This is a genomic window from Denitratimonas tolerans (assembly GCF_037203605.1).
In the GTDB taxonomy this organism is placed as follows: domain Bacteria; phylum Pseudomonadota; class Gammaproteobacteria; order Xanthomonadales; family Xanthomonadaceae; genus Denitratimonas; species Denitratimonas tolerans.
Genome location: NZ_JBBDHC010000004.1, coordinates 169,964 through 227,120, shown reverse-complemented (window position 1 = coordinate 227,120; position 57,157 = coordinate 169,964). Strand labels below are relative to the sequence as shown.

The following is a 57,157-nucleotide window of genomic DNA, read 5'->3' as shown; positions in this document are numbered from 1 at the left end:
GATCGACAGACCATGCTGGAACTCAAGGCCGACCTTGCGCCCGGTGCCACGGCACCTGACGCGCGCCGCGCGATGGCGGCGGTGATGTCGGCCACCACGCTGCCCGCCGGCTACGGCTACACCTTCGAGGGCGCGTTCCGGCAGAACGACGAGGCCGGCCAGCAGATGCTGTTCAACACCCTGATCGCGCTGGTGATGATCTACGTGGTGATGGCGGCGGTGTTCGAGTCGCTGCTGTTTCCGGCCGCGATCCTCTCGGGCATCGGGTTTTCGATCCTGGGCGTGTTCTGGCTGTTTGCACTGACCGGCACCACCTTCACCATCATGGCCTCGATCGGCATCCTGGTGCTGATGGGCGTGGTGGTGAACAACGGCATCGTGATGGTGGAGCACATCAACACCCTGCGACGCGGCGGATTGCCCCGCACCGAAGCCCTGGTGCAAGGGTGCCGCGACCGGCTGCGGCCGATCCTGATGACCATGGGCTGCGCGATCCTGGGCATGGTGCCGATCAGCCTCTCCACCACGCAGATCGCCGGCGGCGGCCCGCCGTACTACCCGATGGCACGCGCCATCGCCGGCGGCCTGGCGTTCTCCACCGTGGTCACGCTGCTGTTCCTGCCGACGATCTACGCCATTCTCGACGACCTGCGCCTGGCCAGCGCGCGCGGCGTGGCGAAGATCCGGGCGCGAGGCAATGCCCCGCTGCCCGCCGCGGAGGGCTGATCGGACCTGTCTTCAGGCCCCGGCGAGGAACTCGGCCACCGCCGGCGAGAAGCGCGCGAAGTCCACGAGGAAGGCGTCGTGGCCCTGCGGCGAGGGGAAGGCGAGGCACTCGGCCTGGCTGCCGCCGCGGCGCAGCCCCTCGGCGATTTCCTCCTGCTGGCTGCTCGGGAACAGGATGTCGGTGGTGACGCCCAGAACCCGGGCGCGCGGCACGCGCAGCGTCGCCAGTGCGGCGATGGCGTCGCCGCCGGCGGATTCGGACAGGTCGAACCAGTCCATCGCGCGGCTGAGGTAGAGGTAGCAGTTGGGGTCGTACTGGCGGATGAAACGCCGCGCGTGCCCTTCCAGATAGGACTCCACTTCGAACTCCAGGCCGAAGGGATCGTCTTCGCGGCGGTCGGGGTCCAGCCGCACCCGGCCGAAACGCCCGTCCCATTCCAGCGCCGAGCGGTAGGTGACCACGCCGAGCTTGCGCGCCATGCGCATCCCCGATTCGGGGTAGCTTTCCTCGGTATAGCGGCCCTGGTCCCAGGCCGGATCGAGCCGGATCGCCTCGCGCTGCAGCGAGCGGATCGCGATGGAGAAGGGCAGCGCGTGCGTGGCACCGGAAATGTTGATGTACGAGCCGACCGCGCCGGGAAACTGCTGCAGGTAGGCCAGTGAGGACATGCCGCCCAGCGAGCAGCCGATCAGGGCGGCCAGCCGCTCGATGCCCAGCGCCTGCACCAGCGCGCCGGTCGATGCGGCGATGTCCTCCAGCGCAAGGTCGGGGAAGTCGAGGCGGTAGGTTTCCCCGCTGGCCGGATTGGTCGAAGCCGGTCCGGTGGAGCCCTTGCAGCTTCCCAGCGGGTTGGCGCAGATCACGAACCAGCGGCGCGTGTCGATGGCCTTGCCCGGGCCGATCATCGCCTCCCACCAGCCCGGCTCCGGGTTGGCCTCGCGCGAGGCCGCATGTGCGCTGGGCGACAGGCCGGTGTGGATCAGGATGGCGTTGTCGCGGGCCGGCGACAGCGTGCCCCAGGTTTCATACGCCAGGCGCGCGCCCGTCAGGCTGCCGCCGCGCCGCATCGCGAAGGGCGAGGGCAGATTGAAGAACCGCGTCGCGGGTGGAATGAACTCGGCCACGGCGCGGTCAGGGGGCGATGCGGTCGATGACCAGTTCGACCGGCTCGGTTCGCGAGGTGGAAATCGCGGGCGAGAGGGTTTCCAGATCGCCCGGCTGCGCCTGCGCGCTGCCGCTGCGCGAGATGCGCGCGCCTACCACCACCTGCGTCACGCTGGAAAGGTTCATCTGCGGCACCATGGCGTGGCTGTCGTCGAGCGTCACGGTGAGCGGCAGGTCGCGCGCCGCCAGGCGCTGGATCGCGAGCGGCGCGCGTGATCCCTCGGGTGCGCGGGCAAACACGAACAGGGTGTCATCGGGTGCCATGCGGCCGGCCAGGGCAGGCGACAGCGACACCTGCACGGTGAGGCGGACGGGCGATGCGGCGGCCGCTTGAGAGGCGGGCGCAGGCTGCGCGGGTACGGCAATGCCGGCCTGCGCCCTCAGTTCGTCGATGCGCTGGCGCAGGGTTCCGCGGGTCGGGCTGTCTTCGGGAATCACCGTGAGCAGGTGCTCCCAGACCGCCATCGCCTGATTGGTTTCGCCCGCTTGGTAATGTGCGATGCCGCGCAGCCACAGCCCGCGCTGGTTGTCGGGCTCGAGCCGCAGGGCGAGTTCGAGCAGCAGCAGCGCCTCGCCTTCGAAGCGGCGCGAGGGCGAGGCCAGCGTCTGCGCCTCGGCGTACTCGATCATCACGCTGCCCGATTCGGGTGCCAGCGCCATGGCGCGGGAGAAGGCCGTCTGGGCGTCGGAAAAGCGCTCGATGCTCTTGTAGGCGCGGCCGAGCAGCAGCCAGCCTTCCAGGTCGTCGGGCTCGCGCTCCAGCCGGTCGCGCAGGCCGGCGATGGCCTGTTCCATCGGCGGCATGCCTTCCTGACGGGCCTGCTGCATGGCGGCGGTGGCCGATTGCACCGCCGGATCGAACACGCGCGGATCGCCGAGCCGGTAGTACAGCGCGATGCTGATCAGCGGGACCAGCACCACGAGGGCAATCGCCACGCCGCGCGCGCTGCGTCGCAGCGGCGGGATGAGAAAGGCGAGCGCCGCGATGACCATCACCGCGCACAGGATCCAGAACGCGGTCATCACCAGTCCTCGTTGTCTTCGGATTGCGGCGGCGAGCCGGCGGCGGTGGCGCGCCGGCGCACCACGGCGAAAAGGACGGCGGCACCGCCGAGCAGCAGCAGCGGTGGCGCGATCCACAGCCATAGCGTGCTGCCGCGCAGCGGCGGGCGGTAGAGCACGAAGTCGCTATAGCGCTCAGTCAGGAAGGCCTTGATCTCGTCGTCGCTCTTGCCCTGCTGCATGAGTTCGAGCACCTCGTTGCGCAGGTCGCGCGCGATGGGTGCACTGGAGTCGGCCAGCGACTGGTTCTGGCACATCACGCAGCGCAGTTCGGCGGCCAGCGCGCGAAAGCGCGCCTCCTCGGCGGCATCGCGGAAGGGCATCGGATCGACCGCGAAAGCGGCGGCGGCGGCAAGACAGAGCAACAGCGCCAGCAGCGCGCGCCCGGCAAGCCCCCGCCCTCGGCTTGTTGCTTCTTCTCCCCCGGTTCCGACAGGAGGGAGGGTTGGAGTGGGGGAGACTCTTCGCGCCGCGGCGATCCTGCGGCGAGTGATTGCAAAAACGCTCATCGCGCTGCCGCCTTCAGCCGCGGCATGATTTCCCGCGCGATGATTTCAGGGGTGAGCGCGCCGATATGCTTGAAGCGCACGATGCCCTGCGCATCCACGAAGAAGGTTTCCGGCGCGGCATAGATGCCCAGGTTGATCGCGGTGCGGCCGGATTCGTCGGCCACGATCACTTCGTAGGGATCGCCGAACTGCTGCAGCCAGCGCGTCGCGTCCTGCGGCTCGTCCTTGTAGTTGTAGCCCACCACGCGGATCACGCCGGCGCGGGCCAGTTTCTCGAACTCGGGATGCTCGACCCGGCACTCCGGGCACCAGCTCGCCCAGACGTTGAGGAGATAAGGCGTGCCGATGAGACTGGCCGAATCGACCGTGCGCGAGGGATCGTGCAGCATCGGCAGCGAGAATGCCGGCAGTGGGCGGTCGATGAAGGGCGAGGGAATGGCGTTCGGGTCGCGCTGCTGCGACAGGCGGATGCCGGCCCACAGCAGCAGGCCGAGCGAGGCGAACAGGATCAGCGGCAGCCAGTGCTTGAGCACGGTCAGACCACTCCGGCCGGTGCCGCGACGGCGGACGCGGGCGCGTCTGTCGAAGGCGCGTCGATGGCTTCGCGCGACGGGGCCAGGTCGCGTCGGAAGCGCCGGTCCGCCGCCGCGATGAAACCGCCGAGCATCATCATCAGCGCGCCCAGCCAGATCCAGCGCACGAAGGGCTTCACATAGATGCGCAGCGCCCAGTTTTCCGCGCCCAGCGGTTCGCCCAGCGCCACGTACAGGTCGCGGAACAGGCCTGGCGCGATCGCTGCCTCGGTCATCACCTGGCCGCCGCTGGCGTAGGCGCGCTTTTCCGGGTGCAGCACCGCGATCTGGCGCCCCTTGGCCGTGACCGTGACGGTGCCGCGGTCGGCCTCGTAGTTCGGCCCGACCTTGTGCGAGACGCCGTCGAAGCGGAATTCGTAGCCGCGCACCTCGGTCACCTGGCCCGGCGACACCGCCACATCCTTTTCCACGCCCACGGTTTCCACGACCAGCGCGCCGACGATGAACACCGCGACGCCGGTGTGGGCCAGCAGCATGCCGAGCATTTCCGGCGGGAAGCGCCGCCCGGCGGGCATCTGGCGGATGCGCTGGATGGCATAGAGCGCCACGCCGCCGAGGATCCACGCGCTGCCGGCGACGCCGGCGATGGCGAGGATGTCCCAGCCATCGCCCAGCAGCCAGGCAATGGTCGCGGCGATCACGGCGCAGGCGAAGCTGATCCGCAGGGTCGGCAGAAGGCGCGGAAACTGCTCGCGACCCCAGCGCGCGAACGGCCCGAACGGCAGCAGCACCACCACCGGCAGCATCAGCCAGACGAACTGTGTGGCGAAGTAGGGCGGGCCGACGGAAATCTTGCCCAGGTTGAGCGCCTCGAACAGCAGCGGCGAAAGCGTGCCGACCAGCACCATCGCAGCCGCCGCCGACAGCATGAGGTTGTTGATGAGCAGCAGGGTTTCGCGCGACAGCGCGGCAAAGGGCTTGCCGGCCTCCTGTCCCGGTGCGCGCAGCGCGTACAGCAGCAGCGAGCCGCCCGTCACCACGATGAGGAAGATGAGGATGAAGACGCCGCGCCCGGGATCGGAGGCGAAGGCATGGACCGAGGTCAGCACGCCCGAGCGCACGATGAAGGTGCCCAGGAGCGACAGCGAGAACGCGGCGATGGCCAGCAGGATGGTCCAGCCGCGGAAGCCGCCGCGCTTTTCCGTGACCGCCTGCGAATGGATCAGCGCGGTGCCTACCAGCCAGGGCATGAAGCTGGCGTTTTCCACCGGATCCCAGAACCACCAGCCGCCCCAGCCCAGTTCGTAATAGGCCCACCAGGAACCCAGCGCGATGCCGATCGTCATGAAGGCCCAGGCCACGTTGGTCCAGGGCCGCGCCCAGCGCACCCAGCGCGGGTCCAGTTCACGACCCAGCAGCGAGGCTACGGCAAAGGCGAAGGCCACCGAGAAGCCGACGTAGCCGAAATAGAGCATCGGCGGGTGCAGGATCAGGCCGACGTCCTGCAGCATCGGGTTGAGATCGCGGCCTTCCGCCGCCGCAGGCAGCAGGCGGTCGAAGGGGTTGGAGGTGAACAGAACGAAGGCGAGGAAGCCGACGCTGACCCAGCCCAGCACGCCCAGCACGCGCGCCACCACCTCATCGGGCAGGTTGCGCGAGAATACCGCCACCGCCAGCGTCCAGCCGGCCAGGATCAGGATCCAAAGCAGCAGCGAGCCCTCGTGCGCGCCCCACACCGCCGAAATGCGATACATCACCGGCAGCAGGGAGTTGGAGTTCTGGGCGACGTATTGGACCGAGAAGTCGCCCTGCACGAAGGCGATCGCCAGGATGACGAAGGACAGCGCCACGAACACGAATTGCCCGAGCGCCGCCGGCCGCGCCGTGGCGATCAGCGCCGCCTGCTTGCGCCACGCGCCGATCAGCGGCAGCGTCGCCAGCGCCAGTGCGATCACCAGCGCCAGGATCAGCGCGAAGTTGCCCAGTTCAGGGAGCATCGGTGGCCTGCGCGGTGTCCGGCACGTTGTGCTTGGTGTGTGCGGCTTCCATCTTTTCGGCCAGCTCGCGCGGCATGTAGGTCTCGTCGTGCTTGGCCAGCACTTCGGTGGCCACGAAGCGGCCGCCCTGCATCGCGCCGGTGGCGATCACCGACTGATTGTCGCGAAACAGGTCGGGAAGGATGCCGGTGTAGGACACCACCAGTTCGGCATCGCCGTCGCTCACCGTAAAACGGCTTTCCAGCGAATCTTCGATGCGCTCGATCGAGCCTTCCTTGACCATGCCGCCCAGGCGGAACACGGCGCGCTCGCCGGCGTCGCCCGCCAGCACTTCGGCGGGGGTGTAGAGATAGGCGAGATTGCTGCTCAGCGCCTTGACCACCAGGACGCCGGCGATCAAGCCGGCGACCAGCACGGCGATCACCACGTACAGGCGGCGTTTGCGGGTCGGGTTCATGGCGTACCTCCAGTGTTGCGGGCCGCCTCGCGCCTGAGGCGGGCTGCCACGACGCGGCGCGTGCGGCGCAGGCGCAGGCGGGGAATCACGTAGTCCCAGGCCAGCATCGCGACGAAGATCGCATAGCTGGACCAGACGTAGGGGGCGTATTGATCCAGGCTGAAGTTCATCCGCGCGCTTCCATGTCCCGCCGTACCCAGTCCTTGGTCGATTCCAGCTCGTACATCGTGGCCCGGGTGCGTGCCAGGAGCGAGCCTGCGAACCAGAGCTTGGTGCCGAAAGTAAGCGCGATCAAGGGCGGCAGCATGCTTGGATCGATCGTGGATTTGCCGAACAGGCGGATCGTCGCGCCCTGATGCAGCGAGTTCCACCATTCTACCGAGAAGTGCACGATCGGGACGTTGACCAGGCCGATCAGGGCGAGGAAGCAGGCGGCACGCGCTGCCGCGCGGCGGTCCTCGATCGCGGCATAGAGGCCCATCACGCCCAGGTACAGGAACAGCAGCACCAGTTCCGAGGTCAGGCGCGCGTCCCAGGTCCACCAGGTGCCCCACATCGGCTTGCCCCAGATCGCGCCGGTGGCGAGCGTGACCAAGGTGAAGGCGGCACCGATCGGCGCACAGCTCATCGCCAGCACTTCGGACAGCTTGATGCGCCAGACCAGGGCGATGAAGCCGTTCACCGCCATCACGCCGTAGATGAACAGGCTCATCCAGGCGCTTGGCACGTGGATGAAGAGGATGCGGTAGCTGTCGCCCTGCTGGTAGTCGGCCGGCACCACGAACAGCGCCTGCCAGATGCCCCAGGCCATCAGTGGCAGTGCCGCGAGATGGAACCAGGGCACCCAGCGGGAGGCGAAGGCATGGAAGTTGGGCGGTGCACCCAGATAGTGCACCCAGCGCATGAAGCGATTCATTGGAGGGCAATTCTCAGCGCCGCCGCGGCGGCCAGCGGGGCCAGTACCAGTGTCATCACCAGGCCCGCCCCCAACAGCAGCAGCGCGCCGTCGTAGGGCAGACCGTGTGCTGCCGCCATCACGCTGCCGGCGCCGAAGATCAGCACGGGCACGTAAAGCGGCAGGGCCAAAAGGGCCAAAAGCATACCAGAGCGACGCATCCCGACCGTGAGCGCCACGATCACCGCGCCGATCAGACTGAGCAGGGGCGTGCCCAGCAGCAGCGAGAGCATCAGCGGCCCGAGCGTGCCCTCGGGCAGGTAGAGCAGGGTGGCGAACAGTGGCGTGGCCACGATCAGCGGCAGCGCGGTGCTGGCCCAATGCACCAGGATCTTGCCGCCCACCAGCACCGACAGCGGATGCGGTGCCAGCATGAGCTGCTCCAGGCTGCCGTCGTCCAGATCGGCGCGAAACAGGGTATCGAGCGACAACAGGCCGGCCAGCAGTAGCGCCACCCAGATCACCCCAGGCGCGATCCGTGCCAGCGTCGTGGGCTCCGGCCCCAGCGCGAAAGGAAACAGCGAGATCACCAGCAGCGCGAACAGCACCGGGTTGATCGCGTCGCCGCGCCGCCGCCACAGCAGCCGGAAGTCGCGCCGCAGCAGCGCTCCGAACGCCGCGGGGGTGGATGGCTGCTCAGCCACGACGCGCCCTCCCGCAGGAGCGAGCTTGCTCGCGATGGATCAGGGCGGCTCGTTCAAGCACGGACTGCCTCCAGCTCCAGCGTGCGCGTGCGCACCGCGCCGGTGGCATAGGCACCGTGGCTGGTGACCAGCGCCGCGCCGCCACGCGCCAGGTGCAGGCCGATGAGCCGGTTGACCAGCTCGATGCCGGGCAGGTCGAGGTTGGCGTAGGGCTCGTCCAGCAGCCACAGCGGCGCGGGAACCAGCAGCAGGCGCGCCAGCGCCAGGCGCTTGCGCTGTCCGGCGGAAAACTGCCGCGCCAGCGCGTCCTCGAATCCGGCCAGGCCCACGGTGGCCAGGGCCGCATCGATGTCCGAACCGGGGCGCTGGCCGAACAGGCCGCAGGCGAATTCGAGGTTTTCCACTGCGGTCAGTTCGCCCTTGTGCCCGAGCAGGTGCCCGAGCAGGGTGCAGGTGCCGGCGATGCGCTCGACCGTGGCGGGCTCGCCTTCGATGAGGATTCGCCCGCGCGTCGCCGGAAGCAACCCGGCCAGCACGCGCAGGAGGGTGGTCTTGCCCGAGCCGTTGCTGCCGTGGATCAGCACTGCCTCGCCAGCTTCGACGTGGAAATCCAGTGGCCCGAAGATCGGCTCGTCGTTGCGGTCGAAGCCCAGTCCCTCGGCGCGCAGCAGCGCCGCGGCGGGCGCGGAGGTGGCAAGAGGACTCATCGGGCGCAGATGCTAGCCGGGATCGGGGAGAAGGTCACGGGATTTGCCTGCCCTGTCGCGCCGCCGCTGGGCACCGACGCGGTGCGGGTGGTTTCACGCCGAGGCTGTGGCAGGATATTTGGATTGACGCGGTTCATGCGCGAGGCCGCGTGGCGTGCCGCCCCTGCCCGGAGAGAATCGATATGCGCGATGTGATGGTGTGTCTGGCGTTGGCGGCGGGCCTTGGTGCCGGCGCGGTGCTGGCTGCCGGGCCTGACGTTCCTTCTGCGAAGGCAGCGGCCGGTTCGGTCTGGCTGGTGGAGTTCGAGGATGCGCCGCTGGCCGTCTTCCGCGGTGCCGATGACCGCGCCCAGCCCAAGCTGCGCGGGCTGAAGGCCACCAGCCCGGCGGTGACCGGCGCGGCGCGCCTGGACGTGGATGCCCCTGCGTCCCGCGCCTATCGCGCCGCGCTGGCCGAGCTGCGCGCCGAGCGCCTGGGCGACATGGCGGTGCGCATCGGGCGTCCGCTCGATCCGCTTTTCGCCTACGACGTGGTGAACAATGGTGTGGCGCTTTCGCTGACGCCGGCCGAAGCGGACGCGGTGCGCCGCATCCCGGGCGTGGTTTCCGTCGAGCCGGAGTTCGTGCGCCGGCCCATGACCGATGCCGGGCCGGCCTGGATCCGCGCCGATGCGATCTGGAGCGCCACCCCGGCCAGCGGCGGCAACCGCGGCGAAAACCGCGTGATCGGCATCATCGACACCGGCATCACGCCGAGCCATCGTGCCTTCGGCAACAACAGCGACGGATATCCGATCCAGAATCCGCGCGGCCGCTACCTCGGCCTGTGCGCCGGCTCCACGTCGGCCGGATGCAACGCCAAGCTGATCGGCATCCATGACCTCACCACCGGCGACAGCGACAAGGAGGCCAACGACGGGATCGACCTGGATGGCCACGGCACGCACGTGGCGTCGATCGCAGCGGGCAATCCCATGAACCTGCGATCCGGCAACGACACCTATCGCGTTTCCGGCGTGGCGCCGCGCGCCAATCTCGTCAGCTACAAGGCCTGCGAGGCCGAGGCCAAGTGCCGCGGCAGCTGGACGCTCGCCGCGATCAACAAGGCGGTCGAGGATCGCGTCGACGTCATCAACTATTCGATCGGCGGCGACGCGCGCGATCCCTGGGCCAGCGGTTCGGAGATGCAGGCCATGCTGGCGGCGCGCGAAGCGGGCGTGGTGATCGTGGTCTCGGCGGGAAACGACGGGCCCGAGCCAGGCAGCCTGACCTCGCCCGCCAACGCGCCCTGGGTGATCGGCGTGGCCAACGTCAGCCACGACCGAGCCAACGTGGCGCGGGTGACGCTCAGCGGCGGTGGCTCGCCGCCCCCGTCGGGCGGAATGCTCGCCGGGGCCAGCCTGACCCAGACGGGCTACGGGCCGGCACCGGTCGTCCACGCCGGCAGCTTCGGCTCCGCGCTGTGCGCGACCGGCCCGAACGTGGACGCGCTGCCGCCGGACACCAGCACCTCGCCCTGGAGTGGCACGCCGTTTTCCGGGCAGATCGTGGTGTGCGATCGCGGCATCTACGCCCGCGTGGTGAAGGGCCTCAACGTGAAGAACGCCGGCGGCGGCGGGATGATCCTGGTGAACGCCGCGGCCGATGGTGCCAGCCTGGTGGCCGATGCCCACGAGCTGCCCGCCACGCATCTGCCCTACGCGGCCGGCGTGGTGCTCAAGCAGTGGCTGGCCAGCGGCAGCGGGCATCGCGCCATGATCGGTGCCTCGGCCGTGGAGCGGGTGGCGGCCTTCGGCGACGTGCTGGCGGCCAGCAGCGGGCGCGGTCCGGTGGCTGGTGATTGGCTCCAGCCCAACCTCGCCGCCCCCGGCACCAACATCCTCGCGGCCTACAAGGACTCCGCCACCTCGTTCGGCTACATGAGCGGAACCTCGATGGCCGCGCCGCACGTCAGCGGCGCGGTCGCGCTGCTGCGCGGGGGGCATCCGTCGTGGGGCCCGACGCAGGTGGAAAGCGCGCTGCAGGGAACCGCGCGCGCCAGCGTGCGCCTGTCCGATGACGTCACGCCGGCCGGCGCGCTCGATGCCGGCGCGGGCACGATCGACCTGTCCCGAGCGGTGCGCGCGGGACTGTATTTCCCGGTCTCCGGCACCGAGTTCCGCGCAGCCAGCGGTTCGGCGCGCACACTCAACCAAGGCGCGCTGGTGGACGGGAACTGCCTGCGCGCCTGCGAGTTCACCCGCACCGTCCAGGATCTGGCCAGCGGTGGCCAGTGGCAGGCCTCGGCGCAGGTGCCCGGCGGCACGATGACGATCACGCCGCCCGGATTCACCGTGGCTGCCGGCGGCACGCAGGCGCTGCAGTTCCGCTTCGCGCCATCGGCCGACGCCGAATTCGGGCGCTGGCTGAGCGGCAGCGTGAAGCTGTCGCGCGTAGGCGGCGGCTCCCCCGACATCGTCCTGCCGGTGGCGATCCGGCCTTCCGCCGGCAACCTGCCGGCACAGATCGTGCTGCCCCAGGCCGGTGCGCAGGTCGAATCGGAATCCGGCTGGAGCGACGTTGCGCTCTCCGGACTGGTCGCGCTGCCGAGCGCGCGCTTTGCCGGCAGCGACTTGGTCGAACCGCTGTCCGCCGCGCCGATGATCCCGCAGGACCCGACCAAGGACGAGGTTTACGACAACCTCGGCGCGGCGAACGAGGGCGTCAGCCTCTTCCGGCTTGTGGCCGATCGCGGCGGCCGCATGCGGCTGCGCGTGGAGGCGTCCTCCAGCACCGCGGGCGACATCGACCTCTACGTCGGGCGGGCCTCGAGCGCGTCGGCGCTGCCAAGCGACGGCACGCGGATCTGCAAGTCGGCCTCGCCCACGGCAACCGAGCATTGCGATCTGGTGCTTGACGTGGCGCAGGGCGAGCACTTCTGGATCCTGGTGCAGAACTGGCGCGCGTCCGCCGCCGGGCAGGATCGCGTCGTGGTCAACGCCGCGCTGGTGCCGCTCGTCGCCTCGCAGCGGGCCGAGACGCAGCGGCCGCTGGTGGCGACCGGCCCCGGCGTCACCGTCGACGGCGAGGCGTTCCGGGTGCGGCTGGCGTGGAACGACCCGACGCTGGCACCGGGCGAGTCGCGCTGGGGGCACCTGATCATCGGCGCGGGCAGCGCCCGCCCGGACGGCGTGGCGCAAGTGCTGGTCAAGCTGACGCGCGCGTCCAACGGTACGCCGGCCGCGGCCGCTCTGGTGCCGGGCGAGAAGCGGACCATGCGCCTGCTGGCCGGTCAGGCGCAGGATCGCCTGTACGTGGAGGTGCCGCCGAATGCGACGCGGCTGCGCGCCACCAGCCAGGGCAGTGGCGAGGTCAAGCTGTATCTGGCGCACGAGCCCTCGCCGTCTTCGCCGTCGATTGCCGCGGCACCGCCGCGCAGCGCCGCGGCGGCGGCCTCATCGAATCCCGGTGCCAACGATGCGGTGCAGGTGAGCGGGGCTGCCCTCGCGCCGGGGCGCTGGTACGTGACGCCGGTGAACGTGGGGCAGGCCGTGGCGAACTTCGATCTGTCGATAATGCTGGATTACGGCACCGACCGCCCGCAGCCGGGCTACGGCAACTGGTTCAACCCGGATCGCTCCGGTTCCGGCTTCTTCTTTTCACCGTTCGCCGACGGCGCGATCTGGACGCTGTCCTGGTACACCTACCTGCAGGACGGCACGCCGGCCTGGCTGGGCGGCACCCTGACCGCGCCGGGGCCGACGCAGGGCAATGCGACCTATGCGCTGTATCGCTTCACCTGGGACGGCAGCCGGACCCACGCGGTGGTCGTGGGCGATGCCACGCTGAGCTTCATCGATTCCCGGAACATGCGGGTGAGCTTCAATCTCGACGGCGAGAGCGGATCGCAGAAGCTGGTGCTGATCGAGGCCGCGGGCGGTGCCTGCGAACCGCTGCCGGGCGGGGCGCTCAAGCCGGACGGCAACTGGTACACCCCGGCGCGCTCGGGCTTCGGCTTCGAAATCCTGACCTATCCGGGCCTTGAGACCTACCTGGCCTACATCTACGACGCGCAGGGTCGCGCACGCTGGACGCGCGCGCACCGCGAGGCCTCGGCCCCGGTGGGCGAACTGCGGGAGCTGGTGGCCCAGGTGATGACGGGAGCCTGCCCGCTGTGCTCGATGGGGCCGTCGACCACGACCGACATCGGTGTGTTCCGACGCCGCTTCGTGGACGCGACGCATGGCCGGATGGGCACCGACCTGACCTTCCCCGCGCCGATGGGTGGGCAGTGGAAGAGCTGGGAGGATGTCGAGATGCTGACTTCGCCGGTGCCCTGCCAGTGAACCTTGCCCTCGCCACCAAGCTGCCGCGCGTCGGCACCACGATCTTCACCACGATGTCGCAGCTGGCGGCCGAGCATTCGGCGGTCAACCTCGGCCAGGGCTTTCCCGATTTCGACGTGCCGCCCTTTCTGGTGGAGGCGCTGGCGCAGGCGATGCGCGAGGGCCACAACCAGTACGCGCCGATGGCGGGCGTGCCGGCGCTGCGCGAGGCCATCGCCGAAAAGGCGGCCGGTCTGTACGGCGCGCGGGTGGATGCCGGCAGCGACATCACCGTCACCAGCGGTGCCACCGAGGCGATCTTCTGCGCGGTGCATGCCGCGGTGCGCGCCGGCGACGAAGTGATCGTGCTCGATCCCTGTTACGACAGCTACGAGCCGGCGATCGACCTGGCCGGCGCGCGCGCGGTGCACGTGCCGCTGGTCGAGCCGGACTTCCACGTCGACTGGCAGCGCGTGTGCGAGGCCATCACGCCGCGCACCCGGATGCTGATCGTCAACTCGCCGAACAACCCGACCGGCGCGGTGTTTTCCGCCGCCGATCTCGATGCGCTGGCCGCAATCCTCCGGGAGACGCGCGTGCTGCTCCTGTCCGACGAGGTGTACGAACACATCGTGTTCGACGGTGCCGTCCACCAGAGCGTGCTGCGCCACCCGGAGCTGGCGGCGCGCAGCTTCGTGGTGTCCTCGTTCGGCAAGACCTACCACTGCACCGGCTGGAAGCTCGGCCATTGCATCGCCCCGCCGGCGCTGTCGGCGGAGTTCCGCAAGGTGCACCAGTACGTCACCTTCTGCAGCTTCAACCCGGCCCAGCACGCGCTGGCGCGGATGATGCGCGAGCATCCGGAGCATCACCTGGAACTGCCGGCGTTCTATCAGGACAAGCGCGATCGCTTCCGTGCGCTGCTGGCCGATACCCCGTTCCGGCCGCTGCCGGTGGCCGGCACCTATTTCCAGCTCGCCGACTATTCGGCCATCAGCGATCTGGATGACCTCGCCTTCTGCCGCTGGCTGACCGTGGAGAAGGGGGTCACCGCGATTCCGCTCTCGCCGTTCCTGGCCGAGCCGCCGCCGGGCCAGCGCCTGGTGCGGTTCTGCTTTGCCAAGTCCGACGCCACCCAGCAGGCCGCTGCCGAGCGCCTGCGCACGCTGTGAGCCACTGAATGAACCTCGCCCCTGAATCCGACCTGCGGGTTTCCCTGGTCCAGGCCGATACGGTCTGGCGCAACGCCGCCGCCAATCGTGCGCGCTACGGCGGCCTGATGCGCCCGCTGGCGGGTCAGACCGACCTGATCGTGCTGCCGGAAACCTTCACCAGCGGCTTCGGCAACGAGGCCATCGGCGAGGCCGAGGACATGCACGGTGCCAGCGTCGCCTGGCTGCGGGCGCTGGCCGACGAGGTGGGCGCGGTGGTGACCGGCTCGATGGTGATCGCGGAAGCCGGACGCGTCTGGAACCGCCTGCTGTGGGCCGAGCCCGGCGGCGGACTGCTCTGGTACGACAAGCGCCACCTGTTCCGCATGGCCGACGAGCACCTGCGCTACGGTCAGGGCGAAAGCCGCATCATCACCCGCTGCCGCGGCTGGCGCGTGCTGCCCTTGGTCTGCTACGACCTGCGCTTCCCGGTGTGGAGCCGCAACCGCGTGCCCGAGGGCGGCGGCTGTGAATACGATCTGGCGCTCTATGTCGCCAACTGGCCCAGCGCGCGGCGCTACGCCTGGCGCACCCTGCTGCGCGCACGCGCGATCGAGAACCTCGCCTGCGTGGTCGGCGTCAACCGCGTGGGTACCGACGGCAACGGCTTCCACTACGCCGGCGACAGCGCCGCGCTCGATCCGCTCGGCCAGCCGCTGGTGGAACTGGGCGAACAGCCGCAGGTGGTCACCGTCACCCTGTCGGCGCAAGGCCTGCGCGCGCACCGCGAGCGTTTCCCGGCATTCCGTGATGCGGACCGCTTTGTCTTGAACGCGAACTGAGCCGTCCGGCGCGCATGAACCTCGCCCGAAAGGCCGCGGTGCCCGCGGCACTACAATGTGCCTCCTTCCCGCGCCCTGGTCTTGATGCGGCATGAGCCAGTCCCCGCTGCCTGCCTCGCGGCGCGCGGATCTTCCGGCCGTCTCCGATGATCCGGTGCGCTGGCGGATCCTGTCGGTCCTCCTGATCGCGATCTTCATGTCGCTGATCGGGGTGAGCATCGTCAACGTCGCGCTGCCCTCGATCCAGGTCGCGCTCGATGCCTCGCTGTCGGACATCCAGTGGGTGCTGTCCGGCTATGCGCTCACCTTCGGCGTGGTGCTGGTGTCGGCCGGCCGCGCCGGTGACATCTTCGGACGCGGCGGCATCTTCCTTGTCGGCGTGGTCGTCTTCACGCTGTCCTCGGCGGCGGCCGGGCTGGCGCCTTCGGCCAACTGGCTCAACGCTGCGCGGCTGATGCAGGGCGTGGGTTCGGGCCTGCTCAGCCCGCAGGCGCTGGGCATGATCCAGCAGTACTTCCACGGCGAGGAGCGCGGGCGCGCCTTTGGCCGCCTTGGCACCGCGGTCGGCGTCTCGGTGGCGATCGGACCGGTGCTGGCGGGCTTCCTCATCAAGGTGGCCGGGGTCGACCTGGGCTGGCGGCTGACCTTCCTGATCAACCTGCCCATCGGGCTCCTGACCCTGGCAATGGGCCTGCGCTGGTTTCCCCGGCCGCTGTTCCGGCGCGCCGCGGGCGCGGGAGGAACGGTGCGCGGCGGCTGGCGTTCGCTCGATCCGGTCGGCGCGCTGCTGCTCGGGCTGGCGGTGCTGGCGGTGCTGTATCCCTTCGTCGAAGCGCGCGATTCGCTGCACATCTGGTTGCTGCTGCCGGCGAGCGCGCTGCTGCTGGTGATGTGGGTGGCCTGGGAGCGGCGCTGGGCGCGCAGGGGTTTCAGCCCGATGGTGGACCTGGGCATCTTTTCGATCCCGAGCTTTGCCAACGGCACCGTCATCATGACCCTGTATTTCCTCGGCATGACCAGCATCTGGGTGCTGCTGGCGCTCTATGTGCAGAAGGGCGATGGGCGCAGCGCGTTCGAATCGGGCGTGTTCGGCATTCCCGCCTCGCTGCTGTCCGCCTATGCCGCGCACTGGGCCGGCAAGCGCGTGGCGCGGCTCGGCCGACGCGTGGTGATCGGCGGCCTGATCCTGGCCATCGTCGGCCTGATCCTGTGCTGCGTCGTCATTGCGCTGCACGAAGCCGGGTACCTGAGCGTGTGGTGGCTGGTGCTGAGCCTTTCGTTCGTCGGACTGGCGCAGGGTTCCATCATCAGTCCCAACCAGACCCTCACCCTGGCCGACGTGCCGCTCGCCTATGCCGGCAGCTCCGGCGCGATCATGCAGACCGGCCAGCGCATCGGCACCTCGGTGGGCATCGCGGTCATCACCGCCATCGTCTTCTCGACCCTCAAAGTCAGCTCCTGGGCGGCCGCCACCATCACCGGATTCTGCGCGATCATCCTGGTGACCCTGGTGGCGCTGGCATTCGCCTTCAAGGACCAGCGCGACCGCTCGCGGCTGCGCGCCACCGAGGCGGTGCCGTTGGACAGCGCCCTGTAGCGCGACGGGCGCGCGCCAACTGCGACCGGGATCGCGCCGGCGTGACTTTCGGCCTGTACGCCGCCCGGCGTGTTCAGGCTATGGTCACTGGCCCGAAATACCCGCGTGAATCCCATGCTCCGATTCCCGATTGCCGCGCTGTGCGCCGCCGTGCTGGCGCTGGCTGTTTCCCCGTCCGCGATGGCACGGAAGAAGCCCGCGTCGCCTGAGCCGCCGCCGTGGACCGGTGAGGTCTATTCCAGCACCTACCGCCCGGTCGCGTCCGCGCCGGTCCTGATCACCGGTGCGACCGTGCTGGTCGGCAACGGCGAACGCCTCGATGGTGCCGACGTGCTGCTGCAGGACGGTCGCATCGCGGCCGTGGGCGTGGGCCTGACGGCACCTGCCGGTGCGCTGCGCGTGGATGGCAGCGGCAAGTGGGTGACGCCGGGCATCATCGACAACCACTCGCACCTGGGCGTGTATCCCAGCCCCGGCACGCAGTCGCACGCCGACGGCAACGAGATGGTGGCACCGGTGACGTCGCAGGTCTGGGCCGAGCACTCGGCCTGGCCGCAGGACCCCGGTTTCGCCGCGGCGCTGGCCGGCGGAGTGACCACCCTGCAACTGCTTCCCGGTTCGGCCAACCTCGTGGGCGGGCGCGGAGTGACGCTCAAGAACGTGCCGAGCGTGGACGTGCAAGGCATGAAGTTTCCCGGTGCGCCCTACGGACTGAAGATGGCCTGCGGGGAAAATCCCAAGCGCGTCTACGGCCAGAAGGGCGGGCCGATGACGCGCATGGGCAACGTGGCCGGCCTCCGCACCGCCTTCATCGAGGCCCGGGAATACGCCCGGCGTCGTGCCGGCAGCGAACCGGGCAAGCGTGACCTCAAGCTCGATACGCTGGCCGCCGCGATGGCCGGCGAAATCCAGGTGCACATCCACTGCTACCGCGCCGACGAGATCGCGGTGATGCTGGATCTGGCGCGCGAGTTCGGCTTCACCATCGCCTCGATCCACCACGGCGTGGAGGCCTACAAGCTGGCCGATCGGCTGGCGGGCGAGGGCGTGTGCGCCTCGCTCTGGGCCGACTGGTGGGGTTTCAAGATGGAGGCCTTCGACGGCATCCAGGAAAACCTGGTGATGGTCGATCGCCCGACCAACGGCTGCGCTATCGTGCATTCCGATTCGCCCGAGGGCATCCAGCGGCTCAACCAGGAGGCGGCCAAGGCGATGGCCGCGGGCCGCCGCGCCGGCATCGAGGTCGCGCCCGAGCGCGCGATCCGCTGGCTCACGCAAAATCCGGCGCGCTCGCTCGGCGTGCTGGAGCAGACCGGCACCCTGGAGGCCGGCAAGATGGGTGACGTGGTGCTGTGGAACGGCAATCCCTTCAGCTCCTACGCGCTGGCCGACAAGGTCTGGATCGACGGGGCGCTGATGTACGACCGGCAGGACCGCTCGCGCCAGCCGGTGTCCGACTTCCTCCTGGGCCAGTCCGATTCGCAGGGAGGCACGCCATGAGCCCGCGCTTCATTCTTTCCGTGCTGGCGCTGCTGCCCGTGCTGCTGCCGACCGCGTCGGCGCAGAATCTTCTGATCCGCAATGCCACCGTGCATACCGCCACCGCGCAGGGCACGCTGGCCCAGGCCGACGTTCTGGTCCGCGATGGCAGGATCGCGGCCATCGGCACGAATCTGGCGGCCGAAGGCATCGAAGTCGTCGATGCCGGCGGCCTGCCGCTCACCCCGACCCTGTTCGGCGGCATCAGCGGCATCGGGTTGGAAGAGGTTTCCAGCGAAACCTTCACCCGCGATGCCGCGCTGGCCCTGGGCGCAACGGCCAAGGACATCGTGGTGCGGCCGGAGTTCGACGTGACGCTGGCCTACAACCCGGATTCGATCCTTGCGCCGGTGGCGCGGGTGGAAGGCATCGGCTTCACCCTGCTGTCGGCCAACGCGACCGCGGGCGGATCGATCATCGGCGGGCAGGGCGCGGTGGTGCGGCTTGACGGCAGTCCGGACCCGATCGGGCCCAAGGCGCTGTTCGTCACGCTGGGCGGCGGCTCGTCGGAGTTCAGCGGGGTGTCGCGCGCCGGGCAGTGGATGCTGCTCGACCAGCTCGTGTCCGAACTGCGCGGCACCGTGCCGGCGGGAATGGCGCACCTCACCCCGGCCGGGCGCACGGCGCTCAAGCGCTACATCGATGGCGGTGCGCGCATCGTGTTCGATGTGAATCGCGCCGCCGACATCCGCCAGCTGCTGCGCTGGGCCGGGAAGCAGCGGCTCTCCATCGCCATCAGCGGCGGTGCCGAGGCCTGGAAGCTGGCCCCTGCACTGGCGGCGGCGAAGGTGCCGGTGTTCCTGGATTCGCTGTCGGGCCTGCCCGGCAACTTCGACCAGATCCACGCCTCGCTGGAAAATGCCGCGCGCCTGCGTGCCGCGGGCGTGGCGGTCGGCTTCAATCCTTCCGGTGACGGTTCGCACAACGCACGCAAGAACCGTCAGCTCGCCGGCAACGCCGTGGCGCACGGGCTGTCGTGGGAGGACGCGCTGGCCGGACTGACCCGCGTGCCGGCGGATGCCTTCGGGGTGGCGGATCGCATCGGCACCATTGCCGTGGGGCGCAGCGCGGACCTGGTGCTGTGGACCGGCGACCCGCTGGATGTCGCGCACACCGCGCGCCAGGTCTGGATGGACGGGCGTACGATTCCGATGCGCTCGCGCCAGACCGAACTGCGCGACCGCTACCTGCGTCCGGAACCGAACCCCGAACGCGGCGCGCTGCCGCGGGCCTATTCTGTTCCCGGTCGCTGATTCTCCCTGCCGACTTCGCTCGAGGACCGTCGCATGACCCGTCACCGCCTCATCCTTGCCATCCTCGCCGGCCTGGCCGCACTGCCGGCGCAGGCCGCGCCCGACACCCTGGCCCTGCACTGCGGCGCGCTGTTCGATGCGCGTGCGGGCAAGCTCCTCGACGCGCACACCGTGGTCGTGCGCGAGGGCAGGATCGCCGAGGTGCGCGACGGGCGCGCCGTCGTGCCCGAGGCCGAGGTCATCGATCTTTCCGCGCATACCTGCAGCCCCGGCTGGACCGACCTGCACGTGCACCTGGGCAGCCAGTCCAGCCCGCAGAGCTATTCGGAAGGCTTTCGCCTGGATCCGGTGGACTACGCCTTCCGCGCGGTCGGCTATGCCGAAAAGACCCTGCTGGCCGGCTTCACCAGCGTGCGCGATCTGGGCGGTGAAGTGGCCCCGCATCTGCGCGATGCGATCGGTCAGGGCCTGGTGAAGGGGCCGCGCATCTTCGCCGCCGGCAAGTCCATCGCGACCACCGGTGGCCATGCCGATCCGACCAACGGCATCAATGACCGTCTGGCGCACCTGATCGGTCCGCCCGGGCCGACCGAGGGCGTGGTCAACTCGCCCGACGACGCGCGCCAGGCTGTGCGCCAGCGCTACAAGGACGGCAGCGACGTCATCAAGATCACCGCCACCGGCGGCGTGCTGAGTTATGCCAAGTCGGGCGACGCGCCGCAGTTCACCGTGGACGAGGTCAGGGTGATCGTCGATACCGCGAAGGACTACGGCTATCGCGTCGCCGCGCACGCGCACGGCGAGGAGGGCATGTACCGCGCCGTGACGGGCGGGGTGACCAGCATCGAGCACGGCACCTACATGAGCGATCGGGTGGTCAAGGCGATGAAGGAGCGCGGTACCTGGTACGTGCCGACCGTTTACGCCGGCCGCTTCGTGGCCGACAAGGCCAGGATCGACGGCTACTTTCCGCCCGTCGTGCGGCCCAAGGCCGAGCGCATCGGCGCGCTGATCCAGGAAACCGCGGGCCGCGCCTGGCGCGCGGGCGTGAAGATCGCCTTCGGCACCGACATGGGCGTGGGCCCGCACGGCGACAACGCGCGCGAGTTCATCTACATGGTCGAAGCCGGGATTCCCGCCGCCTACGCCCTGCAGGCGGCCACGGTGCACGCGGCCGAGGTGCTGGGCGTGGACGACCAGGGCGTGATCGAGGTCGGCAAGCGCGCCGATATCGTGGCGGTGCCGGGCGATCCGCTGGCCGACATCTCCGTGGTGATGGACGTGTCCTTCGTGATGAAGGATGGGGTGGTGTACCGGCGGCCCTGAGTCCGCCACCCGCGCGGCTGGCGGGGATGGATGGGCGGGAAGGAATTGCCTTTTGGGTCGTCCATCATTAGACTCATATTCGTCTATAAATGGACGAATGAGGTGCGCCATGGCCGTCTATCCGCTGAAATCCGTGCTCTCCGGCGTGCGGGAAGGGCCTGCGCTGGCCTATCGCGCGCCGCGCGGCGTCGAGGCCTACGTGCGCGAAGTGGCGGCCGCCGAGCCGCTTCAGCTGGTCGGCATCGAGCGTGAAGGCGTCGAGGCGGGGTTCGTCAAGGATCTCGCGCGGCGCATGGATGTGCCCGCGACGCGACTGTTCGCCATCCTCGGAGTGCCGCGCGCGACCGCTGAAAAGAAGGCGTCCGCGAAGGAGCGCATCGGCGGCATCGGTGGAGTTGCCGCGCTCGGATTGATCCGGCTTATGGGCGTGGCCCAGGAGATCGCGGCCGCCAGCACTCATCCGGATGCCGCCGGGCTGGATGTCCCGCGCTGGCTGGGGCGGTGGATCGAGCAGCCGCAGCCGGCCCTGGGCGGACGTCGCCCCGCAGAACTCCTGGATACCCCGACGGGCGCGGAAGTGGTTACGCGCCTGCTCGGCTCGATGGCCAGCGGCGCCTATCAATGAGGCTGTGGCGCATTGCCGCGGAAACCCGCGATTACCCCGCGGATGATCTTTCGGGCAACGGTGCGGCGCGATTTCCCGGTCGCTGGAACGATATCGGCGAGCCTCTGGTGTATTGCGCCACCGCCCTGTCGCTGGCGGTGCTCGAAACCACGGCGCACCTCCACGGCGCGCTGCCGCTCAATCGCTTCGTCGTTGTGATCGAAGTTCCAGACCCGGTTTGGAAGGCGCGGCAGGAGCTTGCGGCCGACGCGCTGCCTGCCGCCTGGCGGGCGATTCCAGCGGGTCAGGCCAGCATGCGGATTGGGTCGCACTGGCTGGCGTCGGGGCGCTCCGCGATCCTGCTGGTTCCTTCAGCCATCGTGCCCGAGGAACAGGTGGCATTGATCAACCCCCTGCACCCGGACAGCCGCACGATACGTGCCGAGGTGACGCGGGCCTTCCACTACCACGCGCTGCTGCGCGCAGCGCAGTGACCCGGGTGCCATTGTCCGCCCATCGCCCCGCAGTCTGGCGGCGGCCCCGGTGGTGTCCGGGCTGCGTCGAGCCGCCTGTCCTTACTGGTTGAACTGCAGGCGCGCCAGATCGGCGTAAAGGCCGCCCTGGGCGATCAGCGCCTCGTGGCGGCCTTCGGCCACGATGCGGCCACCGTCGAGCACGATGATGCGGTCGGCGCGGCGGATGGTGGCCAGGCGGTGGGCGATCACCAGGGTGGTGCGGCCGTGGGTCAGGCGTTCGAGGGCCTGCTGGATGTCGCGCTCGCTCTGCGCGTCGAGCGCGCTGGTGGCCTCGTCCAGCAGCAGGATCGGCGCGTCCTTGAGCACCGCGCGGGCGATGGCCACGCGCTGCTGCTGGCCGCCCGAGAGGCGCACGCCGCGCTCGCCCAGGTGGGTTCCATAGCCTTCCGGCAGCGCGGCGAGGAAGCCGTCGGCTTCCGCGATGCGGGCCGCCTCGACGACCTCCTGATCGCTGGCATCGAGCCGGCCGTAGCGGATGTTGGTGCGCGCGTCGTCGCCGAACAGCACCGGATCCTGCGGTACCAGGGCGACCTGGCCGCGCAGTTCGCGCGGGTCGAGCTGGCGCAGGTCGATGCCGTCGACGCGGATCGCGCCCTCGTCCGGGTCATGGAAGCGCAGCAGGAGCTGCAGCACGGTGCTCTTTCCGGCGCCGGAGGGGCCGACCAGGGCGACGTTTTCGCCGGGCCTGACGTGCAGGCTGAAGTCGATCAGCGCCGGCGCGTCGGGGCGGGTGGGATAGCGGAAGGTGACGTTCTCGAACGTCAGTTCGCCCGCCACGCGCGCAGGCAGGACCGCGGGTTCGTGGGGCGTCTGGATGGCGGAGCGCTCGTTCAGCAGTTCATCGATCCGGCCCATGCCGCCGCCGGCGCGCTGCAGCTCCGCCCAGACTTCGGTCAGCGCGCCGATGGAGCCGGCGCCGATCACCGCATAGAGCACGAACTGGCCGAGGGTGCCGGCGGTGAGCGTGCCGCCGATCACGTCGCGCGCGCCGATCCACAGCACGCCCGTGATCGCGCCGAACACCAGCAGGATCACCACCGCGGTGAGACCCGCCTGGGTCGCAATGCGCCGGCGCGCGGCACCGATGGCGGTGCGGACCGCCGCCGCGAATCGGCCTGATTCGTGGGCCTCGCGGGCGTAGCTTTGCACGGTGTGGATGGCGGTGAGGGTTTCGGTGGCGCGCGCGTTGGCGTCCGCGATGCGGTCCTGGTTGTCGCGCGAGAGCTTCTGCACGCGCCGCCCGTAGAGCACGATGGGCAGCACGATCACCGGGATGCCGATGGCCGCCATGCCGGCCAGCCGCGGGCTGGTGATGAGCAGCGCGACGCCGCTGCCGAACATGGTCACGAAGCTGCGCAATGCCACCGAGAGGGTGGAAGCGATCACGCTGCGCAAAAGCTCGGTATCGGCGGCGAGGCGGCTGACCAGTTCGCCGGCACGGGTGCGCGCGAAGAACTCCATGTCCAGATGCAACAGGTGCCCGAACACGCGCTCGCGCAGGTCCGCGATCACTTTTTCACCCAGCAGGCTGATGCAGAAGAAGCGTCCGGCCGTGGCCACGGCCAGCACCAGGGCGACGAGGATCAGGCCGACGAACCAGCGGTCGATGCCGCTCGGGTCCTGATCGGAAAAGCCGCGGTCGATCATGAATCGCACGGCCACCGGCAGCGCCAGGGTCGCGCTCGATGAGAGGATGAGGAAGCCCAGCCAGCCCGCCAGCAGGCCGCGATAGGGGCGAAGGAAGGGCAACAGGGTGCGCAGTGCCGCGAGCGGGCGAGGGCGGGCGGCGGATTCTTCGGTGTTCACACGATGGGATTCGGAGGCCTACGGAGGCGCAAGTCGCGGGCCGGCACGGGTATCGCCGTCGCTGTGCCGGATCAGCTCGCCCTGGCCGCGCGTTGCATCGCGAAGTGTAGCGGCTAGTGCGTCGAAGTTGGCTTCGGGCAGCTCCAGCTCCAGTTCCAGGCCGTCGGCGTCGTAGCGTTCGCCAAGCTTGCGCGCGTCGTGTGCGGCGATCAGGGCATGCGCGGTGTTGGCGTGGGCGAAGCCGCAGCGCAAGGTGGCCATGACGGTTTCCACCACGGTCATGCGCTCGGCCTGGCGCAGACACTCGGCGGCGGTGCCGCCGTAGGCGCGCACCAGCCCGCCGGCGCCCAGCTTGATGCCGCCGAACCAGCGCGTGACGACCACCATCACGCCGTCGAGGCCCTGACCCTCGATGGCGGCCAGGATTGGTTTGCCCGCGGTGCTGGCCGGTTCGCCGTCGTCGGAGAAGCGGTAGGCCGGATCGATGCGCCAGGCCCAGCAGTTGTGGGTGGCGGCGGGATCGCCCACCTGGGCCAGGAACGCCATCGCCTCGTCCGGTGAGGACACCGGTGCGGCCTGCGCGAGGAAGCGGCTCTTGCGGATGTCCTGCTCCAGCCGCGCCGGCCGGGCGAGCGTGACGCGGCTCATCCGGCCAGCAGTCGGACCAGATCGTCCGGCACCTTGCGCGAGGGATTCTTGTGCTGGAACTGGCGCAGGCTCTGCACGGCACCGGGGCGGTCGCCGCGCAGCAGCCGCTCGCGCACGCGCTCGAGCCAGGCGTCGGGCTCCAGTCGCGCGTCTTCACGCCAGTGCGGCAGGGGGACGCCGGTGTCGGGATCGAGGCGCGCCCCGGACGCGCGGATCGCGTCGCTCGTAATGCCCTCCTGCGCCATCGCGCTGCGTTCGCGTGCGGCTTCGGCGCGGGCCGGTGGTGGCGGTGCGGCCGGCGGTGCCGGCTCCTGCATCACCGGGGTGGCCTTGGGCGACGATGTGGCCGGTGCGCCATTGTCGCGGACATCGGCGGGCGCGGATGCCGGTGCTGGTGGTGGCGGCGCGGGCGGTGCCGCCGGCTGAACCGCCGCCGCGATTTCGGCTTCGTCCTGCGACGGAGGCTTCGGCGCTGCGCGGTGCTTGAGATCGACGTCCACCGCCTCGCGGGTGTCCGACGTATCGGCCATGGGCGCGCGGCTGCGCGGCACCGGCACCGAGCTGCCGGTGCCGATATCGAAAATGCCTGCCTGCCAGGCGACGCCTGCCGCCAGCACGGCCGCTGCCGCCGTGCCCAGGCTGGCGCTGAGCCACCACGGACGCCGGCGCGGCGCTGTTCGTGGCCTGGATTCCAGCGCCTCCCGCGCCTGCGCCAGCACCCGCGCATCGAGCGCCGGCGCGGGTTCCACCGCGGGCAAGCGCGCCAGCGCGTCGGCCAGCGCGCGTTCCTCGGGGCACAGCGGCTCGCGCGGCAGGTTCGCACTCATGGCCCCAGCCTCGCGCGCAGCTTGTCCATGGCGTAGCGCAGCCGCGATTTCACGGTCTCGCGTCCGACGCCGGTGATTTCGCCGATTTCCTCCAGCGAAAGCTCCTGCTCCAGCCGCAGCTGCAGCACGAGACGCTGCTCGTCGGGCAGTTCGGCCAGCGCCTGCTGCAGGCGGCGCTGCTCCTCGAAGCGACTGAGCGCCTGCTCGGGTTTGTCCTGCTCGTCACCGGCCAGATGCAAGGGGCTGTCGTCTTCGTCCAGCGAGACTTGCGGGCGGACGCGGCGGTACTGGTCGATCATCAGGCGCTGGGCGATCTGGTAGAGCCAGGTGCCGAACTTCGCCTCGGGCCGATAGCGCACGCGCGCGGCGACCACGCGCCCCCAGGTGTCCTGGAAGCATTCGTCGGCGGTGGCGCGCGGGGAAATGCCGCGCACGATGAAGCGGTACAGCGGCCCGCGATGGCGCGCGTACAGCGTCTCGAATGCGGCGATGTCGCCTGCGGCGTAGGCCAGCATCAGTTCCTCGTCGGTGCGCTCGTGACTCATGCGCGGCGGATCAGGGGCACGCATTCTGCCGCCCGGAAGAACGCTTGGGGGCGCATATCGCCGGATTCAACGCGCGAACGCGCGCGCGAGGGTGAAATCCGCACGCCGAGGCGCGCGGCAGCGTTTGGAAACGGCTGGCGGCAGGCGGTGGCGGCGGGGTTTGCGGCATCGGGAGTCGGAGCAGGTGGACGACAGCGCGCAGGGTATAGTGCCCGGCCGCCACGACAAAGCCCCGCCATGCCCAACGCTCCCGTCACCCTGGCCCTGATCGCGATCACCTGTGCGGCTTCGTTCCTCGCCTGGAAAAAATCCCGGGTGATGGAGCGACTGATCCTGTGGCCGCCGGCGGTGTCGCGCGGGCACGAGTACTGGCGGCTGCTGGGCTACGGCTTCATCCATGCCGACGGCCAGCACCTGCTGTTCAACATGGTGACGCTGTATTTCTTTGGCGGTGCGATGGAAGCCTACCTGAGCCAGCTGGGCCTGCCCTGGCCCTGGGGCTTCGTCGGGTTCTACCTCTCGGCGCTCGTGGTGTCGATCCTGCCCAGCTACCTGCGCCATCGCCACGACGCCGGCTACCGCAGCCTGGGCGCATCGGGCGCGGTATCGGCGGTGCTGTTCGCCTACATCCTGATCCAGCCCTGGTCGCTGATCATCGTGTTCGTGGTGCCGGTGCCGGCGATCGTGTACGCGGTGCTCTATGTCGGCTACAGCGTCTGGATGGAGCGGCGCGGGCAGGGCAACATCAACCACAGCGCGCACCTGTGGGGTGCCGGTTACGGCGTGCTGTTCACCGTGCTGCTGCAGCCGCGCATCGTCGAGCACTTCTTCTCGAAGCTGCTCAATCCGGGGTTTTCCGGCTGAGAAGCGCCGCGCCCGACAGCCTGCGCGAGAGCGGGCGCACGTCCAGCCGCACCCGCACCAGTCCCGGCTCGTCGGGGATCGACTCGCGCCGGAATCCGAGTGAATCGGCCAGGCCCAGCATGGCATCGTTCTCGTCGAGCACATCGCCGTAGATCTCGTCCAGGCGCTTCAGCCTGGCCCAGCGGATCAACTGCTTCATCAGCAGCGTTCCCAACCCCTGACCGGCGAGGAAGCGGCTGACCAGGATGGCGAATTCGGCGCGAAGGGTGCCCTCGTCGATGGCGAGCCGCGCCACCGCACCGATCAGCGCCTGTCCCGGAGGCAGGGGTTCGGCGACCACCAGGGCGAACTGGCTGCGCGGGTCGATCTGCGTCAGGCGCTTCAGCAGGTCGCCCTTCAGCTCCTTGATCGGGTGCAGGAAGCGCAGCCGGACTTCCTCGGGCGAGAGCAGCGGGAAGGTCTGCCGGATCGGCTCGGCGTCGGCCGGTTCGATCGGACGCAGGGTCAGGATGCGCCCGTCGCTCAATTCGAGGCGCTGGGTCCAGCGCTCCGGCAGGGGCGTGGCGCGAACGCGCTGCGCGCGCTTCCGATTCAAGGGCGAGGGCCGTGCCACCTTCAGGTCCACGTATGGTTCCGGTGCAGGATGCCAGATTCCGGAGTGTCCCCCGAACGCGGAGATTGCTGCAATGCAGCATGATTTGGCGAGGGGCGTGCCGTTCAGGCGGCATCCGGTGCGATTTTCAGCCCGATTCCTGCCGCAGCCACTCCAGATGCCATCCGCGCGCGCTGTCCCCGATCGCCTGCGCCAGCTCGGGCAGGGCCTGCCGCAGCGCCTGATCGAGCTTCCAGGGCGGATTGAGCAGCAGCATGCCGCTGCCGTTGAGCCGCAGCGGGGAGTCGTCGGCATGGCGCATCAGTTCGGCGAGGAGCACGCTGCGCGCGGGCAGGGCCGCCGCGCGCCGGAAGAACGGTGCCAGCGCGCGGCGCAGCTTGATCGGATACCACAGCGCGAAAATGCCCTGCGGCCAGCGTGCCAGGCCGTCCCTCAGCGCGCCGATCACCTGGTCGAACTCGGCCAGCTGGGCCTCGTAGGGTGGATCGACGAGGACCAGGCCGCGCTTTTCCCTGGGCGGCAGCAGCGCCTTGAGCGCGCCATAGCCGTCGCGCTGGTGCACGCCCACGCGCGGATCGCGTGCGAACAGGGCCTTGAGCTGCCGCGCAGGCTCCGGGTTCAGCTCGCAGCAGGCCATCCGATCCTCCGGGCGCAGGCGGGCTGCGCTCAGGCGCGGCGAGCCGGGGTAGCGCCCCGCAGCCAGGAACGGCGCAACGGCGTCGAGGTAGCGCGTCAGTGCCGGGCTCAGTGCGGTGCGGCCCTTGCTCCAGGCGGCCAGCCGCAGCGCGCCGTCCGCGGCCTCGCCGGTGACGGTGGCCTGACGCGACTGCAGCGCGTACTCGCCTTGTCCGGCATGGGTGTCGAGCACGAAGTAGGGCGTCGGCTTGCGCGCCAGTGCGTCCAGCAGGGCCAGAAGCACCAGATGCTTGAGCACGTCGGCATGGTTGCCGGCATGGAAGGCGTGGTCGTAGTTCATGCCGCCATTGTGCGGCATCTCGCACGCCACGCGGCAGCGGATCGGGGTTAGCATGGAGCCGTTACCCGAATGGACCGATGCCCGCATGTCCTGGCGAACCCTCATCGATGCCGCATCGCTCGACGCCGCGCTCTCCGATCCGCTGGTGGCGGTGATCGACTGCCGTTTCGATCTGGCCGATCCCGCCGCCGGAGAGCGCGCGTGGTTCGAGGGACATATCCCGGGTGCCCACTACGCCCACCTGGATCGTGACCTTTCCGACCTGCATCGCCCCGGTCGCGGTCGCCATCCCCTGCCCGATGCCGACGCGTTCTGCGCGGCGCTGGAGCGTTGGGATATCACGCCGGAACACCAGGTGGTCGCCTACGACGCCAGCGGCGGCACGATCGCCGCGCGCCTGTGGTGGATGCTGCGCCTGTTCGGGCATCGCCGGGTGGCGGTGCTCGATGGCGGATTGGCGGCATGGACGGCGCACGGCGGCGCGCTCGAGCGCGGCGCGCGCAAGCCGGGCAGGGGGCGCTATCGGGCCCGTTTCGACAGCCGCTCGATCGTCACCACCGCAGTGGTTGCCGCGCGCCTGGCCAGCGGCAACGGCGTGCTGCTCGATGCCCGGGTTCCCGAACGCTTCCGCGGCGAGGTGGAGCCGCTGGATCCGCGCGCCGGGCACATCCCGGGTGCGGTCAACAGCCCGTTCCAGAACAATCTCGGGCTCGACGGCCGCTTCCTGCCGGCCGAGCAGCTCGAGGTCCGCTACCGCGCGCTGATTCGCGGCCAGGTGCCGGGCGATGTGGTGCACATGTGCGGCTCGGGCGTGACCGCCTGCCACAACCTGCTGGCGATGGAGCACGCCGGCCTGCCCGGCTCGCGCGTCTACGCCGGCTCCTGGAGCGAGTGGGTGTCCGTGCCCTCGCGCCCGATCGCGACCGGGCCGGCCTGAGGCGGAAGCCTGCGCGGCCGGGAATTCCCGACTATCCCTTGCCGAGACGCGCGAGCACTTCGCGCAGCACGGCCTGGGTCTCGGGCGTCTGCCAGGCGGCGAGGAAGCGCGGCAGGTCCAGGCGCGCCGGATCATCGATCGATTCCAGCAGGTCGCGCCGCGCGATGCGCCGGGTTTCGCGCTGCGCCGCCTGCGGCAGCGCCAGCATGCCATCCAGCCAGGCCAGGGCGCGCGCGGTGACTTCGGCCATCGGTGCCAGTTCATCCACCATGCCGTAGCCGGCGGCTTCCTCGGCGGTGAACATGGCACCGGCCACCATCAGCCGCTCGGCGCGATGCGCGCCGACCAGGCGCTTGAGCGCGTACTGGATGGCATCGGGCACGAACAGGCCGACGGCCACTTCGTTGAGGCCGGTGCGGAAGGGGCCGCGCGCCGCCAGCGGATCGGGCGCGACCGGGCTGCGCGCCATGATGCGGTAGTCGCAGTAAAGACTGATGACCGCACCGCCGGCCGGGTTGTGGCCGGCGATGGCCGCGACCGAAAGCAGGGGCGAGGCCGCCAGCGCGCGACAGACCTGACCGAAGGCAAGCCAGGTGGCCTCGACCGCGTCGACGCCGTTGCCGACCAGGTACGGCAGGTCCAGTCCCGCGGTGAAAATGCCCGGGCTGCCGCTCAGGACCAGCGCGCGCGCGCCGGCGGCCGGCGCGCCTTCGATCGCATCGCGCAATTCGCCGAGCAGCCCCTGTTCCAGCGCGTTGACCGGCGGACGGGCGAGCCGCAGTTCCAGAATGCCGTGGTGGCTGATGCGTTCGAGCATGGCGCTGCACCGGTGTGGGTGATGACTCAGCCTAGCAGTTTTCCCGCGCTGTCCGTACCTTTCGGTACGGAGCTGCGCAATGCGTCACGGTCGCACCGCGGCGGGCCAGCGGTAGCGCACCGTGTAGCGCAGGGTGGTGCTCTTGCCGGCGGGCACCTTCAGGTTGAAGGTGACGGCCTGGGCATGGGCTTTGTCCCACGGGGCGGTGGCGTCGAGGATCTCCCAGTCCTGCCAGCGGCCGAGCGCCTCGTGCACGCGCACCGTGACCTCCTGCGCCTTGGCGTTGGACAGCGTGACCTCGATGGTTTCGGTCAGGCTGAGGCGGTCGTCTGCCAGGCGGAAATCGGTGGCCTTGCGCCGCGCGGTGAGATCGAAGGCCGTGCCCAGGTCAAGGCGCACCGTCTGGCCCGCCGCCGTGTGTCCAAGCGCGGCTTCGCCGAGCAGCGATTCACCGCTGGCATCGGCCTGGAACACCCGCACGCGCCCGGCGGGCAGGGGCACGCCCAGCCGCGCCTTCGCGGTGTTCTCGAACTCCAGCGTGGTGGTCACGCTTTCGGTCTGTTCGTCCGGGGCCGGGTGCACCTGCGGATAGCTCGGGCGGTAGCCGGACCGCGCGCTTCCAACCTCGTAACGCCGCAGGCAGGCGATGTTTTCCGCCGTATCGAGCAGCGACACGCGCTGCACGCTGCCATTGGGCAGATCCACCGCCTGACGCAGCGGATAGGCGTGGTATTCGCCCGAGTCCTGCACCGCGGGGGCCGATTCGTAGGCGTCGGCCACCTTGGCGCGCGCCATCATCGGGGCCGGTGCCGGTGGAGGAGCCAGTCCGGCCGGGCGCGCCTGATTGGGCGCGCCCGCCACCAGGGTCAGCGCGGCGGCGGGAAAATCCAGGCCCGAGCGGTTGACGATCTGCGCCGCGCCGGAGAACGCCATCCGGCAACTCTGCGCCGGGCCATCGAGCTGGGCCAGGTATTCGGCCTGCCAGGCCAGGCCGCCGGTGGCGTAGTCGAGCTGGAAGGTTTCCTTGCCCGCGCGCGGGCTCTCGATGTTCCAGCGCAGGGTGGGGCGTGCGGAAAGCCCTTCGGGCACGCGCTCCAGCTCGAAGCTGTCGTAGCGCGCCAGCACCCGCACCCGGCCATCGTCCTGCGCCAGGGTGAGGCCGTTGCCGGCGGAAATCAGGATGCCGGAAAAGCGCCGGGTTTCGTTGCCGGTGGCCTGTTCGACCACGACGCGCTGGCCGAGCGACTGGCTCAGGAGCTGGTTCTGGTCGACCAGGGCGAAATCGTAGCGCTGGCTCGCGATGCGCGGGCCTTGCGATGACGGTGCAAACCGCACCGTGCCCACGTCGATGGCCACGGGCAGCGCGTCCAGCGCAATCTCGTTGCCGCCGCGCGCAAGCTCGCGGGTCAGCGGCTGGTTGACCAGCGCCAGTCCGGGCATCCGGGCCGACGGGTAGCTTTGCGACACCGCATCGAAGGTGCCCGAATACAGCGTGATCCGGGTTTGCGCGTGGCTGGGGTTCATGGCGATCAGCGAAAGGATGACGGAGGTGGAGAGAAGGGCAAGGCGCATGGCGTGTCTCCGGAGTGAAGGTCGTATCATAGGCACATGAACGCAAGACTTCGTTTGATGGGGTGGGGTGTGCTGGCGCTGGCGTCGGCCATGGTTCAGGCGCAGGAATCCCCCGATGCCGCCGCGCTCGTGGTGCACGAGGCGTGGATACGCACGGCCCCGCCGACGGCACCCGTGCGCGCGGGCTATGGCGTGATCGAGAACTCCGGCCGGCGCGAGGTCGTCATCGATGCGGTGCGCTCGGACGCCTTCGGCGCGATCGAAATCCATGAGATGCGCGAAGTGGACGGCGTGATGCGCATGCGCCGGCTGCCGTCGCTGACGCTGGAGCCGGGCCGCAGCGTCTCGCTGGAACCGGGAGGCATGCACCTGATGCTGTTTCGCGCCATGGGGCCCCTGGAAGCCGGTGCGCGCGTGAGCATCGGGTTTTTTGCCCGTGAGGTCGAGGTGGCGCGCGCCGAGTTCGTCGTGCGTGAGGCACCGTGACGGCGGTTGTGCGATGCCCGCCGTGCCAGAATCCCCTGGCATCGCAATGATCCCGGAGGCACCGTGTCACTCCGAATCCTGCTGTCAGCCGCCCTCGCGCTGGGCCTTGCCGCCTGTGGCCCTGCGTCCGGACCGGACGCGCCGGTGAGTCCGGTCCCGGAGGACGCGCCGCCACCGCCGGTGTCGGTGCGGTTTGCCACCTGGAACACCTCGCTGTTCGACCCGGTGGCCGGTGGCCTCGTCGCGCGCCTGGAGCGCGGCGACGAGGCCGCGAAAAGCATCGCCGCACTGCTGCAGCGCCAGCGCCCGGACGTGGTGCTGCTCAACGAGTTCGACTACGACGCGGCGCAGCGCGCCGCCGAACTGTTCCAGCGCCGCTATCTGGAAGTGCCGCAGGCCGGGCAGGCACCGATCCGCTACGACTACCGCTACCTCGCCCCGGTCAATACCGGCGAGCCCAGCGGCCTGGATCTCGACAACGACGGCCGCACGGACGGACCCAACGACGCCTGGGGATACGGCACCCACCCGGGCCAGTACGGCATGCTGGTGCTCTCGCGCTTTCCGATCGACGCGCTGGCGGTGCGCAGCTTCCGGCATTTTCTCTGGAAGGATCTGCCCGCCGCCCGCCGCCCGCTGCATCCCGACGGCACGCCCTGGCACGCCGATGCGACCTGGGCGCAGCTGCGCCTGTCGTCGAAATCACACTGGGACGTGCCGATCCGCACCGCGCTGGGCACCGTGCACTTCCTCGTCTCACACCCGACGCCGCCGGTGTTCGACGGCCCGGAAGACCGCAACGGCGCGCGCAATGCCGACGAGATCGCGCTCTGGAACCATTACCTTTCCGATCCCGACGCCGCGTGGCTGTGCGATGACCGCGGTGCCTGCGGCGGACTCGCGGCCGATGCGCGCTTCGTGCTGGCCGGTGACCTCAACGCCGACCGCGACGATGGCGACGGCCGCCGCGAGGCCATCGCCGCGCTCTTGGACAACCCGCGCGTGGACGCGGCCTTCGTGCCGCGCAGCGAAGGTGCGGGGCCGGCCGCCGCCGGCTACGGCTTCGAGCGCCGCGGCGACGTGAGCGCCCACACCGGCGATTTCGGCCCGCGCAGCGGCACCCTGCGGATCGACTACCTGCTGCCCTCGAAGGACTTTTCGATCCTGGCCGGCGGCGTGTTCTGGCCGTTGGAAGGCGCGCCCGAGGCGGAATGGACGCGCGTCACCGACCACCACATGGTCTGGCTGGATCTGGCCGATCCGACACCCTGATAGCGCGTGCCGCCGGCCGTTTCCGGCGCACGTCAGCGCCAGCGCCAGTGCGAACAGGATTGGGGGGCGGCGGGCGGCGAGCTTGTGCGCAAGCTGAACCCCTCCGGCCGGGTTCACAGCCGATTAAGCGCCTGATTCCTAGCGTGCATCGTGTGCGCCGAGGGGTGCGCTTTCGGAGAACCGTCATGCAGATACGTCGATTCCCGCTGGCTTTCGCCGCGTTGCTGGCAGCCGTCGGCTTTGCCGGCAGTGCCGCCGCGCAGGAGTACCGCGAGTACGCCGAACCAATCTACGACTGGGCCGAGGTGGTACGCGTGGAGCCGATCTTCAGCGTCGTGAACCAGCCGACCTACCGCGATCAGTGCTGGGATGAGCCGGTCACCTACCGCGAACCGCCGCGCTATGTGCGCCACGATGGACCGGGCGCGCCCGCCGTGCTGGGCGCGATCGTGGGCGGCGTGATCGGCAACCAGTTCGGCCACGGTGGCGGCCGCGCCGCGTCCACCGCGTTCGGCGCGATGCTGGGCCACGAAATGGTGCGCGATACGCAGGGCGGCTATTACGCCGGCGGCCGCGAATACACCCGCTACGAACGCCGCTGCGCGCCGCGGACCGGGTACCGGCGCGACGAGCGCGTGACCGGCTACGACGTCACCTATCGTTATCAGGGGCGGCTGTACCAGACCGTCACCGACTATCCGCCGGGCGAGAGCCTGCAGGTGCGAGTGGACGTAAGCCCGGTTCCTTGAACCAGGCTCTCCCAGGGATGGGACAGACGGGGCCTTCGGGCCCCGTCTTCGTTGCGCCGGCGTACACTGCGCGCGGCCTGACCTGTGCTTCCATCTCCATGACCACACGACCGCTCCTGATCGGCGTTTCGCCCCGCATCCTTCGCCAGACGCCGCCGGAACTGGGCGCACACGGCAAGACCCTGCAATACCTCGGGCAGTCGGTCGCACACTGGATCATGGCGCTGGGTGCGGCCTGCGTGATGCTGCCCACGGTGGAGCGGGAGGGCGCGATCCGGCGCGCCGAGATCCACACCCGCGATTTCGCCGCGATGCTCGACGGGCTGGTGCTGCAGGGCGGTTCGGATATCGATCCGGCGCTTTACGGCGAATCGCGCCGGCACATCGTGGGTGCGGTGGACTGCGTGCGCGACCGCTTCGAGCTCGATCTGATCCATGCCTTCGTGATGCAGGAAAAGCCGGTTCTGGGCATCTGCCGCGGCATGCAGCTCATCAACGTCGCGTTCGGCGGAACCCTGCACCAGGATCTCATTGCCGACGGCGTGACGCACGTTTCGCACGCCGATCTTCCACGCTATGACGATTACCACCACGACCTCCTCCTCAGCGACGGCGGCGTGCTCTCGCGCTGGCACGGCGGCGCGACGCGCGGCGTGGTGAATTCGATCCACCACCAGGGCGTGGCGCGGCTGGCGGACGGTTTCGTGCCGGTCGCGCACGCGCCCGACGGCGTGCCCGAGGCGATCTGGCGCGATGCGCCGGGCTTCGTGCTCGGCGTGCAGTGGCACCCGGAGTTCCACGACGGCAGCGATCCGACGCTGCTGGACGCCGATCCGATGATGCGCGCCTTCCTCGACGCCGCACGCGCGCGGCGCGAGGCCGCTTGAGCGGCACGGCGCTGGATCTGGCCTTGCCGCGTATTGCTGCATCGCAGCACGCCTTGCCACATAATCGCGTTTCCGCAGCGCGAAGGCCGGCGCCTGCGGTCTGGCTACCGGCCGATTCGCAGGAAGGAAAGCCATGACGCCTCCCGCTGTGTCCGGCGCGCCCGCCGCGCCGTGGGTCGTTATGAAGTTCGGTGGCACCAGCGTGTCGAGCCGCGCGCGCTGGGACACGATCGGCGACATGGTGGCGAAACGGAAGTCCGAAGGCTTCCGGGTGCTGGTGGTGGTGTCGGCGGTGTCCGGCGTGACCAACGCGCTGGTGGCGCTGACTGAAGCGGGCGGCGGGCGTTCGACGCGGCTGATGCAGACCGAGGCGCTGGAGACGAAGCATCGCGACTTCGCCGCCGCACTCGATCTCGATGCCGGCGCGGTCATCGGCGATCTGATCGCCGCGCTGCGCGCGCTGGCCGCCGATCCGCGCGCCGACGCGGCGGCGCTCGACTGGCAGGCGGAGCTGCTGGCGCTGGGTGAACTTTTTTCCAGCCGGCTGGGTTCGGCCTATCTTTCCGCGCGCGGGCTGGACCTGCGCTGGAGCGATGCGCGCCGGCACCTGCGTGCGGTGAAGCTGCCCAATCAGAGCGCCTGGGCGGCACGGCTGTCGGTCAACTGCAGCCTGCAGGCGGAACCGGACTTTGCCGAGCGCTTCGCGGCGCAGGGCGACACCCTCATCACCCAGGGCTTCATCTGCGCCGACGATGAAGGGAAAACCTGCATCCTCGGGCGCGGCGGCTCGGATACCTCGGCGGCGTATTTCGGCGCGCTCCTGCGCGCGGCGCGGGTGGAAACCTGGACCGACGTGCCCGGCATGTTCAGCGCCAACCCGCGCCAGGTGCCGCAGGCGCGGCTGCTGGCGCGCTTGGACTATGAAGAGGCTCAGGAAATCGCCAGCACCGGTGCCAAGGTGCTGCACCCGCGCTGCATTTCGCCCTGCCGCGAGGCGCGCGTGCCGCTGTGGATCCGCGATACCTCGCAGCCGGACTTCGAAGGCACCGTGATCGGCCCGCGCCTGGCCGATGCGGTGCCCGGCGTGAAGGCGATCAGCTCCAAGCGCGGCATCGTGCTGGTGTCGATGGACGGCATCGGCATGTGGCAGCAGGTGGGCTTCCTGGCCGACGTGTTCGAGCGCTTCAAGCGCCACGGGCTGTCGGTGGACCTGATCGGCTCGTCCGAGGCCAACGTCACCGTCTCGCTCGATCCGTCCGACAACCTGGTCACCACCGACGTGCTCGAACGCCTCGCCGCGGACCTGGCCGAAGTGTGCCGGGTGAAGGTGATCGCGCCCTGCGCCTCGATCACGCTGGTCGGTCGCGGGATGCGTTCGCTGCTGCACAGGCTCTCCGACGTGCTGGCCGAGTTCGGGCGCGAGCGCGTGCACCTGATTTCGCAAAGCTCCAACGACCTCAACCTCACCTTCGTGGTGGACGAGGCGGTGGCCGAGGACATGCTGCCGCGCCTGCACGAACTCCTGATCCACGCCCAGGCCATGCCGGTGGACGAGGCGTCGGTGTTCGGCCCGAGCTGGAAGGAAATGCAGCGCGGCTCGTCTCCCCGGCCACAGCCCTGGTGGGCGCTGCGGCGCGAGGCGCTGCTGGCGCAGGCGGCGCTCGGTACGCCGCGCTACGTCTACGATCTGGCGAGCGTGCGCGAGAACGCGCGCGCGCTGCGCGGTCTCGGCGCGCTCGACCGGCGCTTCTACGCGATCAAGGCCAATCCGCATCCGGACATCCTGCGGGTGCTGGAGGAAGAAGGCTTCGGCTTCGAGTGCGTGTCGGCCGGCGAGATCGGGCGGGTGTTTTCGCTGTTCCCGAAGCTCGATCCGACCCGCGTGCTGTTCACCCCGAGCTTTGCCGCGCGCGCCGAGTACGAGGCGGCGCTGGCGCGCGATGTCTGGGTCACGCTCGACAGTGCGTATCCGCTGCGCCACTGGCCCGAGCTGTTCCGCCGCCGCGCGCTCTGGCTGCGACTGGATCCGGGCTACGGCCGCGGCCACCATGAAAAGGTGCGCACCGGCGGTACCGGCGCCAAGTTCGGCCTGCCGCTGGATGCGCTGGAGGAATTCGCGGCCGAGGCGGCGCGCGCCGGTGCCATGATTTTCGGCCTGCACGCGCACCTGGGCAGCGGCATCTTCGACGCCTTGCACTGGCGCGACGTGTTCGCCCGCCTGGCCGCGGCGGCCGAAACGCTCGGCACGGTGGAGGCGCTCAACCTGGGCGGCGGGTTGGGCGTGGCCTCGGAGCCGGAACTGGATCCCTTCGAGATGGATGCGCTGGCCGAGGTGCTGGCGCAGGCCAAGGCGCTGTGCCCGCAGTACGCGCTGTGGATGGAGCCGGGGCGCTATCTGGTAGCGCGCGCCGGCGTGCTGCTGCTGCGCGTGACCCAGGTGGTGGAGAAGTCCGGCGTGCGGCGTGTGGGCGTGGACGGCGGAATGAACGCGCTGCTGCGCCCGGCGCTCTACAACGCCCGCCACGAGGTGGTGAACCTCAGTCGCCTGGGTGAAGCCGACGACGGCCAGTTCGACGTGGTCGGGCCGATCTGCGAAACCGGCGACGTGCTGGCGCGCCGCCGCCGGCTTCCGGCCAGCTTCGAGGGCGACGTGCTCCTGGTCGCCACCGCCGGAGCCTATGGCGCAGTGATGGCCTCCACCTACAATCTGCGCGACTTGCCGACGGAGGCCGTGCTCGATGACTGAGGTCCGAAAACCGGGCGAGGGCTGGACGTTCCGGCGCGATGCGATCCAGCGCTTCCGCTTCGTGCGTGCGGCGCTGGATGAAGCCACCGGCCGGGTCGAGCTGGTCTACGCCTTCGACGATGGCCCGGCGCTGGTCGAAGCGCTGGAGATTCCCGGCGCGCCGTTCGCGCTCGATGCGCCGCGCCGGCGGGCGGTGGACGCGGCGCTGCGGCTCTTGCACCTGATCGCCGGCATCAGTTACTACAAGGCGGCGCTGCCGCCCGAACTGGTGGTGGAGAGCGAGGCGCCGGACGCGGCGCTGGCCGAACTCCTGACCGCGGTCTACGAGGACGGGCTGGGCGAGTTCGCCTACCGCAACGGGCTGTCGCTGCGCGGGAAAATCCGCTTTCCGGCGGCAGGCGATGGGGCCGCCGCCACGGCTGCGGGGCTTGCGCCGCGCGCCATCACCGCGATCGGCGGCGGCAAGGATTCGCTGGTCAGCATCGAGGCCCTGCGCGACGCCGGCGTGGAGCAGAGCCTCGCCTTCATCGGCAACTCGCCGCTGATCCACGCCTGCGCCGAGCGCACCGGGCTGCCGGCCATCAATATCGCGCGCCGACTGGCACCCGAACTGTTCGATTTCAACGCCGCCGGCGCGTGGAACGGACACATTCCCGTCACCGCGGTGAATTCCGCCATCCTGGTGCTCGTCGCCCTGCTGCGCGGTGCCGACCAGGTGGTGTTTTCCAACGAGCGATCGGCCAGCTACGGCAGCCTCATTCCGGGTACGGGCGAGGTGAACCACCAATGGTCCAAGAGCTGGGACTTCGAGCGGCGTTTCGCCGCCTACGTGCGCGCGCACGTCGCCGCGGACCTTGCCTACTACTCGCTGCTGCGTCCGCTTTCCGAGCTGGCCGTGGCGCGCCGGTTCGCGAAGATCGACCGCTACGACGCGCATTTTTCCAGCTGCAATCGCAACTTCCACATCCTCGGCGAACGCCCGGCGCAGCGCTGGTGCGGGGAGTGTCCCAAGTGCCGCTTCGTGTTCCTCGCGCTCGCACCCTTCATGCCCAAGCCGCGCCTCACCGCGATCTTCGGGCGCAACCTGCTGGATGAACCGGCGCAGGCGCAGGGCTTCGACGCACTGATCGAGTACGGCGAGCACAAGCCCTTCGAGTGCGTGGGCGAGGGGCGCGAGGCGCGCGCGGCTTTCTTCGAACTCGCCGCGCGCCCGGTTTGGCGGGAAGATGCGCTGGTGCGTCGATTCGCGCGTGAAATTGCCCCGAGGATTGGGGCAGAATCGCTTCCGGCGCTGCTCGTCCCGCAGGGAGAGCACGGCATTCCCGAGGCTGTCTGGAAGCGCGTGGGTGAATCTTTCCGAACTTGAGGGCAGGCGCATTGCGATCTGGGGCTACGGCCAGGAAGGCCGGGCCACCCTGGCCGCACTGCGCTGGCGGCTTCCACGCGCACCGCTCGCGCTCCTGTGCAGCGCGGCCGAAGCCAGCGAGGTGATGGGGCTGGGCGATCCGGCGCTCTACATCTTCACCGAGGAAGTGACGGCCGACCTCCTGGTGCGCTTCGACGTGGTGATCAAGTCGCCGGGCATCAGTCCGTACCACGGCGTTGCGGCGCAAGCGCTGGCGCGCGGGGTTCGCTTCACCTCGGGCACCGCGCTGTGGTTTGCCGAAAGCCCGGAGGCGCGAACGATCTGCGTGACCGGCACCAAGGGCAAGAGCACCACCAGCGCGCTGATCGCCCATCTCCTGCGCGCCGGTGGCGTACGTACCGGCCTGGCCGGCAACATCGGCCTGCCGCTGCTGGATTTGCTCGAAGCCGACCCGCCGGCCGAGATCAACGTGCTGGAGCTGTCGAGCTACCAGACCCGCGATGCGGTGGCGCCCGAGGTGGCGGTGGTGCTGAACCTTTTCCCCGAGCACCTGGACTGGCACGGCAGCGAGGAGCGCTACGTCGCCGACAAGCTCGCGCTCGCCACCGTCGCCAATCCGCGCCATCTGGTCCTGAACGCCGCCGATGCGCGGCTGGCGAGTCTGGGCCGCAGCGCGGTGGTGCAGGGCAGTGCCTCGGAAACGAACCTGGGCGCGGAAGCCGGCGGCACTCGCGCCGCGCAGCTTTGGTGGTTCAACGCGCGCCACGGCTGGCACCTGCGCGGCAGCGTGATTCACCGCGGCGAGGAAGAGGTGATGGACGCATCCGCGCTGCCGCTGCCCGGCGCGCACAATCGCGGCAACCTGTGCGCCGCGCTCTCGGCCATCGAGGCCGCGGGCTTCGACGCGCGCGCGCTGGCGCGGCACGCCATGAGCTTTCGCCCGCTGCCGCACCGGCTGCAGGTCATCGGTCACCGCGACGGGCGCGAATACGTCAACGACTCCATCAGCACCACGCCGCACGCCTCGCTCGCCGCGCTTGACTGCCACGCCAACCGCCGCGTCGCGATCCTGGTGGGCGGCTTCGACCGCGGCCTGGACTGGTCGGTGTTCTTCGAACGCATGAACCGCGAGCCGCCGCTGGCCATCATCACCATGGGCCAGAACGGCCCGCAGATATACGACGGGCTGAAATTCGCCTCGCGCGGCGGGCGCTTCGGCCTGTTCCAGGCCCCCGACATGCCCGAAGCCGTGCGCATTGCCGAACAGGTGATCGGCGCCGACGGCGTGATCCTGCTTTCGCCCGGCGCGCCGAGCTTCCCGCGCTACCGCGACTACGTCGAGCGCGGCCGCCACTTCGCCCAGGTCGCCGGCTTCGACCCCGACCAGATCAGCGCGATTCCCGGGCTTGGCGTGGGGTGATCCCTTTGGGTTGTCCGGCCCAACCCCGGATTCACGCGTCGACAGGCAATCTGGTCGAATCCCGGTTGCGCGACGCGCAGCCGCAGGCGCGACGCCCGACTTCCGGCACCCGCCGCGTTCGCGCATCGAGGGTAGGATGCGCTTTCGTTTTCGGTCGCCGGGGAAGGTTCATGCGCGCGTTCGTTCTGCTCGTCGGGGTGTTGTGGGTGGCGCTGGCCGCGGCGCAGGCTCCCGGTTACTACCGCTATCCCGCGATTCACGGCGACACCGTGGTTTTCACCGCCGAAGGCGACCTGTGGTCGGTGGCGGCCACGGGCGGGGCGGCGCGGCGTTTGACCACCCACGCGGGCGAAGAGTCGCGCGCGGTGATTTCCCCCGATGGCGCGCAGGTGGCCTTCACCGCCTCGTATGCGGGAGCGCAGGAAGCCTATGTGATGCCGCTGGGCGGCGGCGCGCCGCAGCGCGTGAGTTTCGAGGAGCTTCCCGCACTGGTGATTGGCTGGACGCCTGCCGGCGAGGTGCTCTATGGCACCCAGATCGCCGGCGGCACGGGCGGTTCGCAGCGCGTGGTGGTGGCGGTCGATCCGACCACGCTGGTGCGCCGGGTGCTGCCGCTGGCCGAGGCCAACGATGCGGCGATCAGCTCCGACGGGCGCACGCTGTACTTCGTTCGTTTCGGCGCGGGTCTGATGAACGACAACCTCAAGGGCTATCGCGGCGGCCTGCTTGGCCAGCTCTGGCGCTTCGATCTTTCGGGGACGGCCGAGGCGCAGCGCATCGGCCCCGCCGACGTCAACCTGCGCCGGCCGATGCTGTACGGCAGCGGGCTGATCGTGATCGCCGACCCGCAGGGCCGCGACACGCTGGCGCGGCTGGATTCGGCGACCGGCGCACTGCAGCCGCTGGCGCTGGATGCGCCGTTCGACGTGCGCAGCGCGGCGATCTCGGGGGATCGCATCGTCTATTCCAGCGGTGCGGATCTGCGTCTGTACGACCTGGCCGCGGGGCGCGATGCGGCGATCCCGGTGCGGCTGGTGTCCGACTTCGCCCAGCGCCAGCCGCGCTGGCTGGAAAAGCCGCTCGGCTTTGCCGAGGCCAGCGTGGTGTCGCCCGACGGCGAGCGCCTGGCGGTGATCGCGCGCGGTCAGGCCGCGGTGGCCGGCGTCGGCGCGCCGCGGCGCGCGCTCCTGGGGGCGGATGAGGGAACGCGGCTGTCCGCGTTGGCGTTTTCGCCGGACCGGCGCTTCGTCTACGCGATCTCCGACGCCAGCGGGGAAGAGGAAATCTGGCGCTATCCCGCCGACGGCGGCAGCACCGCCAAACAGCTCACCCGCGATGGCGACACCCAGCGCCGGGACGTGCGGGTGTCGCCCGACGGCAAGTGGCTGGCGCACTCGGACAAGCGCGGCCGGCTCTGGCTGCTCGATGTCGACAAGGGCGGCAACCAGGTGATCGACAACGGCGCTGCCGACGGCAGCGAAGGCTACGATGACGTGGTCTGGGCACCCGACAGCCGCCATCTCGCCTTCGTTCGCGCCAGCGGCGTCGCGGGGCGCAGCCGCATCGGGCTGTATTCGCTCGATCGCAAGGCGATGGCGTGGCTGACCGGGGTGAACTACGAATCCGGTTCGCCGGCCTTCAGCCCGGACGGCCAATGGCTGTGGTTCCTTTCCGAACGCGAGTTCAAGCTGGTCAACGGTTCGCCCTGGGGCGACCGCAACACTGGACCGTACTTCGACCGCCGCACCCGCATCTACGCGCTGGCGCTGCAGCCGGGCAACCGCTTCCCGTTCCAGGCACGCGACGAGCTGCAGGTGGAGAAGACGCCCGATTCCGATGCGGGTGCCGGCAAGGACAAGGGCGATGCGCCGGATGCGGTCAAGGCGCTGGTGTGGAACGGCCTGGCCGAGCGCCTGTTCGAAGTGCCGGTGGCCGCCGGCAACTATGCCGGCCTCGCGGCCGACGCCAAGCGCCTCTACTTCCTGGAGCGCGAGGGCGACAAGCAGCATCTGCGCAGCCTCGCCTTCGATGCCGACAAGGCCAAGCTGGAAACCTTCGCTTCGGACGTGAAGGGCTATGCGCTTTCCGGCAACGGCAAGGTGCTTGCGGTGCAGAAGGACGAGGACAGTGCCTACCTGTTGCCGGCCGCTGCCAAGGCACCCGACGACCTTTCCGCCCACAAGGTGCGCCTGGACGACTGGCGTCTGCGGGTGGATCCGGTGGCCGAGTGGCGGCAGATGTTCGACGACGCCTGGCGCATGCACCGCGACCATTTCTACGATGCCAGGCTGCGCGGCGTGGACTGGCAGGCGGTGCGCGCGCGCTACGCGGTGCTGTTGCCGCGCGTCACCGACCGGCTCGAACTCGACGACCTGTTCGGCCAGATGATCGGCGAGCTGAACGCGCTGCACTCGCAGGTGCGCGGCGGCGAGTACCGCAAGGTGAGCGAGGTGCCGAACTTCGCCGGCCTCGGCGCGCGCTTTGCCAAGACGGATGGCGGTTGGCGCATCGAGCAGATCTACCGCACCGATCCGGAGCTGCCCTCGCGCCGCGGTCCGCTGCAAAAGCCGGGCAGCGACATCCGCGCAGGCGACGTGGTGGCGGCGGTCAATGGCCGAGCCGCGGCCGCCGTCGCGCACATCTCCGAGCTGGTGCGCGACAACGCCGGGCAGCAGGTGCTGCTGACCCTTTCGCGCGGCGAAAAAACCTGGCAGGAGGTCGTGGTGCCGGCCGATGCCATGGGCGAAGACGCCTTGCGCTACTCCGACTGGCTGATCTCGCGCCGCGAGGCGGTGGATGCCGCCAGCGGCGGACGCATCGGCTACCTGCACCTGCGCGCCATGGGGCCCAACGACATCGCCGGCTTCGTGCGCGACTTCTACGCCCAGGTCGAGCGCGACGGACTCATCGTCGACGTGCGCCGCAATCGCGGCGGCAACATCGACAGCTGGGTGTTCGAGAAGCTGCTGCGCCGGGTCTGGGCCTTCTGGCAGCGCCCCGGCGGCCTGCCCTACGGCAACATGCAGCAGAGCTTTCGCGGGCACATCGCGGTGCTGGCCGATGCGATGACCTATTCGGATGGCGAAACCTTTGCCGCCGGCACCCGGGCGCTCGGGATCGGGCCGCTGATCGGCACCCGCACGGCGGGCGCGGGAGTCTGGCTTACCGACAGCAATGCGCTGGTGGACAAGGGCCGCGCCCGCGTCGCGGAAATTCCGCAATACGATCTGGACGGGCAGTGGATCGTCGAGGGCACGGGCGTGGCTCCCGACATCGAGGTGGACAACCTGCCGCATGAAAGCTTCAACGGCAGCGACCGCCAGCTCGACGCCGCGATCCAGTGGCTCACGCGCAAGCTGGAGGCCGATCCGGTGAAGCCGCTGCGCCGCGGCGCAATTGCGCCGCTGGCGGTGCGGTAGCGCGCGGTTTCCCGACTGCCGCATGGCTGGCCGGGACATGCAGGAACAGCGCACACAGGCAGCAGAACACGCGCAGCAGCATGCCAATGAATCCCTTGTCGGATCGACGAAGCACGGAAGCATAGCCGGGAAAAACACCTCCTGCGGGTCAAGTGCTGTTGACGCCGAAAGCATGTAGTAGTATTACTTACAAATGCTTCTGACCGACACTCAGCACGCCGTCCTCTCCCTCATCGCCGAACGCATCGAGGCCGACGGCCTGCCGCCTTCACAGGCGGAGATCGCCAGTGCGCTTGGCTTCCGCAGCCTGCGCGCTGCGCAATACCACCTCGAGGCGCTGGAGGCGGCCGGTGCGATCGAGCGATTGCCCGGTCGCGCGCGTGGGATCCGGCTGCGGGTGCCGGTGGCCGGCAGGCAGCCGGAGCTGCCGTTCGCGAAGGCGCAGGCTCCGGACGATGTGCTGCGGCTGCCGATCCTTGGACGCGTGGCGGCGGGCGGGCCGATCGGGTCGGGTGCCGACGCCGGAAGCGACGACACCCTGGCCATTGATCGCGGCCTGTTCCGGCCGTCGCCCGACTATCTCCTGCGCGTCGAAGGCGATTCGATGCGCGACGAGGGCATCCTTCACGGCGATCTCGTCGGGGTCCAGCGCACGGCGCTGGCGCGCAGCGGCCAGATCGTCGTGGCGCGCATCGACGAGGAAATCACCATCAAGCGGCTGGAAACCTCGGCACAGGGCATTCGACTGCTGCCCTGCAATGCCGGCTACGCGCCGATCGTGGTCCCTGCCGATGCCGATTTTGCCGTCGAAGGCCTCTATTGCGGCCTGCTGCGGCCCAATCCCGGTACACGGCGATGAGCGCGTGCCGTCGGGTCGGATGTCGTGATGCGGCGCGCCGCGACCGGGGCGTTTTCCGATGCGCGATCGCGATGGCGGCCGATGTCGCGCCAGCGCGGCGCGCGGGATGCTGGTTGCCGTGGGTGGCTGTCTCAGGATTTGAGACGACGCCCCGATAGACTGCTTTCCATCCACTTCACCCCATCAGTTTCACTACTGCCAATTCACCCCATCCGAGGATTTTCCCATGGACGAGAACAAGAAGCGCGCGCTGTCCGCCGCCCTGTCGCAGATCGAGAAGCAGTTCGGCAAGGGCGCGGTCATGCGCATGGGCGACAAGGTCGCCGAGGCCGTGGAGGTGATCAGCACCGGTTCGCTGATGCTCGACATCGCGCTGGGCATCGGCGGCCTGCCCAAGGGCCGCGTGGTCGAGGTCTACGGGCCGGAGTCTTCCGGCAAGACCACCCTCACCCTGCAGGCCATTGCCCAGTGCCAGAAGGCCGGCGGCACCTGCGCCTTCATTGATGCCGAGCACGCGCTGGACCCGATCTATGCACAGAAGCTCGGCGTCAACCTGGAAGAGCTTTACCTCTCCCAGCCCGATACCGGCGAACAGGCGCTTGAAATCGCCGACATGCTGGTGCGCTCCAACGCCGTGGACATGGTGGTGATCGACTCGGTCGCCGCGCTCACGCCCAAGGCCGAGATCGAGGGCGACATGGGCGACCAGCTACCCGGCCTGCAGGCGCGCCTGATGAGCCAGGCGCTGCGCAAGCTCACCGGCAACATCAAGCGCTCCAACTGCCTGGTGATCTTCATCAACCAGCTGCGCATGAAGATCGGGGTCATGATGCCGGGCCAGAGTCCGGAAGTGACCACCGGCGGCAACGCGCTCAAGTTCTACGCCTCGGTGCGCCTGGACATCCGCCGCATCGGCGCGGTGAAGAAGGGCGACGAGATCATCGGCAACCAGACCAAGATCAAGGTCGTCAAGAACAAGATGGCACCGCCCTTCAAGCAGATCGTGACCGAAATCCTCTACGGCGAGGGCATCAGTCGCGAAGGCGAGCTGATCGACATGGGCGTCGAGGCCAAGCTGGTGGAGAAAGCGGGTGCCTGGTACAGCTATGGCAGCGAGCGCATCGGCCAGGGCAAGGACAACGCCCGCCAGTACCTGAAGGAACATCCGGGAATGGCCGCCGAACTGGAGTCCAGGCTGCGCGAGCGCTTCGTGCCGGAACTGGCGGCCGGCGACGAGACGACTGCCGAGGCCGAAGAGGCGTGAACGCCGATCGGCGTCCGATCCTGCCGGCGGATGCCGCCGGCCTGATCGGGCGCGCTTCCCGCCTGCTCGATCCTGCGCGCGCGGCCTCGCCGCCGGATGTGCGGGCACCGGACGACACCGCCGTGGAGCAGCGCCCGGGCGCCGCCGCGGTCGGCGCAGCGGAGTACGGAGATACGCCTCGCACATGTGGCCGGAACGCCGACGCCGGCGCGCCCGATCCGCGCCGCAAGGCCATCGAGCTGCTCGCGCGGCGCGAGCACTCGCAGCGTGAGCTGGTCCGCAAGCTCACCGATCGTGGCTTCAGCGCCGATGCGGCGTGCGAGGCGGTGGAGCTGCTTGTCCGGGAGGGTTGGCAGGATGACCAGCGCTACGCCGCAGCGCTCGCGCGGCATCGCGCGCAGGGCGGCTACGGGCCGTTGAGGATTCGTGCCGAACTGCGCACCCACGGGCTGGATGAAGCGCTCATCGCCACCGCGCTCGATGCCTGCGGGATGGATTGGGGCCGCGCCGCGCAGGCGCAGCTGCAGAAGCGCTTCGGCACCCGACGCGCGACCACGCGCCAGTCGCTGGCGCGGCAGGGCGCGTTTTTGCAGCGCCGTGGTTTTGAGCTGGATGACGTCCGCCGGGCGCTGGCGCACGCTGCGGAGGACGACTGAATCAGGCCGACTCTCGGTGCAGGGCAGGCCGCCGTAGCGCGGCAAGCGCGGGGCCTCGGCGCGAGCAGCCCGCCGCAAATTGCGGGATAATCCGAAAAAGCCGGGGCAGTCTCCGGCTTTTTTCGCGTCCGGACCGTGCGTTCCACGCGCGCCACCCCGCACCAGCCTGCCCGATGCAGCCTGGTGCGGAGCGTGCGGCGCGCATGCGATGGGCGTCTTGTTTTCCTGCGGCCCGTCTCCCGATGAGCGGCCGCACAAACATGAAGGAGCAGGGCAATGGGTCAGTCGGTAGTGGTGCTGGGTGCGCAGTGGGGTGACGAGGGCAAGGGCAAGATCGTCGATCTTTTGACCGAAAAGGTCAGCGCGGTCGCGCGCTTCCAGGGCGGGCACAACGCCGGCCACACCCTGGTGATCGGCGGCAAGAAGACAGTGCTGCACCTGATCCCCTCGGGCATCCTGCGCGAGGGCGTGCTGTGCCTCATCGGCAACGGCGTGGTGCTTTCGCCCACGGCGCTGCGCAAGGAAGTCGACGAACTGGAAGGCGAGGGTGTGGAGGTGCGTTCACGCCTCAAGATCAGCCCCGCCACGCCGCTCATCATGCCCTACCACATCGCGCTGGATCAGGCGCGCGAGAAGGCCGCCGGCGGCAAGGCCATCGGCACCACCGGGCGCGGCATCGGTCCGGCCTACGAGGACAAGGCGGCGCGCCGCGGCATCCGCGTCGCCGACCTGCATTACCCCAACGAGCTGGCCGAGAAGCTGCGCGCGGCGCTCGATTACCACAACTTCGTGCTGGTGAACTATCTGGGCGTCGAGGCCGTGGATTTCCAGCAGACCCTGGACGATGCGCTGGCGTTCGCCGACTACGTCGAGCCGATGAAGTCGGATGTTGCAGGCCTCCTGCACCAGCTTCGCCGCGAGGGCAAGCGCGTGCTGTTCGAAGGCGCGCAGGGCGCGCTGCTCGACATCGACCACGGCACCTATCCCTACGTCACCAGCTCCAATACCACGGTCGGCGGCGCGCTGGCTGGCACCGGCGTCGGGGCGGACGCCATAGACTACGTGCTCGGCATCGCCAAGGCCTATGCGACGCGCGTGGGCGGCGGACCGTTCCCGACCGAATTGAACGACGCGCTGGGCGAGGAAATCCGCCAGCGCGGAGCCGAGTTCGGTGCCTCCACCGGGCGCCCGCGCCGCTGCGGCTGGATCGACATCGTTGCGCTCAAGCGCGCCGTGGCGATCAACGGCATCTCCGGGCTGTGCGTGACCAAGCTCGACGTGCTCGACGGCCTGCCCAGCCTGAAGATGTGCATCGGCTACCGCTACCGCGGCAAGAGCACCGAGTATGCGCCGCTGGATGCGGCCGGCTGGGATGAGTGCGAACCGGAGTACCTGGAGTTTCCCGGCTGGCAGGAATCGACCCACGACATCACCGAATGGGGCCATTTGCCACCGGCTGCGCGGGCCTATCTCAGGTCGCTCGAAGAGTTGGTGGGCTGCCCGCTGGCGATGGTGTCCACCGGCCCGGATCGCGGTGCCAACATCATCCTGCGCGACCCCTTTGCCTGAGGCGCGGGCGCGACCGTGCCGACATCCGGCTCCAGCCACCTGAGGCATCTCGTCGCAGGAATGCTGCCGATCCTGCTGGTGTTCGCCTGCGCGTGCGCACAGGCGAACGGCTTCGATCTGGCCCAATACCGGCTGCGCGCGGCTACCGATCGCGCCGCCGGGCTCGAGGAAGGCTGGCGGGTGCTGGCCGATGGGGTATTCCAGGGCAATCCGGCGGGCGAGCGAATGCTGCTCTGGTACATGGGCGCGGCCGCGATCGGTGCGTCGGAAGATGACGCGCTCGATGCCATCACCACCCGGCTCGAGCGCCTCGCGCGCGAACACGAGGATGAGGTCGCGCGCAGCTACGCGGGATTCCTGCGCGGCGCGCGCCTGATCGATGCGGGCGACGCGCGGGCCGGCCTGGTGATGGTGCTCGAAGCGGCCAACCGGGTTTTTGCCCAGGACGACCCGCTGGCGCGCATCACCGCCGCCGGCGAGCTTTGCAGCGCCTACATTGCCGCAGACCTTGCGCAGACCGCGCTGGAGCACTGCCACCGTTACCGTCGCCTGGCGCAGGCTTCAGGCGATGCCGTCTTCATGGCGCGTGCGGATTACCTCGACGCCAGCGCGCTCAGCCGCGCCGGCCAGCCGCAGCAGGCGATCGAGCGCTGGCAGGGAGCCAGGCAGCATTTCCTGGCGCTGGGCCTGAAGGGTCTGGCGGCGCGTACCGCAGGATCCATGGCCGGCGACCTGATCATCATCGAGCGCCATGCGGAGGCGCTGGCGATGGCGCAGGAAGCGCTGGATGCGGCAATCGCCGTATCCAGCCCGATCAGCATGGCCATCTCGCGCGGCGTCCGGGCCGATGCGCTGGTCGGGCTGAAGCGGTATGACGAGGCCCAGACCGAGTTGGATCAGGCGCTTGCGCTGGTCGCACCGATGGAACAGCCCCTGCTCCTGGGAGACCTGCTGCAGACGCAGGCGGACCTGCTGCTCGCGGTCGAGGGCGATTCGCCGCGCGCCCGCGAGGTGCAGGCCCGCGCGCTGGCCTTGAAGGACACCGGCATGCATCTGGGCGATGGCCAGGAGCTCGAATCGCTCGAACTCAAGTTCCGCGAGCGCGAGCAGCAGCTGCAGATTCGCGAATTGGAAACCGAAAAGCGCGCCCAGGAGCTGGCGCTGGAACAGGCCCGGCTCGAAGCCGAGCGCAGCGAAGCCGCGCTGGCTCGCCAGCGCCAGGTGATGTGGGCCGTCGGGATCCTGATCCTGGCCCTGATCGCGGGGCTGGCGGTGGTGATCCGGCTGCTGCGCGCACAGCGGCGGCTGGCGGAAGCGCTGCGCGTGCAGGCTTACCGCGATGCGCTGACCGGCATTCCGAACCGGCGCGCGCTCAATGAGCTGGCTGGCGCACTGCTGCCCGAGCCGGACAGCGAGGAGCGCGGGCACGTGCTGATGATGACCGACCTGGATTATTTCAAGTCCATCAATGATCGCTACGGCCATCCGTTCGGGGATCAGGTGCTGGCCACGGTGGCCGAACTGCTCCAGTCGCTGGTGCCGGCGACGGCGCTGGTCACGCGCATGGGCGGCGAGGAATTCGCGCTGCTGTGCCCGGACCTGGGCAAGGCGGGCGCGATCGAACTGGCCTCGTCGATCCGCCGCGCGGTGGGGTCCCTGGTCCTGGAGTCCCGGGGCGAGCGCGTTCTCGTCACGATCAGCATCGGGGTTGCGGTGTTCGGTCCCGGCACCCGGGATTTTTCCGCCTGGATCCGGGCCGCCGATGCCGCGCTTTACCGCGCCAAGGCGGCAGGGCGCAACTGCGTGGAACTGGCGGCGGACTGAGCGCGCGTGCGGCGCGGTTCAGGGCGCGGTGCCTTCGAGCCCGTCGCTGAAGATCATATCGCCCCAGGTCAGGCGTTCGGAGGCCATCGCAATGGGCGCGCCGCGCCCGGTGGCCTGCCAGAGGTTGTGCAGGGTCTGGCCCCAGTGGTCGGTGGCGTTGCCGTCGCGCAGCGCCTCGATGTAGTGGCGGGTGAGTGACTGGTAATAGAGCGTCGCATCGACCCGCACCGCGCCTGTCGGGAGCGTCACCGAGGTGTCGTGCCAGTACTGGCCATCGGCGTAGCCGATGCCCACGGCCGGCGCGCCGCCGTCGGCAAAGGCGGCGTTGTCGAAGCCGCGCGGCGGGATGCGGGTGTCCTTCCAAATCGTGTCGGCCAGCGCCATGTGGGTGGTGACGCCCGCGGGCTTGCCGGTGGCGGCCGCCGCGTCGTCGCTCAGCGCGACCAGCATTTCGTATACCGTGGTGCCGGCTTCGTCGAGATGGGCCTCGGCCGTGTCGTAGTGGCCGCGCTCCAGCACGAGCGCGCCGCTGGCGTCGAAGAACCGCAGGTTGAGCCAGACGCGGCGGCCTTCGATATGGCCGGTCGGCAGCTTGTGGCCGGTCTGGTTGAGCACCCGCGCCAGCACGGTACTCGCCGTGAGACTCAGCTCGATGGTGGCGGCGCGCTGCAGCATCGAGAGCGCTTTGGCGCGGCCGGCGGCGATGTGCGCGGGATCGACCGCCGGATCGTTGGCCGTGTAGGCCGCGATCAGGTCGAGCGAGGGCACGGCCGCGCCGGCGAAATCGTGGGTGGCCATGTCCTGCCGCACCGGCCCGTAGCTGCAGGCCTGCGATGCCGTCGTCGGCATGTGGCAGTCCTGGCAGCTCGACACCACGTTGCCGCGGCTGCCGCCGAAGCGGCCGCCCAGATCCACGCCACCGTCGGCGAAGGCGGAGAGCTGCCATTCGGTGAAGGTGCGCTCCAGCGGGAACTGCGTCCACGGATCGTGATCGGGTGCCTCGGCGTTGATTGCGTTGTAGCGGTAGCGTCCGTCCGGGAGCTTGGACACCGCGACGTTGCCCACGTCGTGGCAGGTGCCGCACAGGCGCGAGTCGCGCAGGAAGGGCGAGACCAGCAGCTCGTGGTCGGCCTGATGGTCGCTGCGCGGGCCGCGCCGGCGGCCCTGGGGGTCGAGCACGAACATGGCGTTGGCGGTGAACTGTGGCACGTCGGTCAGCGCCGCGAGGATGGCCGCGTCCTCCGGCGGACTGACGCCCGACTGGTACTGCGGGTCGACCATGCTGTGGCAGAAGTGGCAGGTGACGCCTTCCCGGTCGCGCGCGTCGAGCGAGTTGCCCGACGCATCGTCGGCGTGGCCGCTGACGACGGCGACCGGCACGTGGCAGCGCAGGCAGAAGGTGCCGACGTTGGCGACATCCTGATTGGCGTTGGTCATCTGCGCGAAGAACAGCGGATCCTTGCCGCCCAGCGCCATCAGGCTGCCGGCCCAGGTCGCGTAAGGCTCGGCGGCTTCGTTGAAATAGCCGTGGCAGCTGCGGCAGTTGTTGGCGGGCCACAGGTTGGAGGCGGGCATGTCGCCGAACTGGGTGCCCGGCACCTTGAAGTCCAGCGGCGTCATCGGCACCTGCGCCAGCGCGACGCCGGCGAGGGCGATCGCCGCGCCTGCCGTCATGAATTGTCCCCAGCGTAGGTGCGCCATGGCCATTCTCCCCGTTCGACCGGATGCTAAGCGGGCGCAGCCGGTGCGGGCCTTGATGCGGGTCAAGCCCGCGCAAGGCGCGTTGAACCGGGGCGCGGATTCATCCCGATCGCTGCATGCCCGCTAGAATCCGCCCATGGACAAGCCCCTGCCGCTCTACCGCTGCGAGGACGTGCGCGCCTTCGAGGCCCGCGCGATGGAACACGACGGCATCGACGCCTACGCGCTGATGACCCGCGCCGCTGCCGCGGCGTTCGCGCGCATGAAGCTCGACTGGCCGATGGCGCGGCGGCTGTGCGTGGTCTGCGGGCGCGGCAACAACGGTGGCGACGGTTTTGTTTTCGCGCGCCTGGCCCGGATGGCCGGGATGCAGGTCAGCGTAGTGGTGGGAATGCCCGAACCGCCTGTCGTCGAGCCGGCGGCGCGGGCGTTTTCGCACTGGCGCGAAACCGGCGGCGAGGAAATCCTGTTCGCGCCCGGCACCGCGCTCCCGGATGCCGACGTGATGGTCGATGCACTGTTCGGGATCGGCCTGTCGCGCCTGCCCGAAGGCATCGGCGCGGCGCTGATCGCGGCGATCAACGCCAGCGGCCGCCCGGTGCTGGCGATGGACGTGCCTTCGGGGCTGGACGCCGACAACGGCGCTGCGCCCGGCGCGGCGGTCAAGGCGACCCGCACGGTGTCCTTCATCTCGCACAAGCGCGGCCTCTTCACCGGACGCGGGCGCGCCTTGGCCGGACCGGTGGAACTGGCCACGCTCGATGTCCCGATCGAAACCCGGGCCTCGCAGCCGCCGGCCGCCTGGCTGGTCGAGGTCGGTCAGCTCGGGCGCTGGCTCAGACCGCGGCAGCGCGACGCGCACAAGGGCGATCACGGCCGCGTGCTGGCCATCGGCGGCGACCACGGCTACGGCGGCGCGATCCGCCTGTGCGTGGAAAGCGCGCTGCGCAGCGGAGCCGGGCTGGTCACGGTGGCGACGCGCGAAAGCCACGTCGCGCCGATGCTGGCGGCGCGCCCGGAGGCGATGCCGCACGCGATCAGCGACGCTGCGCGGCTGCGCCAGCTTGCCGCCAATGCCGACGTGCTGGCGCTGGGGCCGGGCCTGGGGCGCAGCGAGTGGTCGCAGTCGCTGTTCCAGGCCGCCGTCGCGCTGGGCCTGCCTGCGGTGATCGACGCCGATGGCCTGAATCTTCTGGCCATCACCCAGACCCGCGTGCCCGACGCCGTGCTCAGTCCGCACCCGGGCGAGGCGGCGCGCCTCCTGGGCACCGATGTCCCCAGCGTGGAGCGCGACCGCTTCGGCGCGGCGCAGGCGCTGGTGGAACGATACGACGCCGTGGTGGTGCTGAAGGGTGCCGGCAGCATCGTCGCGGCGCACGGTGAGGTGCCGATCGTGATCGGTGCCGGCAACCCGGGCATGGCCTCGGGCGGCATGGGTGACGTGCTGACCGGCACCATCGCGGCGCTGCGGGCGCAGGGCCTTCGCGCCTTCGATGCCGCCTGTGCCGGCACCTTGCTGCACTCGGCCGCCGCCGACGCCGCGGCGCGCGACGGTGGCGAACGCGGCCTGCTCGCCAGCGACCTGTTCCCGCACCTGCGCCGCCTGGCCAACCCGTGACTGGACTTTCGCTGCACGCGCCCTCGGATACCGAACGCCTCGGCGCACTGCTGGCCCAACACCTGCCCGAAGGCAGGCTGGTCGCCTGGCTGGACGGCGACCTGGGTGCCGGCAAGACCACGGCCGCCCGCGCGCTGCTGCGCGCGCTGGGCGTCGCAGGCGGCGTGCGCAGCCCCACCTACACCCTGGTCGAACGCTACGACACCGCCGCCGGCGAGGTCGCCCACCTCGATCTCTACCGCATCGCGGATCCCGAAGAGCTGCACTATCTGGCGCTCGACGAGCTGGTCGAGCGCGCCCGCCTGTGGTTGGTCGAATGGCCGCAGCGCGGGCAGGGCGTGCTGCCGCCGCCCGACCTGGTGCTGCAGCTGCAGGTGGACGGGACGGGGCGCCTCGCGCGCCTTGTGTCGCATTCTGCCGCCGGGCGCGCGTGGGCCGAGGCCGTCCATCGCGCCTGGGTCACCGTGGCGTGAGCCGGGCGGGGCCGGCGCGGCGCGGGTACGGGATCTTCCGGAAGCGATCCCGCAACGCCATGAAACACAAGAAAAAATTAACGATTCGCGGGTGCCTGCTGCGGTGCCGGCCAAGCGAGTATCGTGCTTCGTGATGTAGGAAGGTTCGCTAACACCATGGATTATCAGGAGAAAGCGCTTGCACTCCTGGCGCAATTGGTGATTGAATTGGCACCATGAGGCCGTCCGTATCCTCCTTTGCCGCGATTCTGGCGTTTCTGGCGCTCGCGCTGGTGATGCCCAGGCAGTCGTTTGCCGCCGAAGTCCAGGCGCTGCGCGTCTGGACCGGGCCGGACCACACCCGCGCGGTGTTCGACGTGTCCGGCCCGCTCGACTACAAGGTATTCACCCTCGAATCGCCCAATCGCCTCGTGCTCGACATGGGCGATACCTCGATCAGCAAGGCCTTTGCCGCGCCGGCCGCATCGGGCGTGCTGAGCGGCGTGCGCACCGGCAAGCTCGGCGAGCGCGGCGTGCGCGTGGTCTTCGATCTGGCCGAAGGCGTGCGGCCGCAAAGCTTCCTGCTGCCGCCCGCCGATGCGCTGGGCCATCGACTGGTGATCGACCTGCATCCGCTCAAGGCCGTGGTGCCGGCGGTGCGCACGGTGCAGCAGGCGGTGCCTGCCACCGGACGCAAGGTCGTCGTGGCCATCGACGCCGGCCACGGCGGCGAGGATCCGGGTGCCAGGGGAGCCTCCGGCACGTGGGAGAAGGTCATCACCCTGGCCGTGGCACGCGAACTCAAGCGCCAGATCGATGCCGAGCCCGGCATGGAGGCGGTGCTGATCCGCGACGGCGACTACTTCATCGCGCTGCAGCAGCGTTACCAGAAGGCGCGCGAGGCGCGCGCCGATCTGTTCATCTCGGTCCATGCCGACGCCTTCCACAAGGCGGCGGCTTCGGGATCCTCGGTGTACGTGCTGTCCACCCGCGGCGCTTCGAACGAGGCCGCGCGCTGGCTGGCGGCGAGCGAGAACAAGTCGGACCTGGTCGGCGGCGTGTCGCTCGACGACAAGGACAACACCCTGGCGGCGGTGCTGCTCGATCTTTCCCAGAGCGCCACGATGCAGGCCTCCGACGATGTCGCCAACCACGTGCTGGAGGCGATGAAGCGCCTCGGCAAGACCCACAAGCCGCACGTGGAGCGCGCCAACTTCGTGGTGCTGCGCTCGCCGGATGTGCCGTCGATGCTGGTCGAGACGGCCTTCATCAGCAATCCGGGCGAAGAAAAGAAGCTCAACGATCCGGCGCATCGCACCCGCCTGGCCGCTGCCATCGTGGAAGGCGTGCGCGATTATTTCAGCGTGCAGCCGCCGCCGGGCACCTGGCTGGCAAGCAACGCCAAGCCGCGCGCGCGCCAGCACGTGGTCAGCCGCGGCGAGACCCTGAGCCTCATCGCACAGCGTCACGGCGTCACGCTGGCGAGCCTGCGTTCGGTCAATACCATCAAGGGCGACGTGGTGCGAGTCGGCGATCGGCTCACGATTCCGCTGGCGATGGGACCGGGCTGATCCGTCGCGCAGGCGAAGTCATTACCCCAGTTCGATGTGATCGTGGCCCAGATAGAGGGTCAGTGCATCCAGGGTCGCCGCCAGTTCCGCCGCGCAGACGCCCGCCTCCAGAGGCTCGCGCACCGCGTCCTCGATGCGGCCATACAGCACCTGGCGCAGCTGGTCCTCGCTGCGCGCGCGGACCAGCACGTCCTCCAGCACCCGCGCGAATTCGCCCGGCGTGGGTGACATCCCGGCGCGCTGGAACAGCGCCGCCAGCGCCTGGAACAGCGTGCGCGCGTCCTCGCCCAGGCCGTAGTCCTGCGGGCGGTATTCGAGGAAAGCGCGCTGCGCGTCGGTCCAGATGCGGAAGCTGGCGCGCGCCAGCGAATGGTAGAGCGGTGCCTCGGAGATCAGCGCCAGCAGCAGGTGGCGCGGGTTGGCGACCGCACTGACGCTGCCGTGTGGCCACTCGCCGCTGGCGGCAAACGCGTGCAGGCGGATATGGTCGGCAAAGTCCGCGAGCTGGAGCTGGTCGAGGATGAGGATGGTGCGCTCGCCCTCGGAATAGGCACAGGCCTCGGTCACGACGCGTTCGAACGCGCTCATCGGCGCTTCGGTTGGTTCGTGCGGCGGTTCGTCGACCGCGTGGATCGGCGCAGGCGGCGGCTCGCGCTGGCCGAAATCGTGATAGAGGATGTGCGGATATTCCAGCGCCCGCGCCAATGCCGTGGCGAACGCGGTCTTGCGCCGGCCCGCCGCGCCGTCCACGTGCAGCACGCGCAGGTGCGCGGCCTGCGCCTCGAACAGGCAGCGCAGCGCGAACTCGTAGTCGTCGTTGGATTCGAAGCCGTGCTGGGCGAGCGCGTGGCGCAGATTCATCGGAAAAGGGCAGGGCGGATCTGGGGCAATGATGGTGGCATGGCGGGCGCGTCTCAAGCGGCCGTCCGCGCGCCTGGCGTCGTGCCGCCGGGGCTGGCACGACGCCCTCCGGTGCGGGAGCGGCGTGCCATCACGGATTCCAGGGCGGCAGACGACCTGCCAGCACCGCTCAGGGCGACACCACCGTGACCGTCTTCTGCGGCGAGGTGCCCATGCCCGAGAGCTGCGGGCGGTACATGTCTTCGACGCTGGGCGGCGGTACCACGTAGGTGCCCGGCGATACCGCGCGCACCAGGTAGAACAGGCGTGCGGTCGAGCCGCTCCAGAGTTTGATTGCGGCCACGTAGCGGTCGTCGCGGTATTCCTCGTGGCGCAGGTCGACGCCGTACTCGCGCTCGGACAGCGACACCCCGTCGATCATCAGTTCGCCGAAGGCGTCGTTGCCGCCCAGCGCGAGGTTTTCGATCTCCACCCCGCCGGGCAGGAGGTCCACCACCAGCGCGTCGGGGATGTATTCGTCGGCCTCCACCGTCACCATCGCGATCAGGCTCTCGCCTTCGGTCAGCCGGGTGCCGGTGAACAGTGTGCCGTCGGTGCGGTACCAGGCGCGGCGCACGCGCAGGCCCGATTCGCTGGGTGCCGGTGCGCTGGTCGGGTAGCCGACGATGTCCTGCGACAGCCAGAACGGCCCGCTGCCTTCCAGCGTCAGGCTCACGCCGCGGCGCAGATCTTCCAGGCCGACCTCGCGCGAGACCAGCGGCCGGCCGCTGAGCGCGTGCGGCGTGCCGGCGATGCGGAATTCGCCCTGCAGGCCGTCGTGGTTTTCCGAGAGCACGGTGCGCCCGAGGCGGAAGATCGCCAGGCGCTCCTGGGTGCTGAACCAGTAGCGCGACATTTCGGGCCGGCGCAGTTCGCGCGCCAGCTT

Annotated in this window: 48 protein-coding genes and 1 pseudogene (2 of these 49 cut by a window edge); 28 read left to right on the top strand and 21 right to left on the bottom strand. The window is 69.8% G+C overall.

Translation table 11 applies throughout. The annotated features are described in order from the left end of the window. A pseudogene (locus WB794_RS04615) lies at positions 1-726 on the top strand (efflux RND transporter permease subunit) (its annotated part extends 552 nt beyond the left edge of the window); the annotation flags it as partial. 12 nt (positions 727-738) lie between these two features. On the opposite strand, the gene metX reads toward WB794_RS04615, so the two are convergent. The 10 genes from metX to ccmA all read right to left on the bottom strand — a co-directional run bounded on the left by metX (position 739) and on the right by ccmA (position 8,755). Beyond that, positions 739-1,851 carry a homoserine O-acetyltransferase MetX gene (gene metX / locus WB794_RS04610; protein WP_337334671.1) on the bottom strand — a complete coding sequence of 371 codons (1,113 nt, stop codon included), beginning with the start codon at positions 1,849-1,851 and terminating at the stop codon, positions 739-741. Between the two features lie 7 nt (positions 1,852-1,858). Next, entirely contained in the window at positions 1,859-2,914 is a 1,056-nt protein-coding gene (locus WB794_RS04605; RefSeq protein ID WP_337334670.1) for a tetratricopeptide repeat protein, read from the bottom strand. Then, positions 2,914-3,327, bottom strand: a complete 414-nt coding sequence (locus WB794_RS04600; protein WP_337334679.1) for a cytochrome c-type biogenesis protein — start codon at positions 3,325-3,327, stop codon at positions 2,914-2,916. The genes WB794_RS04605 and WB794_RS04600 overlap by 1 nt, the downstream gene beginning before the upstream one ends. Positions 3,328-3,458: 131 nt before the next feature. Then, positions 3,459-3,995, bottom strand: a complete 537-nt coding sequence (locus WB794_RS04595) for a DsbE family thiol:disulfide interchange protein (protein WP_337334669.1) — start codon at positions 3,993-3,995, stop codon at positions 3,459-3,461. Positions 3,996-3,997: 2 nt separating this feature from the next. Further along, a complete protein-coding gene (locus WB794_RS04590) occupies positions 3,998-5,992 on the bottom strand; it encodes a heme lyase CcmF/NrfE family subunit (protein ID WP_337334668.1) in 1,995 nt (664 codons plus the stop codon). Next, entirely contained in the window at positions 5,982-6,449 is a 468-nt protein-coding gene (gene ccmE / locus WB794_RS04585) for a cytochrome c maturation protein CcmE (protein ID WP_337334667.1), read from the bottom strand. Before ccmE ends, WB794_RS04590 begins: the two co-directional genes overlap by 11 nt. Continuing rightward, positions 6,446-6,619 carry a heme exporter protein CcmD gene (gene ccmD, locus WB794_RS04580; protein WP_337334666.1) on the bottom strand — a complete coding sequence of 58 codons (174 nt, stop codon included), beginning with the start codon at positions 6,617-6,619 and terminating at the stop codon, positions 6,446-6,448. The genes ccmE and ccmD overlap by 4 nt, the downstream gene beginning before the upstream one ends. Next, complete coding sequence (locus tag WB794_RS04575; protein ID WP_337334665.1) at positions 6,616-7,365, bottom strand: heme ABC transporter permease; 750 nt, start codon at positions 7,363-7,365, stop codon at positions 6,616-6,618. Before WB794_RS04575 ends, ccmD begins: the two co-directional genes overlap by 4 nt. After that, entirely contained in the window at positions 7,362-8,048 is a 687-nt protein-coding gene (gene ccmB / locus WB794_RS04570) for a heme exporter protein CcmB (RefSeq protein ID WP_337334664.1), read from the bottom strand. Before ccmB ends, WB794_RS04575 begins: the two co-directional genes overlap by 4 nt. Positions 8,049-8,101: 53 nt before the next feature. Then, positions 8,102-8,755: a heme ABC exporter ATP-binding protein CcmA gene (gene ccmA, locus WB794_RS04565; RefSeq protein WP_337334663.1), complete on the bottom strand. Its 654-nt coding sequence runs from the start codon at positions 8,753-8,755 to the stop codon at positions 8,102-8,104. Between the two features lie 182 nt (positions 8,756-8,937). Between ccmA and WB794_RS04560 the strand changes: the two genes are divergently transcribed. The 9 genes from WB794_RS04560 to WB794_RS04520 all read left to right on the top strand — a co-directional run bounded on the left by WB794_RS04560 (position 8,938) and on the right by WB794_RS04520 (position 21,865). Then, a complete protein-coding gene (locus WB794_RS04560) occupies positions 8,938-13,080 on the top strand; it encodes a S8 family serine peptidase (protein WP_337334662.1) in 4,143 nt (1,380 codons plus the stop codon). Next, positions 13,077-14,231 carry a pyridoxal phosphate-dependent aminotransferase gene (locus WB794_RS04555; RefSeq protein WP_415926641.1) on the top strand — a complete coding sequence of 385 codons (1,155 nt, stop codon included), beginning with the start codon at positions 13,077-13,079 and terminating at the stop codon, positions 14,229-14,231. Before WB794_RS04560 ends, WB794_RS04555 begins: the two co-directional genes overlap by 4 nt. Before the next feature lie 8 nt (positions 14,232-14,239). Continuing rightward, complete coding sequence (locus WB794_RS04550) at positions 14,240-15,052, top strand: amidohydrolase (protein ID WP_337334661.1); 813 nt, start codon at positions 14,240-14,242, stop codon at positions 15,050-15,052. Positions 15,053-15,143: 91 nt separating this feature from the next. Continuing rightward, the gene (locus tag WB794_RS04545; RefSeq protein ID WP_337334660.1) at positions 15,144-16,649 is read left to right on the top strand and encodes an MFS transporter; all 1,506 of its coding nucleotides are present in this window, start codon (positions 15,144-15,146) and stop codon (positions 16,647-16,649) included. 180 nt (positions 16,650-16,829) lie between these two features. Then, positions 16,830-18,149: an amidohydrolase gene (locus WB794_RS04540; RefSeq protein ID WP_415926643.1), complete on the top strand. Its 1,320-nt coding sequence runs from the start codon at positions 16,830-16,832 to the stop codon at positions 18,147-18,149. Further along, complete coding sequence (locus WB794_RS04535) at positions 18,146-19,441, top strand: amidohydrolase family protein (protein WP_337334659.1); 1,296 nt, start codon at positions 18,146-18,148, stop codon at positions 19,439-19,441. The genes WB794_RS04540 and WB794_RS04535 overlap by 4 nt, the downstream gene beginning before the upstream one ends. Before the next feature lie 33 nt (positions 19,442-19,474). Beyond that, the gene (locus WB794_RS04530; protein WP_337334658.1) at positions 19,475-20,767 is read left to right on the top strand and encodes a metal-dependent hydrolase family protein; all 1,293 of its coding nucleotides are present in this window, start codon (positions 19,475-19,477) and stop codon (positions 20,765-20,767) included. A 109-nt stretch (positions 20,768-20,876) separates the two neighbouring features. Further along, positions 20,877-21,392, top strand: coding sequence for an antitoxin Xre/MbcA/ParS toxin-binding domain-containing protein (locus WB794_RS04525; RefSeq protein WP_337334657.1), 516 nt, complete (start codon positions 20,877-20,879; stop codon positions 21,390-21,392). Then, the gene (locus WB794_RS04520) at positions 21,389-21,865 is read left to right on the top strand and encodes an RES family NAD+ phosphorylase (protein WP_337334656.1); all 477 of its coding nucleotides are present in this window, start codon (positions 21,389-21,391) and stop codon (positions 21,863-21,865) included. Before WB794_RS04525 ends, WB794_RS04520 begins: the two co-directional genes overlap by 4 nt. An 81-nt stretch (positions 21,866-21,946) precedes the next feature. Here WB794_RS04520 and WB794_RS04515 read toward each other — a convergent pair whose 3' ends face one another. From WB794_RS04515 to WB794_RS04500, 4 genes are read right to left on the bottom strand one after another with little or no spacing between them, the layout of a single operon-like run. After that, positions 21,947-23,713, bottom strand: coding sequence for an ABC transporter transmembrane domain-containing protein (locus WB794_RS04515; RefSeq protein WP_337334655.1), 1,767 nt, complete (start codon positions 23,711-23,713; stop codon positions 21,947-21,949). An 18-nt stretch (positions 23,714-23,731) separates the two neighbouring features. Further along, positions 23,732-24,361: an IMPACT family protein gene (locus WB794_RS04510; protein ID WP_337334654.1), complete on the bottom strand. Its 630-nt coding sequence runs from the start codon at positions 24,359-24,361 to the stop codon at positions 23,732-23,734. Further along, positions 24,358-25,188 (bottom strand): hypothetical protein, encoded by an 831-nt coding sequence (locus tag WB794_RS04505; protein WP_337334653.1) that lies wholly within the window; start codon positions 25,186-25,188, stop codon positions 24,358-24,360. The genes WB794_RS04510 and WB794_RS04505 overlap by 4 nt, the downstream gene beginning before the upstream one ends. Next, positions 25,185-25,733 carry an RNA polymerase sigma factor gene (locus WB794_RS04500; protein WP_337334652.1) on the bottom strand — a complete coding sequence of 183 codons (549 nt, stop codon included), beginning with the start codon at positions 25,731-25,733 and terminating at the stop codon, positions 25,185-25,187. The genes WB794_RS04505 and WB794_RS04500 overlap by 4 nt, the downstream gene beginning before the upstream one ends. Before the next feature lie 237 nt (positions 25,734-25,970). On the opposite strand from WB794_RS04500, the gene WB794_RS04495 reads away from it, so the two are divergent. Further along, positions 25,971-26,597 (top strand): rhomboid family intramembrane serine protease, encoded by a 627-nt coding sequence (locus WB794_RS04495; RefSeq protein WP_337334651.1) that lies wholly within the window; start codon positions 25,971-25,973, stop codon positions 26,595-26,597. Here WB794_RS04495 and WB794_RS04490 read toward each other — a convergent pair. Together WB794_RS04490 and WB794_RS04485 are read right to left on the bottom strand one after the other, a co-directional pair. Next, a complete protein-coding gene (locus tag WB794_RS04490; protein WP_337334677.1) occupies positions 26,575-27,153 on the bottom strand; it encodes a GNAT family N-acetyltransferase in 579 nt (192 codons plus the stop codon). The two genes, WB794_RS04495 and WB794_RS04490, sit on opposite strands and share 23 nt — an antisense overlap. A gap of 184 nt (positions 27,154-27,337) precedes the next feature. Next, complete coding sequence (locus WB794_RS04485) at positions 27,338-28,186, bottom strand: 23S rRNA (adenine(2030)-N(6))-methyltransferase RlmJ (RefSeq protein WP_337334676.1); 849 nt, start codon at positions 28,184-28,186, stop codon at positions 27,338-27,340. A gap of 85 nt (positions 28,187-28,271) precedes the next feature. Between WB794_RS04485 and WB794_RS04480 the strand changes: the two genes are divergently transcribed. Continuing rightward, positions 28,272-29,123: a sulfurtransferase gene (locus WB794_RS04480; RefSeq protein ID WP_337334650.1), complete on the top strand. Its 852-nt coding sequence runs from the start codon at positions 28,272-28,274 to the stop codon at positions 29,121-29,123. Between the two features lie 31 nt (positions 29,124-29,154). Here the strand turns inward: WB794_RS04480 and WB794_RS04475 are convergent, their stop codons facing one another. Together WB794_RS04475 and WB794_RS04470 are read right to left on the bottom strand one after the other, a co-directional pair. Beyond that, complete coding sequence (locus WB794_RS04475; RefSeq protein WP_337334649.1) at positions 29,155-29,940, bottom strand: enoyl-CoA hydratase/isomerase family protein; 786 nt, start codon at positions 29,938-29,940, stop codon at positions 29,155-29,157. Positions 29,941-30,024: 84 nt separating this feature from the next. Further along, complete coding sequence (locus tag WB794_RS04470; RefSeq protein WP_337334648.1) at positions 30,025-31,512, bottom strand: DUF4139 domain-containing protein; 1,488 nt, start codon at positions 31,510-31,512, stop codon at positions 30,025-30,027. A gap of 36 nt (positions 31,513-31,548) precedes the next feature. Between WB794_RS04470 and WB794_RS04465 the strand changes: the two genes are divergently transcribed. The 13 genes from WB794_RS04465 to WB794_RS04405 all read left to right on the top strand — a co-directional run bounded on the left by WB794_RS04465 (position 31,549) and on the right by WB794_RS04405 (position 50,029). Next, positions 31,549-31,998 carry a copper chaperone PCu(A)C gene (locus WB794_RS04465; RefSeq protein WP_337334647.1) on the top strand — a complete coding sequence of 150 codons (450 nt, stop codon included), beginning with the start codon at positions 31,549-31,551 and terminating at the stop codon, positions 31,996-31,998. 63 nt (positions 31,999-32,061) lie between these two features. Next, a complete protein-coding gene (locus WB794_RS04460) occupies positions 32,062-33,270 on the top strand; it encodes an endonuclease/exonuclease/phosphatase family protein (protein WP_415926640.1) in 1,209 nt (402 codons plus the stop codon). A gap of 185 nt (positions 33,271-33,455) precedes the next feature. Continuing rightward, positions 33,456-34,019, top strand: a complete 564-nt coding sequence (locus WB794_RS04455) for a glycine zipper 2TM domain-containing protein (protein ID WP_337334646.1) — start codon at positions 33,456-33,458, stop codon at positions 34,017-34,019. A gap of 98 nt (positions 34,020-34,117) precedes the next feature. Then, on the top strand, positions 34,118-34,906 hold the full coding sequence (locus WB794_RS04450; RefSeq protein WP_337334645.1) for a gamma-glutamyl-gamma-aminobutyrate hydrolase family protein: 789 nt from the start codon (positions 34,118-34,120) through the stop codon (positions 34,904-34,906). A gap of 133 nt (positions 34,907-35,039) precedes the next feature. Next, a complete protein-coding gene (locus tag WB794_RS04445) occupies positions 35,040-37,652 on the top strand; it encodes a bifunctional aspartate kinase/diaminopimelate decarboxylase (protein ID WP_337334644.1) in 2,613 nt (870 codons plus the stop codon). Then, positions 37,645-39,018 (top strand): UDP-N-acetyl-alpha-D-muramoyl-L-alanyl-L-glutamate epimerase, encoded by a 1,374-nt coding sequence (gene murL, locus WB794_RS04440; RefSeq protein WP_337334643.1) that lies wholly within the window; start codon positions 37,645-37,647, stop codon positions 39,016-39,018. Before WB794_RS04445 ends, murL begins: the two co-directional genes overlap by 8 nt. Further along, entirely contained in the window at positions 38,999-40,438 is a 1,440-nt protein-coding gene (gene murD / locus WB794_RS04435) for a UDP-N-acetylmuramoyl-L-alanine--D-glutamate ligase (RefSeq protein ID WP_337334642.1), read from the top strand. The genes murL and murD overlap by 20 nt, the downstream gene beginning before the upstream one ends. Positions 40,439-40,608: 170 nt before the next feature. After that, the gene (locus WB794_RS04430; protein WP_337334641.1) at positions 40,609-43,857 is read left to right on the top strand and encodes a S41 family peptidase; all 3,249 of its coding nucleotides are present in this window, start codon (positions 40,609-40,611) and stop codon (positions 43,855-43,857) included. A gap of 193 nt (positions 43,858-44,050) precedes the next feature. Continuing rightward, on the top strand, positions 44,051-44,716 hold the full coding sequence (gene lexA, locus WB794_RS04425; protein WP_337334640.1) for a transcriptional repressor LexA: 666 nt from the start codon (positions 44,051-44,053) through the stop codon (positions 44,714-44,716). Positions 44,717-44,942: 226 nt separating this feature from the next. Further along, a complete protein-coding gene (gene recA, locus WB794_RS04420; protein WP_337334639.1) occupies positions 44,943-45,980 on the top strand; it encodes a recombinase RecA in 1,038 nt (345 codons plus the stop codon). Beyond that, on the top strand, positions 45,977-46,636 hold the full coding sequence (locus WB794_RS04415) for a regulatory protein RecX (RefSeq protein WP_337334638.1): 660 nt from the start codon (positions 45,977-45,979) through the stop codon (positions 46,634-46,636). The genes recA and WB794_RS04415 overlap by 4 nt, the downstream gene beginning before the upstream one ends. A gap of 276 nt (positions 46,637-46,912) precedes the next feature. Then, positions 46,913-48,205: an adenylosuccinate synthase gene (locus WB794_RS04410; RefSeq protein ID WP_337334637.1), complete on the top strand. Its 1,293-nt coding sequence runs from the start codon at positions 46,913-46,915 to the stop codon at positions 48,203-48,205. Positions 48,206-48,265: 60 nt separating this feature from the next. After that, positions 48,266-50,029: a GGDEF domain-containing protein gene (locus WB794_RS04405; RefSeq protein ID WP_337334636.1), complete on the top strand. Its 1,764-nt coding sequence runs from the start codon at positions 48,266-48,268 to the stop codon at positions 50,027-50,029. Between the two features lie 18 nt (positions 50,030-50,047). Here WB794_RS04405 and WB794_RS04400 read toward each other — a convergent pair whose 3' ends face one another. Continuing rightward, on the bottom strand, positions 50,048-51,730 hold the full coding sequence (locus WB794_RS04400) for a hypothetical protein (RefSeq protein ID WP_337334635.1): 1,683 nt from the start codon (positions 51,728-51,730) through the stop codon (positions 50,048-50,050). A 136-nt stretch (positions 51,731-51,866) separates the two neighbouring features. On the opposite strand from WB794_RS04400, the gene WB794_RS04395 reads away from it, so the two are divergent. From WB794_RS04395 to WB794_RS04385, 3 genes are all read left to right on the top strand, one after another. Continuing rightward, positions 51,867-53,348 carry an NAD(P)H-hydrate dehydratase gene (locus WB794_RS04395; protein ID WP_337334634.1) on the top strand — a complete coding sequence of 494 codons (1,482 nt, stop codon included), beginning with the start codon at positions 51,867-51,869 and terminating at the stop codon, positions 53,346-53,348. Beyond that, positions 53,345-53,821: a tRNA (adenosine(37)-N6)-threonylcarbamoyltransferase complex ATPase subunit type 1 TsaE gene (tsaE, locus tag WB794_RS04390; RefSeq protein WP_337334633.1), complete on the top strand. Its 477-nt coding sequence runs from the start codon at positions 53,345-53,347 to the stop codon at positions 53,819-53,821. The genes WB794_RS04395 and tsaE overlap by 4 nt, the downstream gene beginning before the upstream one ends. Before the next feature lie 215 nt (positions 53,822-54,036). Further along, positions 54,037-55,371 (top strand): N-acetylmuramoyl-L-alanine amidase, encoded by a 1,335-nt coding sequence (locus WB794_RS04385; RefSeq protein ID WP_337334632.1) that lies wholly within the window; start codon positions 54,037-54,039, stop codon positions 55,369-55,371. Positions 55,372-55,392: 21 nt separating this feature from the next. On the opposite strand, the gene WB794_RS04380 is transcribed toward WB794_RS04385, so the two are convergent. Both WB794_RS04380 and WB794_RS04375 read right to left on the bottom strand, forming a co-directional pair. Beyond that, complete coding sequence (locus WB794_RS04380) at positions 55,393-56,232, bottom strand: hypothetical protein (protein ID WP_337334631.1); 840 nt, start codon at positions 56,230-56,232, stop codon at positions 55,393-55,395. 169 nt (positions 56,233-56,401) lie between these two features. Further along, positions 56,402-57,157 carry the final stretch of an alpha-2-macroglobulin family protein gene (locus WB794_RS04375; protein ID WP_337334630.1) on the bottom strand. Its footprint extends 4,128 nt past the window's final position, so the window shows 756 of its 4,884 coding nt (coding positions 4,129-4,884); the start codon falls outside the window, past its right edge — the gene reads right to left on this strand; its stop codon occupies positions 56,402-56,404.

Excerpts from the sequence above, each read along its gene's own strand:
- WB794_RS04605 (WP_337334670.1), bottom strand. The coding sequence starts at position 2,914 with ATGACCGCGTTCTGGATCCTGTGCGCGGTGATGGTCATCGCGGCGCTC.
- WB794_RS04590 (WP_337334668.1), bottom strand. The coding sequence starts at position 5,992 with ATGCTCCCTGAACTGGGCAACTTCGCGCTGATCCTGGCGCTGGTGATC.
- ccmE (WP_337334667.1), bottom strand. The coding sequence starts at position 6,449 with ATGAACCCGACCCGCAAACGCCGCCTGTACGTGGTGATCGCCGTGCTG.
- ccmD (WP_337334666.1), bottom strand. The coding sequence starts at position 6,619 with ATGAACTTCAGCCTGGATCAATACGCCCCCTACGTCTGGTCCAGCTAT.
- WB794_RS04575 (WP_337334665.1), bottom strand. The coding sequence starts at position 7,365 with ATGAATCGCTTCATGCGCTGGGTGCACTATCTGGGTGCACCGCCCAAC.
- ccmA (WP_337334663.1), bottom strand. The coding sequence starts at position 8,755 with ATGAGTCCTCTTGCCACCTCCGCGCCCGCCGCGGCGCTGCTGCGCGCC.
- WB794_RS04560 (WP_337334662.1), top strand. The coding sequence starts at position 8,938 with ATGCGCGATGTGATGGTGTGTCTGGCGTTGGCGGCGGGCCTTGGTGCC.
- WB794_RS04550 (WP_337334661.1), top strand. The coding sequence starts at position 14,240 with ATGAACCTCGCCCCTGAATCCGACCTGCGGGTTTCCCTGGTCCAGGCC.
- WB794_RS04545 (WP_337334660.1), top strand. The coding sequence starts at position 15,144 with ATGAGCCAGTCCCCGCTGCCTGCCTCGCGGCGCGCGGATCTTCCGGCC.
- WB794_RS04540 (WP_415926643.1), top strand. The coding sequence starts at position 16,830 with ATGGCACGGAAGAAGCCCGCGTCGCCTGAGCCGCCGCCGTGGACCGGT.
- WB794_RS04535 (WP_337334659.1), top strand. The coding sequence starts at position 18,146 with ATGAGCCCGCGCTTCATTCTTTCCGTGCTGGCGCTGCTGCCCGTGCTG.
- WB794_RS04530 (WP_337334658.1), top strand. The coding sequence starts at position 19,475 with ATGACCCGTCACCGCCTCATCCTTGCCATCCTCGCCGGCCTGGCCGCA.
- WB794_RS04525 (WP_337334657.1), top strand. The coding sequence starts at position 20,877 with ATGGCCGTCTATCCGCTGAAATCCGTGCTCTCCGGCGTGCGGGAAGGG.
- WB794_RS04520 (WP_337334656.1), top strand. The coding sequence starts at position 21,389 with ATGAGGCTGTGGCGCATTGCCGCGGAAACCCGCGATTACCCCGCGGAT.
- WB794_RS04510 (WP_337334654.1), bottom strand. The coding sequence starts at position 24,361 with ATGAGCCGCGTCACGCTCGCCCGGCCGGCGCGGCTGGAGCAGGACATC.
- WB794_RS04505 (WP_337334653.1), bottom strand. The coding sequence starts at position 25,188 with ATGAGTGCGAACCTGCCGCGCGAGCCGCTGTGCCCCGAGGAACGCGCG.
- WB794_RS04500 (WP_337334652.1), bottom strand. The coding sequence starts at position 25,733 with ATGAGTCACGAGCGCACCGACGAGGAACTGATGCTGGCCTACGCCGCA.
- WB794_RS04495 (WP_337334651.1), top strand. The coding sequence starts at position 25,971 with ATGCCCAACGCTCCCGTCACCCTGGCCCTGATCGCGATCACCTGTGCG.
- WB794_RS04485 (WP_337334676.1), bottom strand. The coding sequence starts at position 28,186 with ATGAACTACGACCACGCCTTCCATGCCGGCAACCATGCCGACGTGCTC.
- WB794_RS04480 (WP_337334650.1), top strand. The coding sequence starts at position 28,272 with ATGTCCTGGCGAACCCTCATCGATGCCGCATCGCTCGACGCCGCGCTC.
- WB794_RS04475 (WP_337334649.1), bottom strand. The coding sequence starts at position 29,940 with ATGCTCGAACGCATCAGCCACCACGGCATTCTGGAACTGCGGCTCGCC.
- WB794_RS04470 (WP_337334648.1), bottom strand. The coding sequence starts at position 31,512 with ATGCGCCTTGCCCTTCTCTCCACCTCCGTCATCCTTTCGCTGATCGCC.
- WB794_RS04465 (WP_337334647.1), top strand. The coding sequence starts at position 31,549 with ATGAACGCAAGACTTCGTTTGATGGGGTGGGGTGTGCTGGCGCTGGCG.
- WB794_RS04455 (WP_337334646.1), top strand. The coding sequence starts at position 33,456 with ATGCAGATACGTCGATTCCCGCTGGCTTTCGCCGCGTTGCTGGCAGCC.
- WB794_RS04450 (WP_337334645.1), top strand. The coding sequence starts at position 34,118 with ATGACCACACGACCGCTCCTGATCGGCGTTTCGCCCCGCATCCTTCGC.
- WB794_RS04445 (WP_337334644.1), top strand. The coding sequence starts at position 35,040 with ATGACGCCTCCCGCTGTGTCCGGCGCGCCCGCCGCGCCGTGGGTCGTT.
- murL (WP_337334643.1), top strand. The coding sequence starts at position 37,645 with ATGACTGAGGTCCGAAAACCGGGCGAGGGCTGGACGTTCCGGCGCGAT.
- WB794_RS04430 (WP_337334641.1), top strand. The coding sequence starts at position 40,609 with ATGCGCGCGTTCGTTCTGCTCGTCGGGGTGTTGTGGGTGGCGCTGGCC.
- lexA (WP_337334640.1), top strand. The coding sequence starts at position 44,051 with ATGCTTCTGACCGACACTCAGCACGCCGTCCTCTCCCTCATCGCCGAA.
- recA (WP_337334639.1), top strand. The coding sequence starts at position 44,943 with ATGGACGAGAACAAGAAGCGCGCGCTGTCCGCCGCCCTGTCGCAGATC.
- WB794_RS04410 (WP_337334637.1), top strand. The coding sequence starts at position 46,913 with ATGGGTCAGTCGGTAGTGGTGCTGGGTGCGCAGTGGGGTGACGAGGGC.
- WB794_RS04405 (WP_337334636.1), top strand. The coding sequence starts at position 48,266 with ATGCTGCCGATCCTGCTGGTGTTCGCCTGCGCGTGCGCACAGGCGAAC.
- WB794_RS04400 (WP_337334635.1), bottom strand. The coding sequence starts at position 51,730 with ATGGCGCACCTACGCTGGGGACAATTCATGACGGCAGGCGCGGCGATC.
- WB794_RS04395 (WP_337334634.1), top strand. The coding sequence starts at position 51,867 with ATGGACAAGCCCCTGCCGCTCTACCGCTGCGAGGACGTGCGCGCCTTC.
- WB794_RS04385 (WP_337334632.1), top strand. The coding sequence starts at position 54,037 with ATGAGGCCGTCCGTATCCTCCTTTGCCGCGATTCTGGCGTTTCTGGCG.
- WB794_RS04380 (WP_337334631.1), bottom strand. The coding sequence starts at position 56,232 with ATGAATCTGCGCCACGCGCTCGCCCAGCACGGCTTCGAATCCAACGAC.